Below are 56,257 nucleotides of genomic sequence, written 5' to 3'. Positions count from 1 at the left end.
CACCCCGTTGGCATTCCCGCGTCGTGCGTGGAATCTCGGCAAAAACTACAGCCAAGCAGGTTAACAAAGGGGAAAAGTGAGCCCCCGATAGTTAAGATTAGCGCCGGCTTGGAGACTATTGCTCGCGCCCGCCGTCGAACACGACGAGGTGGCGGATACGGCGCGACCGACCGAGCGCCGAGATGGTCTCCGGCGCTTCGAGTTCGGGAGCCAACGACGGAACGGATATTTCCGGCCGGTTTTTCAGGAACATCGGGTCCTTGTCGGGATCGATGACGCGGATGGCATCGATCAGCGCGTCGGTGATCGGGTCGGCGCCCAGCCAGAACGGCTTTTCCACGGCGCTGATGACGCCGAGGCAGCGCGGGTTCTCGACGCCGCCATCGAGCGGCAGCGCAAGCAGTTCGAAGTGGTTGGAACGGCCGTTGCGGCTGAATCCCTCATAAGTGATCGACACCACGGATTTCTGCTCGAAAACGCCGTGAATGAGGCGCGACACCAGCCGCTGGTCCTTCTCACGCCATAGCGAGGGGAACGAAAACCCCTTGAGCTCGCGGCCGTAGCCGGCGCAAAGCCTGGTGCCGGCAAGCCGGAACACCGCTTCGCCGCGCGTATCCCTTTCCAGGATGAAGGTGTCGGCCAAAAGCGCCTTGATGTCGGCCGGTTCGACCTCCGAACGCTTTGGGGCAGGACGTCCACCACGCAGGCGATTCCAATAATGGAACAGCGCGATTGATCCGTTCTGGTTCATGCTATGAAACTCCGCGCATTCTGCCGTCTGATGGTCCCATCGGTGAACAGAAAGGGCGCCCTCCGATGACCTACATGCGTTCCGGAGCAGGATGCGTGCCAGCGTCGTTAAGACTTGTTCACGGGTCGGGGACGTTAAGGTTAACAAGTGGTTTACGTTGCGCGCACAGGCTCGCCATGGCACACCAAAACCACTCCAGAAGCGGTCGTTTCGCGACGACCAACAGCACTTCGGTCAATAGTTTAGGGGAGCAGGGGGGCTCGACCAGCCGTTCAAGGGAAACCTTGGACGGCTTCTTTTTGATTCGCGCCCCTGGTGATTCGCGGTTGTGATTCGTAGTTTGTGATTTGTCCGGGCATGGCCTAGATGCTCGCGACGACACGCAAATCCCTGGATCAGAGCATATGAGCGAACCGGCCGGCCCCTTGGAGATCGAACAGACCGCGGAGGCGCCGCCGCCGCGCCGCGAGCCGGTGTTCAACCTGCCACCGGTGGTGCTGGCGGTGATCGGCATCTGCGTTGCCGTCTTCCTGCTGCAGCAATATGTGCTGACCGAAGAGCAGCAGATAACATTGCTCACCGATGGCGCCTTCATTCCCGTCCTCTACACCGGCCAATACGGTTTCGACTGGTTCCTCTTCACCCGTCCTTTCACATATGCCTTCATGCATGGCGGCGTTGCTCACATTGCCATCAACATGGTTGCGCTGGCCGCCTTCGGGTCGCCGCTGGCCAACCGTCTCGGCTGGTTCTGGTTCGCCTTGTTTTTCGCCGCCACCGGGCTGGCCGCGGTGGTGCTGTTCTGGGCGGTCCATCAATACGGCGAAGCACCGCTGGTCGGCGCTTCCGGGGCGATATCGGGCATGATGGGTGCGGCGGCTCGCTTCGGGTTCCGTACCGACCGCTCCTCCGGCAGGGCGGCCTTTGCCGGTCCCGTGCTGCCGATCGCAGTCGTTTTGCGCATGCGCGGCGTCGTCAATTTTCTCGGCGCCTGGATGGTCATCAATCTCGCCACCGGCCTTTACGGTCTCGGGCTCGGAGAACCCGGCCAGATCGCCTGGGAAGCGCACATTGGCGGCCTCGTCGCAGGCTTCTTCGGATTGCGCTGGTTCGACCGGCGCTGGCGGGCGCCTGAATGGGAGATCCCCGACGACCAGCGCACCCCCGACTAGCGCACTCTATTGGCGCACCCCACTGGCACACCCCACTGGCACACCCCACTGGCACACTTGAAAAGCAACCGATCACGGCGCACGATGTTCACTCTTATGTGAAGCCGGTCAGGGCGGGAGCTGGCTAGCCAAGCAGGAGGAGGAGGACGCCATGACGGTTAAGGCAATTCTCGAGAGAAAAGGCCATGACGTGTTCACGCTCGGGCCGAATGTAAAGCTCAGCGAAGCCATTCGAATCCTGGCCGACCACAAGATCGGTGCACTGGTCATCACCAACGGCGATCGCAAGATCGTCGGCATCCTTTCCGAGCGTGACATCGTGCGGGTCGTTGCCAGGGAAGGCGCTGCCGCACTTGATATAACGGTACGCTCGGCGATGACGCCGAAAGTGAAGATCTGCAACGAGAACCACACGGTCAACGAGGTGATGGAGATCATGACCAAAGGCCGTTTCCGCCATCTGCCGGTGGAAAAGGATGGGCTGCTCGACGGTATCGTGTCGATCGGCGACGTGGTCAAGCGCCGCATCGAGGATGTCGAGCGCGAGGCCGACGAGATCAGGGCCTACATCGCAACAGCCTGACCTGACGAAGAAACCGCCGACCGGGAATGCCGGCCGGCGGCGTTCATTCTATTGGTTGTAGAGCGGCCGAAAGGGGCTGAAAAGGCCAGCCCGCTGCTTTGGGCGCTTGTCTCGCGAAGCGGTTTGCACTAGCGAAGACCGATACCCAAATTCGCGAAAATCGCAGTTTTCGCGAGCCAAAAGCGCAGGCCACCATGACCCTTATCGATACCCGCACGCCCGATGCCAAACGTTTTATTCCCGGCGCTACCGGCGATTGGGAGATCATCATCGGCCTCGAGGTTCATGCGCAGGTGACCTCGGAAGCAAAGCTGTTTTCCGGGGCGTCGACTACTTTCGGCGCGGCGCCCAACGCCAATGTCAGTCTGGTCGACGCGGCCATGCCCGGCATGCTGCCGGTCATCAATGAGGAATGCGTCAAGCAGGCGATCCGCACCGGCCTCGGATTGAAGGCGCAGATCAACCACAAGTCGGTGTTCGACCGGAAAAACTATTTCTATCCCGACCTGCCGCAGGGTTACCAGATATCGCAGTTCAAGCAGCCGATCGTCGGCGAAGGCACGATCGTCATTTCGGTCGGTCCCGACCGGCAGGGCGAGTTCGAGGACATCGAGATCGGCATCGAGCGCCTGCACCTGGAGCAGGACGCCGGCAAGTCGATGCACGATCAGCATCCCACCATGTCCTATGTCGATCTCAACCGCTCCGGCGTGGCGCTGATGGAGATTGTCTCCAAGCCCGACATGCGCTCCGCCGACGAGGCCAAGGCGTATGTCACCAAGCTGCGCACCATCGTGCGCTATCTCGGCACTTGCGACGGCAACATGGACGAAGGTTCGATGCGCGCCGACGTCAACGTCTCCGTTCGCAGGCCCGGCGGCGAATTCGGTACGCGCTGTGAGATCAAGAACGTCAACTCGATCCGCTTCATCGGCCAGGCCATCGAGTTCGAGGCGCGCCGCCAGATCGCCATCCTCGAGGATGGCGGCAAGATCGACCAGGAAACCAGGCTGTTCGACGCCGTCAAAGGCGAGACGCGCTCGATGCGCAGCAAGGAAGAGGCGCATGACTACCGCTACTTCCCCGATCCCGACCTTTTGCCGCTGGAGTTCGACCAGGCCTATGTCGACGCGCTGGCCAAGGAGTTGCCGGAACTGCCCGACGACAAGAAGGCGCGCCTGATCTCCTCACTTGGCCTGTCGATCTACGACGCCTCGATCCTGGTGTCGGAAAAGCCGATCGCCGACTATTTCGAGCAGGTGGCCTCGGGCCGCGACGGCAAGCTTGCCGCCAACTGGGTCATCAATGACCTGCTCGGCCAGCTTAACAAGGCCGGCAAGGACATTGAAAATGCTCCTGTAACACCGGAGCAGCTCGGTGCCGTGATCGACCTGATCAAGGAAGGCACCATCTCCGGCAAGATCGCCAAGGATCTGTTCGAGATCGTTTGGAACGAGGGCGGCGATCCGCGCCAGGTGGTCGAAAGCCGCGGCATGAAGCAGGTCACGGACACCGGCGCCATCGAGAAGGCGGTCGACGAAGTCATCGCCGCCAACCCCGACAAGGTCGAGCAGGCTCGCGCCAAGCCGACCATGGCCGGCTGGTTCGTCGGCCAGGTGATGAAAGCCACCGGCGGCAAGGCCAACCCGCAGGCGGTCAACGATCTGGTCAAGGCCAAGCTCGGTATCGAATAGAACAATGTTCGTCCGCACCGCCAGCGAACGTGACCTTGCCGCTGTCCGCGCGCTGCTGGTCGAAACCTGGCACGCAACCTACGACGCGATCTATGGCGCCCAGCGGGTGATCGAAATTACCGACGACTGGCATTCGATCGCCTCGCTCAAGGCGCGGCTGACAAGGCCGAACTCGGAATTCCTGGTCGCCGATGACGGCAAGCGTATCGGCGGCATGGCTTTTGCCGCCGCAACGGCGGATGCGAAGATCGTGTTGCTGAACCAGCTCTATGTACTGCCGGCCTGCCAGCGGCAAGGCATCGGCCAGGCCTTGCTGGACGAGGTCGAAGCCAGCTTTCCCGAGGCAAACACTTTGCGGGTCGAGGTGGAAGAGGCCAACGTGCCGGCCATCGCCTTCTACCGTTCGAAGGGATTTTTGCCGGCCGGCAGCACCGCCGATTGCGGCGGCGGTTCGGGGTTGCCGGCGCTGATCTTCGAGAAGCCGCTGGGATAAGCGTCCGACGAAACGTTCAGTGCTGTCCTTTCAGGACGACCAGATAGCCGCGTTCCACCGGCTGCCGGAAGGCGATCTGTTCGGATGTGCCCGGATCTTTCGATTGCTTTTCGATGACGTAGCCGCCGGGATGAGACTTGAGCCATTCCTCAGGCTTGTCGGCGTTCTCGAATGGCTTCTCTATTCGCCCAAGGAAACCGACCTCGCCCTGATAGTCGTAAGCGACGGCCCAGTCGGCGTCCTTTCGTTCGTCGATGAAGCTCGCCAGCGGCGTGAGATCGTAGCGTTTGAACACGGTCGCCGAGGCGGCGGCGTGGCCGATGGCGAAAAGGGCAAGCATGACAAAGGCCGTCGCCCTCAGCCTGGCTACTGAAATCTCGGCCATGAAGTAGCCCAGCAGAATGGTCGCGAACGGTAGTGCCGGCACGACATAGTGCGGCTGCTTGCCGGATATGGCGCTGAAGACCAGCAGCACCGCAATGAACGAGAACGACAGCAGGCGCAGGGCACGCAGATCCGGGGATTTCGTGTCGATGAGGCTGCGTATCCGGGCAGCCGGCTTCAGCCGCCACACCGGGGGGATAAAGGCCCAGGGCACGAACATGAGCGGCAACAGCATCAGGTAAAAGTAAAACGGCCGGCCATGCGAATTGTGCAGGCTTCCGGTAACCCGACCTGCCGACTGGTTCCAGACGAGGTCGTAGACGAAACTGCCCTTGGTCAGGATGGTCGCGGGCGCCAGCCATATGGCGACCGGGACAAGGGCGGCGAGAATTGCCAGGCCGGCTCCGGCAAAGAACTGCAAAGGGGCAAGGCCGGCTCGCCGGTCACGCCAGAGGGGATAGAGCAGGACGGGCACGCCGATGTGAATGAGCACGACCGGGCCTTTGGCCAGCACGCCGAGCCCGATGAACAGACCCGCCAGCACCGCCTGCCACCGGTTGCCGGTCCTGGCGAAGGCCAGCAGCGCCAGCAGTGCGGCGACCACACAGGCCGTCAAAAGCATGTCGAACAGGATCAGGGTCGAATAGATGACAAAGACGGTGCTGCCGGCCACCAGCCAGGGGATGCGACTGGCGATGTCCGGGCGCTCGGGAAACAGGGTTTTGGCCAGAAGCGTCGTCAGCCAGATGACCAGCGACGAGGCGGCGAAGATGACGAGCATCGCCGCCGCGCGGCTCACACCGAAGATGTTCCAAGAGAGATCGATGAGCCAGAACAACAGCGGCGGCTTCTGCAGATAGGGCGCAAAGTTCATCGTCGGTACGAAGACATGTCCACCGAGATACATCTCCCAGGCGACGCTGAGATAGCGCGTCTCATCGACCGGCAGTAGCGGACGGAAAGCGAGCGCGATGCAAAGCAGGGCCAGCAGGAAGAGGTAAGGCAGCAGCCGTTCAATTCGTGTCGGTATCAAGTTCGGGGACCGCCCAGGAAATGGTTTCCACGTCCGGTCGTGCACGATGCACCGTCTCCGGACCGGAGCAGAACCGCACCATGATTTTGGCCGAATTGCAACGATGCCGGCTTGGTATTGTGGATTACGCCTGCGTACCGGCAAATAGTTGAAAAATTTGACGATTGGCTCCGAGTATGGCTTCAGGCCGAGCGCAGCGGCGGCCTCAATTCGCGCATCAGGAGTTCCAGCTCTCGCTGGTCGCCGGTGGCGGTCTTGTCGAAGATGGTTGCCAGCTGTGATTTGACGGTGCCGTCCGAGACGCCGCTGGCAGCCGCGATTTCACGCCGTGTCAGCCCGGCGGCGACATGGCCGGCGACACGCTTTTCCGCTGCGGTCAGTCCGAACAGCGCAGCGATCGCTTCCAGCGCCGGCACTGATGCGGCGCCGGCGGCGGCAATGAAAATGGCCGCGGCGGCGCGCGGCGATATGCGGGCCGAAATGTCGCGTCGCGCCAGAGGCATGACATGCGCCACCGCCGGAGACATGGCCTTCACCAGCGGAATGTTGATGCCGGACGGTCCGAGCGCGAATTCGTCGCGCGTGCCGAGCTGGACGGCGCGGCCGATGGCGGTGTTGGCGTTGGCATAAGCGAAGGACAGCTGGCCGCGCACCGAGGACACTGAGGCGGTTTCGGTGAGCAGGGCTTCGGCTGCCGGATTGGCGAAAATGATCTGCATGTCGTCGGAAACGATCAGCACTGGATGATCGAGGCACTCGACGATCGAGCGAAAGATGTCGGCCTTGCGCCGCTCGGCCTCGAACAGGTCGCCGATGGTCACCGCACGCCGGACATGGGGGGCGAGCGTGGACATCAGGTCGATATCCCTGGCTGAAATCTGGGGCCTGTCCTTGTCGGTAACCACCATCAGCGTGCCGGTGCGCGCCGGCTGCTTCATCAGCGCCACCCAGAAGAAATCGTCGAGACGGTTGGGTTCCACCCACTCGCGCACGATGCGGCTTTCGAGCCAGTTCTGGCGGGCGTCGGGGCCTTGCAGGGCGTAGACGCTGTCGACGGTGAACGGCATGTCGATTTCCATCTTCGGCACCGCCTTGAAGAAGGGCACCTCGCAGGCGTAGTCGCGCTGCAGCGGCTCAAGCAGGACCGGATCGCCGCAGGAAGTCGAAAACCGGGCCGAGTTTCTCACCGTATCGACGACCGCCAGCATGGCAAGCCGGCCGAGCGCCAATTTGCAGATTGATTCAAGCGTCGATGGCCAACGGCCGACATCGACAATCGAATCATAGATCGCTTCGACGATCTGCGGCAGGGCGCGACCGAATATGTTGGCCTGGACAGACACGTAGAGCCTCGTAAGTATTGCAGCGTAGTGGCAGGTCACACATTGTCTCCGCCTGGGGTCGCACACAACATAGCCGGGCTGGTTACGTCTGTGAAACGTCTCACAGCGGCGTTCGGTGTATTGTGAGCGCTTACGGGCTGCCAGAACGTGCCTGATGAGCCGTTGTCTAAGAGCACTTGGGCCGCTCTGCGATACAAATCAAAGTGAACGGAATTGCAATTTTTCAGGGAATAAATGAGGAAACTTCCACATTGTCGATCAACCTGGTTCTGCCAAGCCACGCCGCGGCAAGCAGGCGGCCATCGCCGTCACGCCGCCACGAGGTGAGCGTCAGGCTCTTGCGCGCGGCGACATAGTCGACGCTGTCGAAGCCTGCCTCGAGAAGCGCGGCAGTGGCTTTGCCGGTGACGCCGTTTTCATCGGCGCCGGCCGCGAGCGCTGCCGCCGTCTGGCGCAAGATGACATTGAGCTGTCGCGCGACGTCGAGTTCGGCGGCGTCGAGATAGGCGTTGCGCGACGACATTGCCAGGCCATGCGCATCGCGCACGGTTGGCGCGCCGACGATTTCCACCGGAAGGTCAAGATCGCGGCAGAGCTTTCGGACGACGCAAAGCTGCTGGTAGTCTTTTTCGCCGAAGATGGCGTAGTCGGGCAGGGCTTGCAGAAAGAGCTTGGCCACGACCGTGGCGACGCCCTCGAAGAAGGTCGGCCTGAAATCCGATTCCAGGCCAGAAGACGGGCCGCCGACCGAAATCTTCGTCGCAAAGCCTGCCGGATACATCTCGGAAACCGTAGGCGTGAAGGCAAGCTGTGCGCCGGCCTCGGTCAGCCGGTCGAGATCGCGGGCCAGCTGACGCGGATACTTGTCGAGATCTTCAGTGGGGGCGAACTGGGCCGGGTTGACGAAGATCGAGACGACGCAGCGATCGGCGGTTGCGAGCGCGGCCCCGACCAGCGAGATATGGCCGTCATGCAAAGCGCCCATGGTCGGCACCATGGCGACGCTCAGGCCTTCGCGCCGCCATTCGCGGATCTGCGCGCGAAGGCCGGGCACGGTGTCGACGACGAGCGGCTGGCTGATGGGGGGCCGGTTCATGCCTTGTCCTTGTCGCTCGCGGCTGAAAAGACGTGGCCCGGCCCGGGGAAGGTGCGGCTGCGCACCTCCGCTGCGTAGCGCGCCGCGGCATCGGCGACCGCGCTGCGCAAATCGGCGTATTCCTTGACGAATTTCGGCACCCGGTCGACCGTCAGGCCGACCATGTCGTCGATGACCAGGATCTGGCCGTCGCAATCGCGGCTGGCGCCGATGCCAATGGTGGGAATGGCAATGCGCCGGGTGAGGTCGGCGGCAACGGTCTCGACCGTGCCCTCGATGACCAGCGAAAACGTGCCGGCTTTCTCGACCGCGTCGGCGTCGCGCATGAGCGCGGCCACATTCTCCGGCGTGCGGCCCTTGATCTTGTAGCCACCGTCCTTTTCCACCGATTGCGGCTGCAAGCCGATATGGCCCATCACTGGAATGCCGGCCGCGACGATTGCCGCGATCTGGAGGGCGACTTCGACGCCGCCTTCCAGCTTCACCGCCTGGCAGCCGGTTTCCTCAGAGATGCGGCGCGCCGAGGCAAGGGCTTGCGCGGCCGAAGTCTCGTAGCTGCCGGCCGGCATATCGACCACCACGCAGGCCTTTGATGAACCGCGCATCACGGCCTGGCCATGGGCGATCATCATCTCCAGCGAGGCGCCGAGCGTGGTCTTGTGGCCATGCAGCACCATGGCAACGCTGTCGCCGACCAGGAGAAGGTCAACATGATCGTCGAGCAGGCGGGCGACGGGATAGGTGTAAGCGGTAAGGCATACGATCGGCACGCCGCCCTTGCGGGCGCGTATTGTCTCCGCACTGATCCTGGCGACAGCTAAGGCCATTCCTCACCTCCCGCAGCCGGCGTTGACTACAGCGCCGCGCGTCCCGTGGACGCGCAAAGGACGCTGTAGCACTTGGGTTTGCGCATGATCCTTTCCGAAAATCGATTTCGATTTTCGGGGTCATGCGGCAGCGCCGGGCGATGAGAGCTTTAGGAAGACGCAGCCGGCTTGGCAAGCGTCGGTTCGCAGGTGCGAAATGGATCGGCCAATGACCGAGCGTTTCGGCATGCCGTCAGTGCCGCAGGCGCCGCAAAACCCTTGCCTTCGCCAAGGCCTGACGCCATAAGCAGGGACAGCCACCGCCGCGCGCCCGCGAGGATCTGAATGAAAACTTTCCTTCTGCAGTTTTTCACCTGGTGGAACCGCCAGACGCTGGGAACCCGTTTTCACACCTGGCGCCACGGCAACAAGGTCGGCCAGGATGGGGCCGGCAACGTCTACTACGAAGGCGGCGTTGATTCGGAAGGCCGCACCCGCCGCTGGGTCATCTACGCCAATTATTCGGAGGCGTCGGCGATCCCCCCGGGCTGGCACGGCTGGATGCATCACCGCGTCGATGTGGCGCCGCCAAGCGACGACTATCGGCCGCGCGAATGGGAAAAGGCGCATGAGCCGAACCTCACGGGAACACCGGCGGCTTATCGCCCAAAGGGTTCCGTGCTCACCAATCAGCACCGTCCGCAGGTGACGGGCGACTACGATGCGTGGACGCCTGGTTCTTGACCGCCGGCCGGTCCTTTGTCGCCACAATTGGCGTTTAGCTGCTTGCTGATATGACAACGGCGAATAGCCTTGGGCGTGACAGAATCACCCGGGCCCAAACCACCGGTATCTCCGCATGAACATTTTCAGCCTGACATCGATGGCCGGACTGGCGGCAATTGGCGCTATCGGCATGTTCCCGACAGCGTTTGCCGCGGCGCAGGCGCCTGCGGCAGCACCCGCAATCTCCGATCGCATCACCAATCCGGTCGCCGAATTTGCCGGCATCGACAAGATCACCGGCCGTATCATCACCTTCGATGTCTACATCGACGAAACCGTGCAGTTCGGCGCTTTGCAGGTGACGCCGCGCATCTGCTATTCGCGGCCGGAGAATGAAGAGCCGAAGACCGATTCCTTCGTCGAAGTCGACGAAATCACGCTCGACCGCAAGATCCGCCGCATCTTCACCGGCTGGATGTTCGCCGAGAGCCCCGGCCTAAACGCCGTCGAGCACGCCGTCTATGACGTCTGGCTAAAGGGCTGCAAGCAGAAGTCGGATGTGCCGCCGCCCGACGCGGCCAATGCCGAGACGCCCAAGGTCGACACGTCCAAGCCAAAGCCCGCCGCTGCTCCGGCCGCCGAACAGCCGGACCCCACGGAGCCTGACGCGACCAACACCAACTGATCCTCCGGAACCGTCATGGCCACCATGCGTTGGGCCATGGACGACCGCGCATTTGCGCGCTTGGAGGATATTCTGATGTCGGACAGCAAACGGATCACGGCCAGCAAAGACGACCTGCTCGAACTCGAAAAGGGGTTCTGGACGGGCGACGAAGCTTACTACGCCGCCAATGTCGACACAGAATGCCTGGTGGCATTTCCTGAGATGGCACAGGCAATGAACAATGCCGATCTGGCCAAGACCGCGACCAAGCCCAACCGCTGGCGCGACCTTCAGATCGACCTCAAGGGTATCATCGAGCCCGGCAGCGACATTATTATGCTGACCTATGAGGCTCATGCGACACGGGAAAACGGCGAGCCCTACGCGGCGCTGGTCAGCACTGGCTATGTTCATCGTGTCAACGGCTGGAAGATGATGTTCCATTCGCAGACGCCGATGGAAACCGCGAAGGGCTGACCCCTTTCACCTGTCGAGCCGGCTCGGCCGCTCGGTCTCCGGTCAGGGATAAAAAACGGCTTCGCCCTTCAGCGCGTCGGCCAACATCTTCTCGTATTTGACGCGCGGCACGTCGACCGCGCCGAAGCGTTTGAGATGCTCGGTGGTGAATTGCGTGTCGAGCAGGGCAAAGCCGCGCGCCTTCAGCCGCTCGACCAGATGATACAGGCAGGTCTTGGACGCGTCGGTTTCCCGGGCGAACATGCTTTCGCCGAAGAACACGCGACCGAGCGAGACGCCATAGAGGCCGCCGACCAGCCGTTCCTCGCGCCATGCCTCGACCGAATGGCAGTGCCCAAGACGGTGCAGCTCGATATAGGCTTCGCGGATCGGCGCGTTGATCCAGGTCGAGCGGCGCTCCTCGCGCTTTTCGGCGCAGCCGTCGATCGTCGCCTCGAAATCGAAATCGAAGCGGATGTCGAACGGGTGCTTGCGGATCGTCTTCCGCAGGCTCTTCGGCGTGTGGAAGCCGTCGAGCGGGATGATGCCGCGCGTCTCCGGCCGCACCCAGAACACTTCCGGGTCGGAAGCGCTCTCCGCCATCGGGAAGACGCCCGAGGCATAGGCCTTGAGCAAGAGGTCGGTCGGAATGCGATAGCCGGGTGCGTAAGGGCGGGTCATCGCGGCATCATAGCGGCAATTCGGGCGCTATTCCTCTTTGGCCAGATACTTTTCCAGCCAGTGGATGTCGTAGTCGCCATTGGCGATATCGGCATTGCCGACCAGGTCGCGAAACAGCGGCAGCGTCGTTTTGATGCCGTCAACGACGAATTCGTCGAGCGCCCGGCGCAGCCGCATCATGCATTCGACGCGGTTGCGGCCGTGCACGATCAGCTTGCCGATCAGGCTGTCATAATAGGGCGGGATCTTGTAGCCGGAATAGACACCGGAATCGACGCGAATGCCGAGACCGCCAGGCGTGTGGAAATGCGTGATCGTGCCGGGCGAAGGCGTGAAGGTACGCGGATCCTCGGCATTGATGCGGCATTCGATGGCGTGGCCGTTGAACTTTATGTCCTCCTGGCGCACTGAAAGCCCGCCGCCGGAGGCGACGCGGATCTGTTCGTGCACGAGATCGATGCCGGTGATCGCCTCCGTCACCGGATGCTCGACCTGCAGACGCGTGTTCATCTCGATGAAGTAGAACTCGCCATTCTCGTACAGGAATTCGATGGTGCCTGCGCCGGAGTAGCCGAGGTCGGCGATGGCCTTGGCACAGATATTGCCGATGCGGGCGCGCTCCTCGGCGTTGAGGGCCGGCGAGGGCGCCTCTTCCCAGACTTTCTGGTGGCGGCGTTGCAGCGAACAGTCGCGCTCGCCGAAATGCACGCCGCGGCCGGCGCCGTCGCCGAATACCTGCACCTCGATGTGGCGCGGCTTTTCCAAGTATTTCTCGATGTAGACGGCATCGTCGCCGAAGGCCGCGCCGGCCTCCGTGCTGGCTGTCTGCAAGGCGATCTCGAGATCGGCTTCGGTAAGGGCGACCTTCATACCGCGCCCGCCACCGCCTGCCGAAGCCTTGATGATCACGGGATAGCCGATCTCGGCGGCAATGCGCCTGGCTTCCTTTTGGTCGGTGACGGCGCCGTCGGAGCCCGGCACAACCGGAATGCCGAGCCGCTTTGCGGTGCGCTTGGCCTCGATTTTGTCGCCCATGATGCGGATGTGGTCGCCCGATGGGCCGATGAATGTGATGTTGTGGGCGGCGAGAATGTCGGCGAACTTGGCGTTTTCCGACAGGAAGCCATAGCCCGGATGCACGGCATCGGCGCCTGTAATCTCGCAGGCTGCGACGATCTGGTGGATGTTGAGATAGCTGTCGCGCGACGGCGGCGGACCGATGCACACGCTTTCGTCGGCGAGCCTGACATGCATGGCGTCAGCGTCGGCGGTCGAATGCACGACCACGGTCTGGATGCCGAGTTCCTTGCAGGCGCGCAGCACCCGAAGCGCGATTTCGCCGCGGTTGGCGATGAGGATCTTCTGGAACATCCGGCCCGCTCTATTCGATCACGACGAGTGGCATGCCGTACTCGACCGGCTGGCCGTCCTCGAACAGGATCGCCGTCACCGTGCCGGCGCGCGGCGAAGGGATCTGGTTCATCGTCTTCATCGCTTCGATGATCAGCAGCGTCTGGCCTTCCTTGACCTTCTGGCCGACTTCGATGAAGGCCTTGGCGTCGGGCGAGGGCGCGAGATAAGCGGTGCCGACCATCGGCGAGGGGACCGCGTTCTTGGACGGATCGGCCACTGCTGGTGCGGCAGCCGCGCCGGCCGCGGGCTGCTGCGCTGCCGGAGCATAACCGGCCTGCGGTGCGGCGATGGCGTGGACGGCCGGCGCCTGGCGCGATACGCGCACCTTCAGGTCGCCGAGCTCGACTTCGATCTCGGTGAGATTGGTGTCGTTCAGTATGCCCGCCAGATCGCGGATCAGTTGCTGGTCAACACCGGTCTTCTTTATCGACATTTTCGAGCCTTCTGTTTGTGAGCCGGTCATAGGCGTGCCGCTAGCGCCTGCAGCGCCAGCGAGTAGCCAAGCGGTCCGAACCCGCAGATCATGCCGACAGCGACCGGCGCGACCATGGAGACGTGGCGGAATGGTTCCCGCGCGTGGATGTTGGAGAGGTGAACTTCGGCGACGGGCAGCGGCGCGACAGCGCGGATGGCGTCGTGAATGGCAATCGAGGTGTGGCTGTAGGCACCCGGATTGATGACGATGCCGGCTGCCTTGTCGCCGGCTTCCTGGATCCAGTCGACGAGGTCGCCCTCATGGTTCGACTGGCGAAAATCAATCTCGAGGCCAAGCGCGGCGCCCGCCTGCTTGCAGTCGTCGGCGATCGCGGCAAGCGTCTTGCCGCCATAGATGCCCGGCTCGCGCTTGCCGAGCGCGTTCAGGTTGGGGCCGTTCAGGACGAAAATCGTTTTCAAAAATGCCGACCTTTTCCGACGCCGGCCTCAAGCCGGCGCGCAGGGCCTTCTATAATGGGCATAGCCGCCCGCGGAAAGAGCACAAGTGCGATCTTTCACTGTCCACAACAGGCGGAAATGTGCCCGTGAGAAATAGGCTCGCGTGCAAGATCAGAGCGCGGCTTTCGCCGCCTCGATCTTTTCAGCCAGCACTTCCTGGCCGAGCGCCCCGAACACCACCTCATTGCCGACCACGTAGGAAGGCGTTCCGGTGATGGCCAGCTTGTTGGCGAGGTCGAAGGTCTTGGAGAAAGCCTCGGTGATGGTCGGATCCTTCATCTTCTCGCGCAATTTCGCCTCATCGGCGCCTAGCGACAGCGCAACCTTGATGGCCGCCGCCTCGGTGGCGCGGCCCTGGCCGCCGAGCAGGGCGTTGTGGAACTCGCCGTATTTCTCCGGATGCATCAGGTGGAAAGCCATCGAGACGACGCTGGCCTTTTGCGAATCCGGCCCGAGGATCGGGAATTCCTTGAGCACGAAGCGCAGCTCCGGATCGGCCTTTGTCAGAGCCTGCATGTCGTCGATGGCGCGTTTGCAGAAGCCGCAATTGTAGTCGTAGAATTCGACGATGGTGACCTTGCCCTTCGGATTGCCGACGACGCCGTCGAAGGTCGAGTTGAAAATCTCGGACTTGGCCTTCTCGATGACGCCGAGGCTGGCTATGCGCTGCTCTTCCTTCTGCTTGGCCTCGAGCGCCTCCTGCACTTCGAGCAGCACTTCGGGGTTCTTCAGGAGATAGTCGCGGATAATGCCCTCGACCTCGGTGCGATCGATCTTGGTGTCGGCAGAGGCGGTTTGCACGGTCTGCGCCGTGCCGGCCTTGGCCACCTGCGGACTGCCGGCGACGAACCCGAAAGCCAGCATGGCAAGAGCAGCCGCCACTCCCGTCGTGCCGAGCAATATTGCCTTGTTCATCGTCTGATCCTCTTTACCGGTTCCGGTCTATCCTAGTCGCCGCCGGCGACCGGTTCATTTCTTGAGTTTGCCTGAAGGGTTGTAGTTTATGATGTCCTGCGCCCGAATCCAGCCGGGTTCGCCACGCTTCAAGTCCTTTTGCGCGCGCATGGCGAAAATTTTCGCATTCGTGTAATCGCCGGAATAGAAATGGCCCTCGGCGGTGGCGAGTTCCGCCGCCGGAATGTTGCCAAGCTCGCCATAGGCCTGGGCGAGATAGCGGTATCCGACCGTGTTTTCCTTGTCGCGCCCGAGGCCGTTGTTGATCTGCACCACCGCCTTCTTCAGCGAATCGGGCGTGCCGATGGCCATCAGCGCCTGGCCGAGAGAAACGGGCAACAGGCCCGACCTCACCGGATCGAGGCTGACCGCCTTGGCATAGGCGTCCGCGGCGTCCTTGGGCTTGTTGGCCTTCATCAGTATGTCGCCGCGCATTTCCTGGAAGTAGGGGTTCTTCGGCTGTTCCTTGATCAGTGCATTGGCCTTGGTCAGCGCCGCACCCAGATTGCCGTAGAGATAGGCCATCTGCGCTTCGCCATAGCGCGAGGCGAGGCTGCCCGGGGCCTTGCGGATCAGCCGCGTGGCGGCGGCCTGGCCGCCCATATAGGCGGCGATCTTGATGCGCATCATGTCGTGCCGCTGCTGCAGTGCCGGCGGATCGACCTTGTCGACGTTAGGGCTCTGCTTGACCAGCACTTCGAGATTGGCGATGCGCTCCTGCGGCATCGGGTGGCTGATGCGGTAGGGATCGACCTGCGTGCCGGAAAGCGACAGCGCGCTCTGGAAGCGGGCGAAGGTCTTCAGCATGCCCATGCCGGACTGGCCGGTGGCATTGAGATAGGTGATGGCAGAGCGGTCGGCGGTCGACTCTTCGGTGCGCTGGTAGGCAAGAATGCTGCGCTGCGCCATCTCGCCGCCGCCCGCAGCCACGCCCATGCCGGCGCCGGCAAGGCCGCGGCTGTTGGTGGTGGCGCCGGCAACGATGGCGCCGGCGCCAAGCAGCGTGGCGATGATGGCCATGGTCTTGGCGCGCTCGAGCTGGTCGCGCAATTTCTGCTGATGGCCGCCGGCGATGTGGCCGGCCTCGTGGGCGATGACGCCGATGATCTCGTTGGGCGTTTCGGCCTGCATCAGCGCGCCGGTGTTGATGAACAGCCGGCGCCCGGTAACGAAGGCGTTGAAGCTCTGATCGTTGACCAGAACGATATCGACACCGTCATTGGCAAGACCGGCCGCCTTGAAGATCGGCCGCGCATAGTCGCGCACCAGCGCCTCGATCTCGGCATCGCGCACGACCGGCACCGCCTGCGCGAAGGCCGTCACCGAGCCGGTGACAGCGACGGCGGCGGCAAGCAAAAGCGTCGCGAAGCCGCGCGCTGTCTTCCCGATGGAAGATTTGGACATCGTCGATTTGGGTCGGCTCAGCATGAGGTCCACTGGTAAACGAGCGGGCGAACGATGAAAAGTCACGGCACCGAAACTAGGCGAACTTGTGATCCTCACATCAATCGGGCATTTGTGCGGCGCTGCCGCCGGTTCATGGCTTCGAGCGGCGGGCCGGACGGAGGTCAAATGGTAGTTTCGCTGTCGCGCCGCGGTGAAGTCGAGCCGTTTCACGCCATGGACATTCTGGCCGAAGCCAACCGGCTGAAGGCGACGGGCGTGCCTGTCGTCTCCATGGCCGTCGGCCAGCCATCCGATCCGGCGCCCGTGGGCGCGAGGGAAGCAGCCGCAAATGCGCTGAGGATCGGACGCATCGGCTATACCGACACGCTCGGTCTGGCGGATCTGCGCAAGGCGATCGCCGCGCATTATGGCGACCATTACGGGATCGATGTCTCGCCGAACCGGATCGCCGTGACCACGGGATCGTCGGCCGCCTTCAATCTGGCCTTCCTGGCGATGTTCGATCCCGGCGACCGCGTCGCCATCGCATCACCCGGCTATCCGGCCTACCGCAACATCATGGCCGCGCTCGGCATCGAGATCGTCGAGATCGAGCTCGGCACGGACGCCTACCTGCACGCCGAGCATTTGAAATCGGCGCACCAGGAAAAACCGCTGAAGGGCGTGTTGTTCGCCAGCCCGGCCAATCCGACAGGTGCGGTCATTCCCGTCGACGAGTTGTCCGCACTGGTGAGGACAGCCGAAGAACTCGGCATCGCGGTGATATCGGACGAAATCTATCATCGGCTGGCCTATGCCGCGCCCGACACCACTGCGCTGGCCCATGGCTCAGGCGTGACGGTGATCAATTCCTTCTCGAAATATTATTGCATGACCGGCTGGCGCATTGGCTGGATGGTGCTGCCGGAAGCTCTGGTGAGGCCGATCGAGCGCATCGCCCAGAGCCTCTACATCTCGCCGCCGGAACTGTCGCAGATCGCGGCGATCGAAGCCTTCAAGGCGACGCAAGAGCTGGAAGCGGTGAAGGCGCGCTATGCCTGGAACCGCGAGCTGTTGATGCGGCGCCTGCCGGAACTCGGATTTCCCTTGGCGGCGCCGATGGACGGCGCCTTCTACGCTTTCTGCGATGTCACCCGGCATACCAATGACAGCATGGCCTTTGCGCGCAAAATGCTGGCCGAAGCGCATGTGGCGGCGACGCCCGGTCGCGATTTCGATCCGCTGGCAGGACACCGCACGATGCGCTTTTCCTATGCCGGCAGCCATGACGACATGGTCGAGGCGATGGCGCGCATCGAGCGCTGGCTGAAATAGCGGGGACGAGCATGCCGGATCTTAAACAAGCGCTGGCCGACGTCGCCGCCGAGATGGCCGAGCGCTCCGATCGCGGCGAGGTCGCCACCTACATTCCGCAGCTCGGCAAGGTCGATCCGAACAAATTCGGCATTGCCGCCGTGACCAATGACGGCCGCGTGCTGGTCGCCGGCGACGCCGACCAGGCGTTTTCGATCCAGTCCATCTCCAAGGTGTTTACGCTTACGTTGGCGCTCGGCAATGTCGGCGACGCGCTGTGGCAGCGTGTCGGACGCGAGCCGTCGGGCAATCCGTTCAACTCGATCGTGCAACTCGAGCATGAGAACGGCATTCCGCGCAATCCGTTCATCAATGCCGGCGCCATCGTCGTCTCCGACATACTGCTTGCCGGCCACCAGCCGCGCGAGGCGATCGGCGAAATCCTGCGCTTCATCCAGTTCCTTGCCGATGACGAAACCATCATCATCGACCGCGAGGTCGCGGCTTCCGAACGCGCCACCGGCTATCGCAACTTCGCGCTTGCCAACTACATGAAATCCTTCGGCAATCTCAACCATGCACCCGAGCTGTCGCTGGGCGTGTACTTCCACCATTGCGCCATCGCCATGAGCTGCCGGCAATTGGCGCTGGCCGGCCGCTTCCTCGCCAATGGCGGCAGAAACCCGGCAACCGGGCACTCCGTGGTGTCTGCCGAGCGGGCGCGGCGCATCGGCGCCATGATGCTGACCTGCGGCCACTATGACGGCTCCGGCGATTTCGCCTTCCGTGTCGGCATTCCGGGAAAAAGCGGCGTCGGCGGGGGCATATTGGGGATCGTGCCGGGTGTGGCTTCACTCGCCGTATGGTCGCCGGGCTTGAACGCCAACGGCAATTCCAAGCTGGGGTCGATCGCCTTGGAAAAACTGGCCAGGATGATGAACTGGTCGATTTTCGCCCCCTGACGCCTTCCATCATTCGCGCATGCAAAAATCCCGCGCCGTGGTTTGAACGGCGCGGGATTTTTGTCAGGAACCTATCTTAATCGGCTGAATAGCTTAGAAAAAGCCCTTCCGCTGCCACCAGCCGGCGCGCTTCGGCTTTTCCTCGGCCTTTGCCTCGTCGGCAACGCTGGAGGAAACCACCGGCACCGCGGTGGTATCCGCGGCCACGGCTTTGCGCCGTGACGGGCGAGCCTTGGCGGGCTCGTCGTCGACGGTCGTTTCCGTGGCGGCATCGGCCGCAGCGGGGGCGGCTGCTTCGACGGCAGCTTCCGGTGCAGCCTCGGCCGCCGTCTCATCGGCGACTTCCACCACAGCCTTCTTTGCCCTTGAAGCGCGCTTCTTCTTCGGCTTTTCGGCTGGAGCGTCGTCGTTCGCCGCGGCGGGAGCCGCTGCTTCTTCAACCGCTACGGCTGCTACGGGCTCGCTTGCGGCCGTTCCGACTTCAGCGGCCTCGGCCACCGAGGCGGTTTCGCCGGCTTCGGTCTCCGTGCCGTCTTCGCGACGATTGCGCTTGCCGCCGCGCTTGCCGCGACGGCGCTTCTTGCCCTGGGCGTCATCTGATGCTTCCACCGTTTCGACGGCGCCAACCTGGGCTTCGTCTTGCTGTGTTGCATCGTCATCGCCTGGTTCAGCGGCAAAGTCGTCGCTTGCCGCCGAAACCGAAGCACCTTCGGCGCCATGCTCGCGATCGCCATGTTCGCGTTCGCGATCCTTGCCGCCGCGCCGCCTGCGGCGCTTGCGACGCTTGCGGTCGCGGCCTTCGCCGTCCTCAGCCGATCTCGGCTGCTGCTGCTGCGATTGCGGCTGCGCCTGGCGCGGCTGCTCGGCCTGTACCACAACCTCGTCGTCTTCCTCCTCGATGACGATCTCGTCCTCGGGCTCTTCCGGCTCGACATAGGCCGGGAAGGTTCGCGCTTCGACAAAGCCTTCCGGCTTTTCGGCAATGGCGCCGCGGAAGATCGCGTAGTGCTGCACACCGACCGTATCATCGGCCTCGACGGTGATGGTCAGGCCAAAGCGGCTTTCGAGTTCCACCAGCGTGCCGCGCTTGTGGTTGAGCACATAGAGAGCGGTCGCCGCCGGGGTTCGCACCGTGATGTGGCTGCGCGAATCCTTGAGCAGGAATTCCTCGATCGCCCGCACCACCATCAGCGCCACCGACGAATCGGAGCGCACATGGCCAGTGCCGCCGCAATGAGGGCACGGCTTCATGGTTGATTCCAGCACGCTGGCGCGGATGCGCTGGCGCGACATCTCCATCAGACCGAAATGCGAGATGCGGCCGACCTGGATGCGGGCTCGGTCGTTCTTGAGGTGATCCTTCAGCCGCTTCTCGACGGAGCGGTTGTTGCGGTTCTCCTCCATGTCGATGAAGTCGATGACGATCAGGCCGGCGAGATCGCGCAGCCTCAATTGCCTGGCGACTTCTTCCGCCGCTTCAAGGTTGGTGTGGAGAGCGGTGTCCTCGATCGAGTGCTCCTTGGTGGAGCGGCCCGAATTGACGTCGATGGCGACCAGCGCCTCGGTCTGGTTGATGATGATATAGCCGCCGCTCTTCAGCGTCACCTGCGGCTGCAGCATGCGGTCGAGTTGCGCCTCGATCCCGTTGCGCACGAAGATCGGCGTCGTGTCGCGGAACGGCTGAACCACCTTGGCGTGGCTCGGCATCAGCATGCGCATGAAATCCTTGGCCTCGCGGTAGCCTTCCTCGCCGGAGACAAGAATCTCGTCAATATCCTTGTTGTAGAGGTCGCGCACCGAGCGCTTGATCAGGCTGCCTTCCTCATAGACGAGGGCAGGGGCGGTGGATTGCAGCGTCAGATTGCGGACGTTTTCCCAAAGCCGCATCAGATATTCGTAGTCGCGCTTGATTTCCGCCTTGGTGCGGCTTTCGCCGGCGGTGCGCAGGATGACGCCCATGCCCTGCGGCACTTCGAGATCGGCAACGACCTCCTTGAGGCGCTTGCGGTCGACGGCACTGGTGATCTTGCGCGAAATGCCGCCGCCGCGTGCGGTGTTGGGCATCAGCACGGAATAGCGGCCGGCAAGCGACAGATAGGTGGTGAGCGCAGCGCCCTTGTTGCCGCGCTCTTCCTTGACCACCTGCACCAGCAGGATCTGCCGGCGCTTGATGACTTCCTGAATCTTGTACTGGCGGCGCACCGGCTTGCGGCGGCTGCGCACCTCTTCCAGCGCATCCTCGGCGCCTACGGATTCGATCTCGTGGTCGTCCGGATGCGAGGACTGCACCTCTTCCAGCATGCCGCGGTCATTGTCCCCGGAGGTGGCTTCGCCACTTGCCTCGCTGGACGACCTTTCGTCACCCGGCTCCGCCGCAGGGACAGCTTCGGAGATCACATCCGCTTCGACGCTTGCCGCGATCGATGTCGGGCCGCCTTCCGACGGTTCGCTCCTGGATGTCTCGGCGTCGGAGGCTTCGCTGTCGCCATGCCCGGCATGATCGTCATGCCCGGCGGTATCGGCCGCGGCATGCTCGGAAGCAGGCGCTTCGGAGACGGCATCGCTGCCGGCATCGCCATGTTCGCCGTTCTCATCATCGGCGCCGGCGTCGCGCTTGTGTTCGCCTCGCTCACGACCCTTGCCGCCGCGCCGGCGGCCGCGCCGGCCGCGATCGCGGCTCTGGCGGTCGTCGCCGTCATTGTCCTCGTTCTCCTCGTCCTCGGCTTCCTGCGCTTCAGCGCGCAGCAAAGCCTGACGATCGGCGACCGGGATCTGGTAATAGTCGGGGTGAATTTCACTGAAGGCGAGGAAACCGTGACGGTTGCCGCCATATTCGACAAAGGCTGCCTGAAGGGAAGGTTCGACGCGCGTTACGCGGGCGAGATAGATGTTTCCTTTGAGCTGCTTCTTGTCCTGAGATTCAAAGTCGAATTCTTCAATACGGTTACCGCGGATAACGACAACGCGTGTTTCCTCCGGGTGGGAGGCGTCTATCAGCATTTTGTTGGGCATTATTTCGTTTCCTCCCGGCAGCCGTCAGCCGCAGCTTGCGAGGCAAAGCCCGCTGCTGCGTGTCTGGGATGTGGGTGCCGGATGTCTGAATGTCCGCCGGACGCCGCTTGAGCGCCATGGCGGTGCCGCCCGCAGCCACAATGGCGCGGTTTGATGCGGACCTTTCCATGATTGCGCTTGAAGCCATCGTCACCAGCAGAACCTTTTGAACCAAAGCCCGGACGAACCGGACCAGCTTGTTTGCTCATACAGAGCCGGCACGGGAACAAACCCGGCCGTTTTCCTCACGCAGGCGATTCCCCCGCCACGGGCGCACACCTGCGAAATTCGTCGCGATCACCTGAAGCCTTTTCGCGGGAAGCGAAAGGAGCCGCCTTTCATCTGACCTGTAGCAGGAAGCTGCGGGAGAAGCGGTTCCAGGATTGCAGTGATCCACCATCGCTTTTATGATTTGACGGGGTGGAAGGCAACCCCGATTTCGGATGCCGGCAAAAAGCAGTGCCGTAACGGAAGCACAGGCCTTAATCCTCAATGAAAAGGCTTGGTTAACCTTCTCTGGATACCAATCGTTAATCGAGTCTGCGGCCTGACCGGCATTTCGACCAACCACGCGGGCGCAAGGCGCCAAACCAGGAGCGACTGCAAGAAATGGGACTGGCGGGCACCACAGACAAGGGCCATGGCCGTGCAGGCCGTTTCCTGCGCGCTGCCGGTGTGCTGTTGCTGCTGGCGCTTTGCCTTGCTTTTGCGCCGGTTTCACGCGCCGCCGATGCGCCACTCGGCGCCACCGCCTACAAGATGGCCGGCGACGCAACCAAGATGCGCATCGTCATCGATTTCGACCGCGAGCCCGACATCAAATGGTTCCTGCTGCGCGGCCCCAACCGGCTGGTCGTGGACCTGCCGCGCACCCGATTCGCCATTGGCGCGAAGGACGCCAAGGCCCGCGGCCTGGTCAAAGCGGTGCGTTATGGCGATCAGGGCGAGGGATCGCGGCTGATCCTGACCGGCAAGGGGCCGTTCTCGGTCGACAAGCTCGAGGTGCTCAAGAACGAGGACGGCGCAGGCTATCGCATCGCCATCGACATGTCGGCAGCCTCCGACCGCGAGTTCGACGAAGCCCTTGCCAACCAGGCGCTGACCACTGGCTCGACCGTCTCCACCGACAAGGGCTCCAGGGTCGGCACAGGGCCGATCTCCAATCCCGGGCATCGCTTCACCATCGTCATCGATCCCGGCCATGGCGGCATCGACGGTGGCGCCGAAGGCCTCAACGGCACCATCGAGAAGAACGTGACCTTGGCCTTTGCCACTGAATTGCGCGACAAGCTCGCCACCGTCGGCAACTACGACGTGTTCATGACGCGCGACACCGACGAGTTCCTGCGGCTCGATGACCGCGTGCGCATCGCCCGGCAGCACGAGGCTGACCTTTTGATCTCGATCCATGCCGACACGATCAGCGTCAAGGGTATCAGAGGCGCCACCGTCTATACCGTCTCCGACAAGGCGTCCGATCCGCAAGCGCAGGCGCTTGCCGACCGTGAAAACCTCTCCGACCAGTTCGCCGGCATGGTGATCAAGGACGACAACAAGGAAGTCACCGACATACTGATCGACCTGATCCGCCGCGAGACGCATAATTTCTCGATGAGCTTTGCCCACACTCTGGTCGGCCAGTTGTCCACCAGCGTCGGCCTGATCAACAATCCGCAGCGTTCGGCCGGCTTCAAAGTGCTGAAAGCGCCCGATGTGCCGTCGGTGCTGGTGGAACTCGGCTATCTCTCCAACGCCAAGGATGAGGCGCAACTGCTCGACGCCGACTGGCGCGGCAAGGCGGCGCAGAGCATCACCAACGCCGTCGCCCTGTTTGCCTCCGCCAAGATGGGAACGGGAACCGGAGGCTGAGATGGTCGCCGCCGCCCACGACCGGAGGCAGCGTTGCACGGGGACAACACCAGGCGCTTTTATTTCCGGTGGGGGATGCCGAAACCGGGCACTGCCGTATTTTGCCCACATGGTGGCGACATGGGTTTTCCATCACGGATCGGGACAGTTGCGAAGGCTTGCGCGAAAGGCGGCTTCGTCTAGGAAATTCCCGGACCTCGGACTGGAGCGGGCATGATTCGTCTTATCGGCTATTTCTTTGGTATCGGCACGACGCTGGCGCTTATCGTCGCCGCGGGCGTGGCGATATACATCAGCCATCTGTCGAAAGACCTACCCGACTACGAGGTTCTGGCCAAGTACGAGCCGCCGGTGACGACCCGCATCCATGCTTCCGACGGCTCGCTGATGGCCGAATATGCGCGCGAACGGCGGCTCTATCTGCCGATCCAGGCGGTTCCGGACCGGGTCAAGGCGGCGTTCCTGTCGGCCGAGGACAAGAATTTCTACAACCATCCCGGCATCGACATCACCGGGCTTGGCCGCGCCATCTACGTCAACCTGCAGAATCTGGGTTCGGGCAGGCGCCAGGTCGGCGCCTCGACCATCACCCAGCAGGTGGCGAAGAACTTCCTCTTGTCCTCGGACCAGACCTACGAGCGCAAGATCAAGGAGATGATCCTGGCCTTCCGCATCGAGCAGGCTTATTCGAAGGACCGCATCCTTGAGCTCTATCTCAACGAAATCTTCTTCGGTTTCGGCGCCTATGGCGTTGCGGGCGCGGCACTGACCTATTTCGACAAGTCGGTCAACGAACTCACCGTCGCGGAAGCCGCTTATCTGGCGTCGCTGCCGAAGGGGCCCAACAACTACCATCCCTTCAAGCATGCCGACCGCGCCATCGAGCGCCGCAACTGGGTCATCGACCAGATGGTCGAGAACGGCTACGTGACGCGCGAGGAAGGCGACAAGGCCAAGGCCGAGCCGCTTGGCGTGACGCCGCGCCGCAATGGCTCCTATCTGTTTGCGGGTGAATATTTCACCGAGGAAGTGCGCCGCCAGATCATCTCGCGCTATGGCGAGAACGCGCTCTATGAGGGCGGCCTTTCGGTGCGCACGACGCTCGATCCGAAGATCCAGCTCATCGCCCGCAAGTCGATGCAGAACGGCTTGCTCAAATACGACACGCTGCGCGGCTATCGCGGACCGGTGACGCATATCGATGCTTCCGGCGACTGGGGCGTGGCGCTGGGCAACGTCAAGGGGCTGGAAGACGTGCCGGAATGGTCGCTTGCCGTCGTGCTCGACAGCTCGGCGACCGGCCTTTCCATCGGCCTGCAGCCGACGCGGCAGATATCAGGCGACATCGTCAAGGAACGCGTCGAAGGCGCCGTCAGCAAGGAAGACATGAGCTTTGCCATGCGCCATGTGGTCGATGGCAAGACGGTCAAGGCCAAGTCTCCGGCCGATGTACTGCAGCCCGGCGACGTCATCTTCGTGCAGAAGAACGAAGGGTCGGAAGGCGCCTACACGTTGCGCCAGGTGCCGGAAGTGGAGGGCGGCCTGATCGCCATGGATCCACATACCGGCCGCGTGCTGGCCATGGTCGGCGGCTTCTCCTATGCGCAGTCGGAGTTCAACCGCGCCACGCAGGCGATGCGCCAGCCGGGATCGTCCTTCAAGCCGATCGTCTATTCGGCCGCGCTCGACAATGGCTATACGCCGGCCTCGGTGATCATGGACGGACCGATCACCATCCAGAGCGGCACCACGACCTGGACGCCGAAGAACTATGACGGCACGGTGGCCGGTCCCGCGACCTTGCGTTCCGGCATCGAAAAGTCGCGGAATTTGATGACGGTGCGGCTCGCCAACGACATGGGCATGAAGCTGGTGGTGGAATATGCCGAGAGGTTCGGCGTCTACGACCATCTGGCGCCGTATCTGCCGATGGCGCTGGGTTCCGGCGAGACGACGGTGATGCGCATGGTGTCGGCCTATTCGATCATGGCCAATGGCGGCAAGTCGATCAAACCCTCGCTCATCGACCGCATCCAGGACCGCTACGGCAAGACCGTGTTCAAGCAGGACGAGCGCGGCTGCGAAGGTTGCAATGCGCCCGAATGGAACAACCAGCCCGAACCGGAACTGGTCGACAATTCCGAGCAGGTGCTCGATCCGATGACCGCCTACCAGATCACCTCGATGATGGAAGGCGTCGTCCAGCGCGGCACCGGCGCCACCATCGCCGAGCTTGGCCGCCACATCGCCGGCAAGACCGGAACGACCAATGACGAGAAAGACGCCTGGTTCATCGGCTATACGCCGAACCTCGTCGTCGGCCTCTACATGGGTTACGACACGCCACGCGGTCTCGGCCATGGCGCCACCGGCGGTGGTCTGGCGGCGCCTATCTTCAAGGACTTCATGCGCGTTGCGCTGGACGGCACGCCCAATGTCGACTTCAAGGTGCCGGAAGGCATGAACCTGGTCGCGATCAACCGCAAGACCGGCATGCGTGCCGCGTCGGGCGATCCCGGCACCATCATCGAAGCCTTCAAGCCCGGCACCGGCCCAGCCGACAGCTATTGGGTGATCGGCATGGGCGCCGACGGGTCCAACGGCGCCGGCGGACCGCTATCGCCGCAGGCTACGGAAGCCATCCAGGCACCCGGCGGCGGACTCTACTGACGACCTGATTTTTTACGTCGAGTGGGCTGGCTTGTTGAGCCGGCCCATTTCGCTTTACAGGCAGCAATGCCGTGCCTATGTATCGCGCCGACCCAAGCGCCACTTCAAAAACAGGACAGAACAACCAGCCATGCGCGCGGAAACGCAGAATATTGTCGACGAGATCAGGCAGGCGATCACCCTGCTGAGGAGGCATCTTTGACTGGGATCAGGCTATAAAGCGGCTTGAATACCTGAACGTGCGCGCCGAGGATTCCAGCCTCTGGAATGATCCGCTGGAAGCGCAAAAGCTGATGCGCGAGCGCCAGGGCCTCGAAGACGGGATCGCCGGCGTCAAAAGCCTGACTCAGGCGCTGGAAGACAATATCGGCCTGATCGAACTGGGTGAGGAAGAGGGCGACCAGAGCGTGATCGCCGAGGCGGAAGCAGCCCTCCGCTCGATGCAGGGCGAGGCCAAGGCCCGCCAGGTCGAGACGCTGCTGTCGGGCGAGGCCGACGCCAACGACACCTATCTCGAAGTCCATGCCGGCGCCGGCGGCACCGAGAGCCAGGACTGGGCCTCGATGCTTCTGCGCATGTACACGCGCTGGGCCGAGCGTCGCCGTTTCAAGGTCGAAGTGCTGGAAGTCCATGACGGCGAAGAGGCCGGCATCAAGTCCGCCACGCTCCTGATCAAGGGCCACAATGCCTATGGCTGGCTGAAGACCGAGTCGGGCGTTCATCGCCTGGTCCGCATTTCACCCTATGACAGCAATGCGCGCCGCCACACGTCCTTCTCCAGCGTCTGGGTCTACCCGGTCGTCGATGACAGGATCGAGATCGACGTCTCGGAATCCGATGTACGCATCGACACCTACCGCTCATCCGGTTCGGGCGGCCAGCACGTCAACACCACGGACTCGGCGGTTCGCATCACCCATATCGCCACCGGCATCGCGGTTGCCTGCCAGGCCGAACGCTCGCAGCACAAGAACAAGGCGAAGGCCTGGGAAATGCTGCGCTCGCGCCTTTACGAGGAAGAGCTGAAGAAGCGCGAAGCGGTGGCCAATGCCACAGAAGCGTCGAAGAGCGACATCGGCTGGGGTCACCAGATTCGTTCCTATGTGCTGCAGCCCTACCAGTTGGTGAAGGACCTGCGCACCGGCGTCGAGAGCACCAGCCCGTCGAGCGTGCTCGACGGCGACCTCGACGACTTCATGGAAGCCTCGTTGTCGCAGCGCATCGAGGGCGGTGCCGGTGAAGCCGTGGCCGACCTCGACTAGGATATGTTCATATTCAGCTGAGGCCGGCCTGCGAATGGATGATACCTGCGCTTCCGCCACTTTCTTGAATAAGAACATCCCTTGGCGGGGGAGCGAAGGAGGAACCATGACTCGCAGGCTCACCGGCAAATGCTTTTGCGGCACGGTTCAGTATGAAGTGGCGGACGAGTTCGTCTATGCCGCGATCTGCCATTGTTCGAACTGCCGGCGCACCACAGGTTCCGCCTTCAAGCCCTTCGCCGGCATCGAGCGCGAGAAACTTGCCCTTGCCGAAGGGCATCACGGGCTCATCCATTTCGGCGATGACAGCGGCCACGATGCGCATTGCAGCCGCTGCGGCTCGTTGCTGTATTCGCTGGTCCGCGACGGCGCCTATGTCCATGTCGCCATGGGCACGCTGGTCGACGATCCGACGATCCGGCCGACCGCGCACATCTTCGTCGGCTCCAAAGCGCCATGGTTCACCATCGCCGACGACTTGCCGCAATATGAAGGGCATGTGGTCGCCGGTCCAGGCGAAGTATAGGCTGGAACCACATTCGGCCAATCCCGTTGTTTCGATGCCCGTCTGCCGGGAGTTGAGCCTGGCCTTGGATCTCGTCAGCGGTTGCAGATAGCGGCGTAGATGTGGCGGCCTCGCGCAGCAACTTCTTGCGCCAGCCTAGGAATCAGCCCAGCATCCGAGGGCTGGAAGAGAAAAAGCATTTATGGCCGGACGCGGCATATCTGCGACCTGACGATCCGGCCACTGGGAAGACACGTTCCGGGAACGGGCAAGCGAAACGCTTGATGCTCGTTTGAAAGGAACGCTTCCATGTCTGCTGCCACTCTCCGATCGGCCAGAGCCGTTCAACCGGCTGGCCGACTCCTGTTTTCCTTGTTCGTGACCCCGATCTTTGCAATCGCGATGCTTGCTGCGGTGCTGACCGCACCCGCCTTCGCCCATGACGCCAAGCCTACGGCGGCGAAGCCGCAAGGCTGGAGTTATCCCTTCGCCTGCTGCGCAAACTACGACTGCCGTACCACCCATACCGGCGAGGTGCTGGAAAAGCCGGAGGGCTATGTCATCGCCGGAACGGGGGAGGTCGTGCCGATGAGCGACAAGCGGGTCAAGGACTCACCCGACGGCGATTTCCACTGGTGCGCGCACCAGGCCGGCCTCGACGCAGGCAAGACGATCTGCCTGTTCGTGCCACCGCGTTCCTACTGAGTTCTGTTGGCAGTTCTCATCGGAAGGCCGGCCTTGGTGCTGAAGGCGCTTGCGTCAGACGGAAGCAGCGAGTGCTGAGGCGAAGTCGCGATACGGCCGCAGTGGGCGACCCAGAAGTGCCGTCAGGCGCTCGACGTCGCCGGTCTCGGGCAGCATCCCGTCGGTAAAGAAACGCTCGCCCATCAGGCGCATGTCGTAGGCCATCCAGGCGGGCAGGAACTGCTTGAGATTTTGCTCAAAACCCTCCGTATTGTCGCCGCTGTAGCTGATCGGGCGGGCGAGTACGTCTGACCAGATTGCGGCAATGTCCGTCCCGGTCAGTGTCTGCGGACCGACGAGGTTGATCCTCTCGAACGCAAGCGGCTCCTTGGACCGTTCGCGACGCAGCAGCTCAAGGGCGGCGATCTCGGCGATATCGCGGGCGTCGATCATGGCGAGACCCTTGGGTCCGATCGGCATTGGGTAGGTGCCATAGCCGGTGATGACGTCTTCGACCGTCAGATCGTTCTGGATGAAGTAGGCCGGGCGCAAGATCGTAGCTTTGAAGTCCATCTGTTCGATCATTCGCTCGACGCCGAACTTGCCCGCGAAATGCGGCACGTTCACATAGACGTCAGCGTGGATTACCGAGAGATAGACGATCCGCTCGATGCCGGCCGATCGGGCGACGTTCAAGGCGATCAAAGCCTGGGTGAATTCGTCCGGCACCACGGCGTTCAAGAGAAACAGCGTGGAAACGCCAGACATGGCTTTGCGCAGCGAATCGACATCGAGAAAGTCGCCTTGCGCGACGGATACGCCTGCCGGAAAACTGGCTTTCGACGGATCGCGCACGAGAGCACGCACATCGGCGCCGCGCTTGGCGAGCTGTTCGACGACTTGGCGGCCGATATTGCCGGTGGCGCCGGTAACGAGAATGGTCATGGAATTTCACCTGTTGGGTTGCTTGACAGTCCCAATATGTGTGGCTCACAAAGAGCCCAGTAGACGGCAATTTTAGACACGTCGTCTCACTGGTGGGACAGTCATGGATCTTTTAGCCCTTGCCGATTTTAACCTCGTGGCTCGCCATGGCGGCTTCGGCAAAGCGGCAAGGTCCACCGGCCGGCCCAAGGCAACGTTGTCCCGGCGCGTTGGCGAATTGGAAAGCAGTCTCGATCTGCGTCTGTTCGAACGGGGTGCGCGTAACCTGAAGCTGACCGAAGAAGGACGGGCGCTCTTCGAGCGGACGGGGGCGTTGCTTGCCGAGCTGGACGAGACGGCATCGGCGATTGCCTCGGGCGGTCAGAGACCCAAGGGCAGATTGCGGATCAGCGCGCCTTTGCATTTTTCGCAGACTGCAATGGGGAGGATCGCTGCGGGATTTGCCCTGAGGTATCCTGAGGTGAGGCTTGAAGTGACCACCGAAGACCGGCATGTCGACATGATCGAGGAAGGCTACGATCTGGTAATCCGGGTCAATCCGGATCCCGATGAAAGCCTGGTCGGACGGGCGTTTCTCCGCGACCGCCTGGTCGTTGTGGCGAGCCCGGACCTTCCTCGCACGACCGATGGGCTCGCCGCTCCTGGCGTTGCGCGCGGGACAGGCGAGCGGCAAACATGGCAGGTGAAGACACCAGGTGGCCGGGCAACACTTAGAATCGAGCCGGTCCTCGCCTTGTCGACGCTCATCATGGTCCGGGATGCGGTGCGAGCCGGCGTCGGCGCAGGACGGCTTCCCATTTCGTTGGTGGCCCACGACCTGGCTGACGGCACACTGGTGAATTGGGGGGATATTGACGGCCCCGAAATTTCTCTATGGACGCTCTACCCGTCGCGGCGGCTGCTCAGCGCGCGCGTGTCGGCGTTCCTGGATTTTCTGAAACAGGCTTTCCCAAACGGGACGCCGGACGAACTGGCCGCCTATATCGGCAGGTGACGACGATTGGGAGGTGACGACGGGTCCGCTTCGGCCAGAGCGCCGCTCGGCTCGATCGATCGGAGCCTGCTGACAGACAGTTGTCAGGAGCCTTCCTTTATGGTGCCTTGCCGCATGGGTGCGGGCAACGGAGAGGAAGGCTTTTCATGACCATCAAGGCCAGCTGTCATTGCAAGGCGACTACGTTCGAGGTTTCGGAGGCGCCCGAGACGGTAACACAATGCACCTGCTCGTTCTGCTCCAAGCGCGGTTCGCTGTGGGCTTACTACGTTCCGTCGCAATTCAAGCTCACCAGCTCGCCGGAAAACGTTTCCTTCTATCAATGGGGATCGAAGACCGTCAAACACGGGTTCTGCGCCATTTGCGGCTGCGGCACCTTCACCGAAACGCCGGACTGGTCGACCGGCAAACCGGACTTCGACAATCCCAAGATATCAGTCAATTCGCGGCTGTTCGATGATTTCGACCTCGACAAGGTCGAGGTGGTCGTCATTGACGGCAAGAACCTCTGGTAGGCCAGCGCCAACCGCCGAAGCGGAAGAGTGGCGCGAGCGGGGAAAAGCCGCTTTCGCCGCTCGGTTTTTCGCCGCATTTCATGTTACAAGACCGGAGAAGGGCTTATATGCGCGAGCCGCAAAGGCCGCGATTTGGAGAGGGACGATCCTTATGAAAAAGACTGTGCTCGTCGCCGTTGCGACGGCTGTGCTGGTGAGTGCCTGCACCACGACCGATCCGTACACCGGCGAGCAGAAGGTTTCCAACACCGCTGCCGGCGCCGGCCTTGGCGCCCTGGCGGGCGCGGGCCTCGGCCTGCTTGCCGGCGGCAATGACCGCCGCAACGCGCTGATCGGCGCCGGTATCGGCGCGCTGGCCGGCGGCGCCATCGGCGCGACCATGGACCAGAACGAGGCTGAACTGCGCCGCCAGCTCGAAGGCACCGGCGTCAGCGTCACCCGCACCGGCGACCAGATCATCCTCAACATGCCGTCCGACATTACTTTCAACGTCGACCAGGATGCGGTGAAGCCTGGCTTCTATCAGGTTCTGAACTCGGTTGCGCTGGTGCTGAAGAAGTTCAAGCAGACCACAGTCGACGTGTTCGGCCATACCGATTCGACCGGTGGCGACGAACACAATTTCGATCTGTCGCAGCGCCGCGCATTGGCGGTCGCCAACTATCTCTCAGGCCAAGGTGTCGATTCGCGCCGCTTCGCCGTCACCGGTTTCGGCAAGACCCGCCCGATCGCGTCCAATGGAACGGCAGCCGGCCGTGCGCAGAACCGGCGCGTCGAGATCCAGCTTTCGCCGCTGACCTGATCAGGTCGGCATCGAAATGCGAAGGCGGCCCCGCAAGGGGCCGCTTTCTTTTTGGGCTCCTGTGGTCCGCCAAAAGGTCTAACGCATTAGAGATTTCTAATAATCCCTTTCCGGAGGTCTTGGAAGGGATTAGCATTGGTGCGGTTCCAGAGGGGATGGGGCGGTACAAACGGCCGCGCAGTCACTTAGTCGGCCCCGGTCCTGCACGGCCTGATAAGGAAATCTGGGAGGAATGCATGACAAGAACAGCTCGTTTTGGGCGTTGCGGCGTCCTCATTTTGACAGGTCTGGTCTCAGCTTGGTGCGCAGCCGCCACGGCTCGAGCCGAGGACGCCAACAAAGCCGACATCGAAGCTTTGAAGAAATCGCTCGCCAAATATGAGGACTACACGGTCGCCGTCCGCGACCTTTATCTGTCGACTGTCGGGTGTGTCTATTACAGCGGGGACAAGATCGAGGGCGCAATGGACTATCCGAAGGGCGCTATGGGCATCCATTTCGTCAACGTTCCGAGTGTCGGTCAGAAACTCGATCCGATGCGCCCCAATGTGCTGATCTACGAGCCGACCAAGAAAGGCTTGAAATTGGTTGGCGTGGAATGGCTGATGCCCCTGACGCCAGACACCAAGGAACCTCCAAAACTATTTGGCCAGACCTTCATGGGACCGATGGAAGGGCACTACCCGCTCATTCCGAGGGAGTTCGTCCACTACGACCTTCATGCCTGGCTGTTCAGAGACAATCCGAACGGCATGTTCAGTCCGACCAACCCGAACGTGAAATGCAGCAAGGCAGAGTTTCCGATGCTGGAAAAACCGACCAAGATGATGCCGGGCCCGATGTGACGGACGGGCCAGGATAGAAGCTTGCCAAGGGTGCAAGCTGGCCGGCTGCAATTGAGAGCGCTCGGGATCAGGCTCGGACGACGATCGGCATGAGGGCCGGCGCGCATGAAGGCTGCCCGCATGAAGACAGGTATCTGGTCGCGGAAGTCGACAATGGCGCTGCGAGCCGTCAGTCGAAGGTAAAAGCGGCCCGCAAGGGCCGTTTTTGTTTGGCATGTCGGACTCTGTAATCAAGGCCTACGAGGTCGGCTGATCGACAATTGCCGCAACGATACGGCGCACGATCGGCAAGACCAGCAGCAGACTTGGAAAGCCCACTAGCCATGATGCTCCCCATGCATACGGCCAGGTCGCCACGAAACCGGTTGTCCAGCCCGCATTGATCAGCGTCGCTACCGCGGAAACAATGCACGACATCAGGATGGAAAGTACGAATGGCATTACCAGCGCATTGTAAGAGGCCGGTAGCTTCCTCGATTTCAAAACCTTGTGGGATGACGGTCGCATCAAATATCTCCTTCTCGAAAAGTGGAAGTATGCGCGGCTGGGCGCAGTCAGGCGGCCTGCGCCATTTGCTGGGCAAGGTTTCGAATAAAGCCGCGCAACGAACGCGGTTCGCGGCCCAGGGCGGCGCGCAATGTCAGACTGTTCCCACCAAGGCCATAGTGGGCGTAGTGGGCGTATATTTTGGCCAGCACCTGCATTTGGCGCTCATTGTAGGGAAGGCGTGCCTCGGCCGCCCACTCGCCAAATGTCGGCTCACCAGAAGAGATGGGTCGGCCAAGTTCCTCACTCATCATCGCAACGATGTCTTCCCGGCTGTGCATGCCGTCAGCGCACAGATCGAGGGTCGCGTAGGACAATCGCGCTTCGGTTAGGGCGATCGCCGCCACCTCAGCGACATCGCGGTAGTCGACGCGGGCCAGCTTCGCCGTCTTTGGAAACGGTTCCGAGAAAACACCATGTTCAACGACGGACGGCCAGGCCGCTGCGAGGTTCTGCATGAAATTGGCAGGGTGCAGAATCGTATATTCCATCGTCGTCGAGTAGAGAGCAGCCTCGACAGGCACCTTGCTGGCATGGTTCTTCAGTCGCGTATTGGTAGGCTGGATCACCGACGAGAAGACGAACTTTCGAACTCCTGCTCGCGTGGCGGCCTCAACCATGGCAACGCCCATGGCTGCTTCATCGGGAGCAAAAGCCGGCCCAATGTGAAAGACGCCGTCGACGCCCTCGACCGCCCTTTCGAGGCTCTGACGATTTCGCAAATCTCCTGTCGCAACCTCGGATGCCCCTAGCTTCCTGGCCTTTTCGGCATTCGCAGGGTCGCGAACGAGCGCTCGAACATTGGCATTGCGTCGGACAAGTTCAGGCACGACAAGTCCCGCAACTCGGCCTGTGGCACCAACGACCAGAACAGTTGGATTGGCTACTTGCATGACGATTCCCTTCCATCAAGCCTGTCCTCGCGGGACAACTTGCAGAGAGGTACGACGTCGCAATTGTCGTTACAATTACCCGTTTTTGCGATATATTATGTCGAAGATCGGGAGAATACATGAGCCGGATGGACGATTTCGAGGCTTTCATCGCGATCGTCGAGCATGGAAGTCTGACGACTGCCGCACATCGGCTGAACCGCTCGCTGCAGTCGGTCAGCCGGTCCCTGGCGGCACTGGAGGAATCAGTCGGCGTCGAGCTGATCCACAGGACAACGCGTCGCTCGACACCGAGTGAAGTCGGAGCAGCCTTTTTCAACCGGATCAAACCCGCGGTCGACGAAATAAACGACGCAAGACTTCAGGCGATCAATCAACGATCGGAGCCGGCAGGCGTCCTGCGCATCGGGTCGCCGGTTCTGTTTGGCCCGAACGTCCTGATGCCTGTCATCGCGGAATACATGCGGACATTTCCCCGGGTCGAGGTCGATCTTCAACTTTCCGATGGATTTGCCGATCTTGGCGCCGAAGGTCTCGACCTGGCAATACGCATCGGCGATTTGCCGGATTCCAACTTGAAAGCCAAACGCCTGGGAGCGTTGCGGCGCGTTGTGTTCGGCGCGCCTTCCTATTTCGCGCGGTGCGACCGGCCGGCCCATCCCTTCCAGCTGAGTGAGCACAGTTGCATCATCAGAACCGCTAACGAGCGTCCAGGTGAATGGACGTTTCAGATCGACGGGAAACCCCGGACCGTGAAGGTCGCAGGCGCTTTTCGCTCCAATCTGATGACCTCGGTCTATGCCGCCGCAATCCACGGACTGGGTTTGGGCTTCTCGCCTCTGTGGCAGATAAGACATTTGGTCGACGACGGTCTCGTCGAACTGGTTTTGACGGAATTCGAGCCGGCACCGGTGCCGATCCATGCCTTGTGGCAGGAAGGCCGGTCATCTTCGGCCAAGGTTCGGGCATTTCTGGATTTATTGGCATCCCGCCTGGAACTCAAAAGCCTGTAGCATCGACGGGTATTTGAAGCGCTCCAGGCCGGAAGAGATCGGGCAGATCGAGCCTGTCTTGCGAATGCCGCGCATGGCGCTGATTGATCCTGAGCGGGCTCCAGATCTCGCATCCCAATCGCGTCCAGGAAAGCCGCGCGTCCTCGGGACGCCGCGGCTCATGGAATCAGACCTTGGCGACGATCTTCATGAAGGCCGGCATGTCGTCGCCGAAGCCGACGGTGCCGTCATTGTCTTCACCGCGGTTGTTGCCGCGGGCAGGGCGGCTGTTGCTGGCGCGCTGCGGCCTTGTGTCGCCGCGTTCCGGGGCGCGGTTCTCGTTGTTGCGATCGGAGACCTTGCGGTCGCTGTTTTCGGAGCGGATCGCTTCCTTGCGCTGATGCCGTTCGCCGATGTCGGCGACCGCGGCCTCGGCTACCACCGGCTGTTCCTCGCGCGCGGCATCTGCCGCTGGCGCGTCGTCGCTGCGCTTGGCATGGCGTTCGCGCGGCTTGCGCTCGCCACCGTCCTTGCGATCATGGGCCTTGCGGTCCTCGTCCTTGCGGCCGGCGCGGCGCGGAGCGCCACGGCCACGGCGGGGCGCTTCGTCCTCGCCGCCTTCGCTGGCGACCACGGTCGACAGGTCGCCGTCATGCCACTCGATCTTGTTGCCGATCAGCCGCTCGATGGCGTCGATGTATTTGGTGTCGGACTTGGTGGCGATGGTGAAGGATTTGCCCGAGCGTCCGGCGCGGCCGGTGCGGCCGATGCGGTGGACATAGTCTTCGGCGTGGATCGGCACGTCGTAGTTGAAGACGTGGCTGACGTCGGGAATGTCGAGGCCGCGCGCGGCGACGTCGGACGCCACGAGATAGCGCAATTTGCCATCGCGGAAATTGGCCAGCATCTGCATGCGGGCGCGCTGGTCCATGTCGCCATGCAGGGCGCCGGCGTCGAAGTCATACTTCAACAGCGAGCGGAACAGCTCCGCGACCTCGACCTTGCGGTTGCAGAAAATGATAGCGTTCTTCAGCTCGGCGTCTTCGGCCTTTATCAGATTGCGTAGCGTCTCGCGCTTGTCCCACGGCTTGGAGCCGGACTTGACCAGGCGCTGGATGATGTTGGTGGCAGCGGATGCCGCCTTGGACACCTCGACGCGCACCGGCGCATGCAGGAATTTCTCGGTGAGCTTGGTGATCTCCGGCGGCATGGTCGCTGAGAAGAACAGCGTCTGCCTGGTGAACGGGATCATCTCGCAGATGCGCTCGATGTCGGGGATGAAGCCCATGTCCAGCATGCGGTCGGCCTCGTCGATGACGAGGATCTCGACGCCGTTGAGCAACAGCTTGCCGCGCTCGCGGTGATCGAGCAGACGGCCGGGCGTGGCGATCAGCACGTCGGCGCCGCGCTCCAGCTTCTTGTCCTGCTCGTCGAAGGAGACGCCGCCGATCAGCAGCGCGATGTTGAGCTTGTGGTTCTTGCCGTATCTGATGAAATTCTCTTCGACCTGCGCGGCGAGCTCGCGCGTCGGCTCGAGGATCAGCGTGCGCGGCATGCGGGCACGGGCCCTGCCTTTTTCGAGGCGGGTCAGCATCGGCAGCACGAAGGAAGCCGTCTTGCCGGTGCCGGTCTGTGCTATGCCCAGAATATCCTTGCCGAGCAAGGCATGCGGGATGGCGCCAGCCTGGATCGGCGTCGGCACGGTGTAGCCCGCATCGGTGACTGCGGAAAGGACCTTGGGCGACAGGCCGAGGTCTGAAAAGGTCAACGCTTCTAGAGCGGTCGTGGTGTCTGAGGACAAGAGTTGCTGTCTTTGGCTGGTTCGGGGAAGCGCAACGGCATCCGTCGCGGCAAGCACAGCGTGCCTGCAAGATTGGTATTGCGATTAGGCGCAAGCCCGCGATTTGTCAACAGAAACGGGCGGGATTGGCACGATTGTGAAAACGTAAGCTTAATCGCGATGCTTAATTAGGTAGTCACTCTTTGCGCCGGCTCAATAGCGAAACTGCTCGGCGAGAATGCGTTCGTTCCACGAATGGTTGGGATCAAACAGCAGCGTTGCCGTCGCAGTCGGCGATTCGCGGACCGTTACGGAAGCCACCGCCTTGACCTCGGTGTGGTCGGCGGCGGTGTTCACCGGGCGCTTTTCCGACTCCAGAATATCGAAGCGTACGGTCGCCTTGTTTGACAACAAGGCACCCCGCCAACGGCGCGGCCGGAACGGGCTGACCGGGGTCAGCGCGAGCAACGGCGCATCCAGCGGCAGGATCGGCCCGTGCGCCGAAAGATTGTACGCGGTGGAGCCGGCCGGCGTCGCGATCATCACGCCGTCGCAGTTCAGTTCCTCGATGCGGACCTGGTCGTCGACGGTGATGCGGATCTTTGCCGTCTGGTAGGACTGACGCCACAGCGCCACCTCGTTGATGGCGAGTGCCGAAACCGTCTCGCCCTCATGCGTCAACGCCAGCATTTCCAGCGGGCGGATCGTTTCGGCGACGGCGGCCGCGATGCGCTCGGTGAGGCCCCCGACGCGGTACTCGTTCATCAGGAAGCCGATGGTGCCACGGTTCATGCCGTAGACCTTCTTTCCCGTGCTCATCGTGTCGCGCAAGGTCTGCAGCAGGAAGCCGTCGCCACCCAGCGCCACCACCACCTGGGCGTCGTCGAAGGATGCCTGGCCATAGCGGGCCGACAGGCTCTCCATCGCCGCCTTGGCATCGGCAGTGTCGGAGGAGACGAAGGCGAGATTGGCTTTGCTCATGACATTCCGATGGCGGTCGGCCGATGGCGGTCGGCGGCGGTTGCGTGGGGTAGCATGGGCAAGCGCATCTGCAAAGGGAGGCATCGTCCGGCGCAGTTGCGGCCGCGGCGAAACGAAATCGGCGGCTCGCGCTTCATGTCGCCGGAACGGCGAATGTGATGGTTAAGAGCGAGCTTAAACACTCGTAAAGCCTGATCGATCATGTTAGCCGACAGAGGATGGGTGGCTGGGGGGCTAGCCAGTCGAGACCTGTCTATTGCCGGTGACACGCCTGATTATCGTCTTCCTTGTGATGGGAAGTTTCGCCCTTCTCTTTGCGGAGCTTGTGCGGCAGTCCGAAGACATGAGCTCCAGGCCGATGGCCTCACGCTGCGGCGACGCCGGCGTGCCATGCCCGCAAAACGCGTTGTAGGCTGAAGCCAATCTGCCAACGACGATCCGTCGCCTACTGCGCGACAATCCTCAGATTGGCGTTGCCGTAGAATGTGTAGGCGAGATAGGTCGGATCGCCGGTCTGGTAGAATTCTCTGCGGACATCCTGCAGGATCTCGGCCAGATAGACCGGCCCGTCCTTGATCCGCGTGCTGATGCCGCCATAGAAATCGGTCGAGAAGGCCGCTGCCGCGCGGTCGGTCAGTGGCCACATGCCGCCGATGAAGCCGGAAGCGCCGCCCGCCAGCACTGCCGGACCCCAGCCCTGCACGAAGCCGCCGAGCATCTGCGAACGGCCGGTGTCGCAGGCGTTGAAGAAGTAGAACGGATTGCCCTTGCCATGCGCGGTCGCGACCAGCGCGGCCCATGTATCGGGGTCGAGCGACTGATCGACGAGATCGATGGCAAAGACCGGCCGGCCGCTGCTCGGCTGGTTGACCTCGCCATGGCCGGAGAAATGAATGAAACCGGTCGAGACTTCGCCGACCAGTTTCTCGAAAGAGATGAAATCGCCATCGAAGCGGCGGTAGCCGGCAAGCTTGCTCAGTGCCGCGATCTCGTCCTGCTGAAAGCGCAGCGAGCGCTTGTCGACATAGGAGGGCGCGACGGCCGCGACGCCGGTGAAGGTCATGCGGTCGAGCGGGTTGTCGACCTGTGAGGCACTGCTGCGCGGAGCCCAGCGGGCCAGCCGGTAGCCCATGCCGAGAAAACCGTCGGCTATAGCGCCGTCGACGCTGCGCGGGCGGATCAATTCCCAGGGCAGCGTCGGGCTGTTCGAGGTGATCTGGATCGAATGGAGTTCGCCTTTGCCGCGCAGCGACCAGAACACGTCCTTGAACGGTTTCGGCACATAGTCGCGGTAGAGCGCATCGCCAAAACCTTCGGCGGCGAGCGTGACAAAGCGCTTTTGCGCCCCCGTATCGCTGCTTGCGGCAGGCTGCTGCAGCGAAACGGCGCCGCGCAGGCTCAATCCGAGCTGCAGCAGGCGGCGGTATTCGGAGTCCAGCCATGCCGCCATCTCAGGTGGCGTCGAGAACGTATCGGTCACCGGACCGGCCAGATGCGGCGAATGGATGATGATCTGCCCCGAACCCAGCCCGCTCGGATCGTCATAGAGGATGGTCACGTCGAGATCGGGGACGTCATCGCCGGCTGCGCCGCCGAGCGTCACATTGCCAGTTACCGCCGGCTGCGGCGCCGCTGCGGCCAGCATCAGCATGGCAGGTGCTGCGGAGCGTTCGGCTGTGGCGCTCAGAGCGGCTGCCTCGACAGGCGCGGTGCGGCGAATGATAACCGACCGCGATGCCGATCCCAGGAACCTCCCGGCGCTGTAGATGCGCGCGATGAACTGGGCCGGCTTGCTGTCCTTGGCGATCGGCCGCGCCTTGACGTCGAAGCGGACGAAGTCGCTGTCGCCCTGGCGGTAGAGCGTCGTCCGTCGGCTCCATTTGCCGCCGTCAGCGAGATCGAAGCCGGAGGCGAACAGATCGATATCGATCGGCCATTGCTCGGTTCCCGCCGGCATCGCCATGGCCAGGGCGCCATCTTCCGTCACCGACGAGCCCGGCGCTGCCTTCACCTTCACTTCGGGCGTGAATTGCTCTTCGGTAAGGGCGATCGAAATGGTCACCGTCTCGCCGGCGACAATCTCATCCGGCGCATCGATGGTTGGATGGCGCACCACCTCGACAGCGCCCGTCTCGGGTTGTGGAAGGGCGCCGCCGGAAGGAGGGCTTTGCGCCTGGTCGATGGGCGGCGGCGCTGGTTTCGGTTGCGCCTGCGCCTCCGGCTGACTTTCGGCGCCGGTCGCGGGTGGCGGGGCCGATGTCATGCCGTCCTCAGGGGGGATCCCTGCCTTATCGGGGGGCGGTTCGGCGCCGGTGGCTCCGCCATCCTGCGGATAGGTCCCGCCGAGATTGTTCTGGGCAGCGGCCGCAGCCGCGTCTTCAAGACGTTGCTTTTCCTCTTCGTATCGTTGCCGAGCCTGCTCTTCCTGCAATTGGCGCTGCTGTTCCTGGCGTTTGTATTCCTCGTAGAGCGCCGCCTCCTTGGCGCTGTCGCCCATCGCGGCATCGGGACTGCCGGAGCCCGGTGCAACGTCCATGGGGTAGGGCTCCTGACCGCTGCCATCGGCGTAGTCGCTGCCATCAGGCTCCCAACCGCCACTCCCGGAGATGTAGCCGCCGCTCGCCATCGCCGGCGGTGCCGGTTCCGGCACAAGCGGCAGCGCCGGTGCCGCGCCGGCCACCTGGTCCGGCGTCAGCACAAAGGCAGCGTCTGCCGAGCGGCCATATGCCATCCATGGCCACTGGGCGCCTGACGTTTTGTCGATAGTGGTTTGCCTGACCGAGGCGAGGATGATGGCTATGTCCGCGCCGCGCTTGACCAGCGCAGCGGTGAGCGCATCGGCAAATACGGTGACGGGGCGGGCTTCGTCCAGTGCAACGGTTCCGGGTTTGGCCGACAGGGCGACGATGGCGTGGGTGAGGGGATCGACCGCCGCCAGACCCTGCATCACGCCGGAAGTAGGGTTGTGGCCATCGCCGGGATTGTCGAGCAGAACCACCTTCAATGTCGGGGTTGCCTCGAGCGCCTGCATGAACAGATCGAGGGGCAATGCCGTCTGGTCGACCGTTTCCTTTGAATCGATCCGGGTGCCGCGCGTCAGTAAATAGTTCCTGCCGTTGGCCTGCGCGGTGTGGCCGACATAGTAGAAGATGCCGATTGAGTCCGGATTGGCCAGGGATTGGGCGAAATCATGCATGGCGCGCGCGACATCGGCGCGGTCGCCATCCGACACCTGCCGGACGGTGAAGCCAAGCGATCGTAGTGTCGCTGCAACGAGTTCGGCACTGAGGTCGGCGTTGGCGATTGCCGGTGAGCCCTCAGAGGCCGGATTGGCGACAACCAGCGCTATCCGCTCTTCGCCGCGCGCAGCGGAGAAGAGCGCCATGGTCATCAGCAGCACGACCGCCAGAAAAAGGCGCATGACCGTGATCCAAGCCCTGCAGGCTGCGGCGCTCACGCCACGGCTTGCCCCAATTCATCAATGGCCCAACCTTGACCATATCATGTCGGCTTCGCCGGCGCACTGCCGGTGCCGATGATGCAGTTGTGTCGCTAAAAGATATTGACTGTATGTTTAGTAATTAATACCGTTGCCCGAGATACCGAGTTGGTCAGCCGGCATTCGCCGGTGAATGATCACCAGGACGAAGGGAACTTAGGGGCTCGAGGCGCAATCCCGCCGGTCCCAACAATGGGAGACACAAGCATGCAGTTGAAATCGACCGCCACGGCGCTCGGCCTGTCGCTGCTGGCGATGACCGGCATTGCCCGCGCTGAGGGCGAACTCCAAATCTACAATTGGGGCAACTACACCAGCCCGGACCTGATCAAGAAGTTCGAGGAAACCTACAAGGTCAAGGTTACCGTCACCGACTACGATTCCAACGATACGGCTCTGGCCAAGGTCCGCCAGGGCGCTTCCGGCTATGACATCGTCGTTCCATCGGCCAGCGTGATGCCGATCTGGATCAGCGAAGGCCTGCTCTTGGAAACCGATCCCAACACGATGGAGAACTTTAGAAACGTCGATCCGAGATGGGTCGACGTGCCGTTCGACCCCGGCCGCAAATATTCGGTGCCGTGGCAATGGGGCACGACCGGCATCTCGGTCAACAAATCGGTCTATGCGGGCGATCCGAACACCTCGGCGATTTTCCTCGATCCGCCGCCGGAACTCGTGGGCAAGATCAATGTCGTGCCCGAAATGGGAGACATCATGTTCCTCGCCATTGCCTATGAGGGCGGTAAGTACTGCACCGACGACAAGGTGCTTTTGAAAAAGGTGCATGACAAGCTCATCGAGGCGAAAGCGAAATGGCTGTCGCTCGACTATGCGGCCGTCGACGGTCTCGGCAGGGGCGACATTGCCGCCGGCGTCAACTGGAACGGCATATCGCTGCGCGAGCGGCTGGAGAACGACAAGATCGTCTACGGCTATCCCAAGGAGGGCTTTCCAATCTGGATGGACAATGTCGCGGTGCTCAAGGATGCCAAGAACGTCGAGAACGCCAAGCTCTTCCAGAATTTCATCATGGACCCCAGGAATGCAGCGATGATCTCGGCCTTCGCGCACTACGCCAACGGCATCAAGGGCTCCGAGCCCTTCCTGCCGGCCGATATGAAAGGCGCGCCCGAAGTGGATGTTCCGGCCGAATTTGCCGACAAGGGCCAATTCATGTCGGCCTGTCCCGCCGACGTCCAGGCGCTCTACACCAGGATCTGGACCGATCTGCAGAAATAGCAGCGCCGCCGGCCGAAGCTGACCAACATCGGGCCGCGCATCGCGGCTCGGCCATCCCCAATGCCAGATGCCGTAAAGCCGCCGCGGGAGATTTTTTATGTCCGATCTCGACCTTTGCTACATGCCGGCCAGCGAGGCGTTGCGGCTGTTCAAGGCGAAGAAACTGTCGCCTCTGGAACTGATGCAGGCCACCATCCGCCGCGCCGAGGCAACCAAGGCGACGATCAACTGCCTCACCTTCACGCATTTCGACGAGGCGATGGATCTCGCCAGAAAAGCCGAGGCGAAATACGCCAGAGGCGCCAGGACCGGCGCGCTCGAGGGCCTGCCGATCGGCATCAAGGATGAGAGCTACATCAAGGGCAAGCCGACCTCGCATGGCTCGCTGCTGTCCGGGGACGCCATTGGCGGCCATACCTCGACCATGAACGAGCGTGTCATGAAGGCCGGCGGCATCGTCCACGCCCGCACGGCGACGCCCGAATTCAGCTGCGCCGGTTATACCTGGTCGAAGCGCTGGGGCGTCACGCGCAACCCCTGGAACCCGGATTTCACGCCGGGTGGGTCGTCGGGCGGTTCGGCGGCAACGCTGGCGTCGGGCACATCGTCGATCGCCACCGGCTCGGACATTGCCGGCTCAATCCGCATCCCTGCCTCCGCCTGTGGCCTCGTCGGCTTCAAGCCGCCCTACGGCCGCAACCCGGACGAGCCGCCCTTCAACCTCGACTTCTATTGCCATACCGGGCCGCTGGCCCGAAACGTCGGGGATGCGATCCTGCTGCAGAACGTCATGGCCGGGCCGAGCCCGCTCGACATCGCCACGCTGCGCCCGAAACTGCGCCTGCCGCTCGACTACAAGCCGATCAAGGGTTGGAAGATCGCGTTCTCCATGGATCTCGGGTCCTTCGAGGTGGATGCGGACGTGCGCAAGAACACGCTCGCCGCCTGCGATGTGTTCCGCTCGCTCGGCGCCACCGTCGAGGAGGTGGACCTCGGCTGGGGCGACGAGGTGCTCAAGGCCGGCATGGCCTATCTCGAACATCTCTTCGGCGCCTCGCTGTCGCCGCTGCTCGCCAAGCACTGCAAGGACATGACCAGCTATGCCAGGCAGTTTGCGCAGGACGGCCAGAAGTCGAAGGCCACGGACTTTGTCGCAACTTTGGACGTGGCGGCCAGGATGTACCAGACGCTGGGGCCGTTGCTGGAAAAATACGATGTGCTGATCTGCCCGACCAATGCGCTTCCCGCAGTGCCGGCGGAATTCGATCAGACCAAAGGCAAGGTCGAGATCAATGGACGAGAGGTGAACCCGTCGCTGGGCTGGGTGATGACGACGCCGTTCAACATGCTGAGCCGCTGCCCGGTTCTGTCCGTGCCGTCGGGCCGCGCCGCCAATGGCGTGCCCACCGGCATCCAGATTGTCGGCCGCACCTATAGCGACGCCGACGTGTTCCGGGCGGGTATGGCCTATGAGATGGCTCGTGGTCAGTGGTACACGAATGCCGGGACACGCCCGGCGCTGTGAGTCCGCAGGGCGCCGGCATGCCAAGGCAGGGCGGGATGTTTCGGCCGCCGGGGAAAGGCCTGACGACAATGGCGCAACGCATAGCCACTCCGGATGCGGGAAAAAGCAAGGCGGCCAAGGGTGCGGCGAACGACGCCGCGCCCAAGGACCGCCGGCGCGAGCGCGGCGAAGCGAGCGTCCAGCGCATCATCGACGCCACCATCGAGCTCATCGCGGAGGAGGGGCTGGCCAGCGTCACCATGCAGCGCATTGCCGAGCATGTCGGCTCGTCCAACGCACTGGTGGTCTTTCATTTTCGCAGCAAGGAGAACCTGTTCCGGGCCGTCCTGCAATATCTCAGCGACCAATATGACGCGCTGTGGCTGACGCTGGTGCGGGCGCCCGGCCTGTCGCCGGTCGAGCGGGTCTTGGGCGCCGTCGATTGCGCGCAACGCTTTGCCCGGCAGCATCCGAAATGGGTCTCGGTCTTGGTCGTGTTTTCCAGCGACCGCAAGAGCATGCAGATCTACAATGAAATCGGCCTGCCGAGCGATCTCGCCTACACGGCCGAAGCGCGCGAGCTGCTGATCGAGATTTCACGCAGCGGCGGTTACACCGGCGTCGACATAGACACGCTGTCGGAGAGCCTGAACTATCTGGTGCATGGCGCCTGGTATTGGGACCATCTCAACCCGTCCAGCCGCGACACCGACGTGCTGCGCAAGACCATGCTGCTCCTGCTGCACCAGGCCTTTCCGCGGCATTTTGACTTGGGGTGAGAGGCGGCCAAATTGCGAGCGACGGAAAGCGTCCTCTGCAAACCCAAACCCGAAAATCTCTACGATGCCTTGATCTCTGTAAAAATGCTTGCACAATCCAGAGGTGCGAGTTAAACAACCTAGGGATGCATTCGGGGGTGGGTAAATGTGGCATTGGGCGATACTTCTGTTGCTGATTGGCGTGCCGGTTTTCTTCGCCGTCCGGTCGCGCAAATCCTCACAGAGCCCAGACGACCTCGTGGGGTTCGGCGGCTGGCTGATCCTGCTGGCGATCAGCCTGTCCCTTTCGCCGTTGCGCACACTTGTCGATATGGCCAGTCTGGTCAAAACCTACCAACAGCTTGTTACAGTGCCTAACGGGGCCTTGGCCATCTATGGCGAGGCCGCCCTCAATCTGGCATTTCTGGTGCTTCAGCTGGTCGTGCTTGTTTCGATGCTGCGGCGAAGCCACCGCTTCCCGCAGCTGTTCATATGTCTGTGGTTTGCGATCCCTCTCTTGTTCATACTGGACGCAGTTTGGATATCGACTGTGCTTGGTGTCCCGGTAAACCGTTTGCTTGCCGGAGGGGCTCTGGTTACACCTTTGGCATCCTTCATAGTCACAGGGATCTGGGCCGCCTATGTATACAGATCGGTCAGGGTGAGAAACACGTTCGGTGGCAGTACGGCAGCCACTCAGGCTGCGACGTTTTCTTAGAAGGTCGCAGGATCAACGGTTGCGAGTTAGCCTGATGCCGCTGCTGCCAGCTGCCCCGAATTGAACTATCGGTCAAGCTTCGAAGGATTCCCCGCCATCCGAAGCTCGAAGAGCGAAGGATGGTGCCCCCGGACGGAATCGAACCGCCGACCTTCGGTTTACAAAACCGCTGCTCTACCAGCTGAGCTACAAGGGCATGGCGCTCCGGTTAGCATATTTCGTGCGCCAGTAAAGACAAAACTCCGTTTTCGATCGCTAATGGACCCCGCCGAGGTGGGCGGGCCGCCATGCTGAAAACCGCCAATGCGATCCCTACATATCTCCCAGGTGCAAACGCATCGAACGGGGTGTCGCATGATCAGACTTGTCATCATCCTGCCGCTTGTCGTCATTGCCTGGCTGCTTGCGGTGAAGCTCATCAGGGACGTGAAGGCCGCCAATGTCGACTGGACCGGCATCGCCGCCATCGTCGGTTTTATCGCGATGGCGTTTTGGCTGCGGCATGTGACTGGGATGGGATGAATGGTGAATGGGCAAACGCCTTTCGGACCATTGACTATTCACAATTCACCCAAAGCCTTCGAACCTTTCACCACGTCACCGCAACTGATCTCCAGAGGCGAATGATCGCCTCGATCAAGGAGATCATCATGTTGAAGCGCACTCTTACTTCGGGCCTGGTCGCCATCTTCCTCGCCAACGGCGCGCTCGCCGGTACCGTCCAGTCGTCCTCCGCTCACGGCCATCATCACCACCATCACAAGCACCACGACAAGCCCTGGTGGTGGTGGAACCATCACCACAAGCATCATCACCACAAGCATCATCATCACCACGGGAAGGTGATCATCTTCCTTTGAGCGAGACGACCTGCCTCGCGGAAAGGGCGGCTTCAGCCGCCCTTTTTTGCGTTGAGCTCTCGATCGATCAGATCATGGTTTCCATCGGCTGATTCCAGCCTCCAAGAAAATCCCAAATTTCTTTCGAACCTTTTTCCGCGCCGAAACGACAGATGATCAAGAGGCGGATGGATCGCCTCTCGCAACGAAACAAGGAGATCGTCATGTTCACGCGCAAAATCGCTTCTGCCCTCATCGCCAGCACCGTCGCCGCCACCTCGCTGGTTGGCACCGTCCAGCCGTCGGCCGCCCACAGCCATCACCACAACCGCGAAATCGGCATCGGCATCGCCGCCGGCGTCGGCGGGTTCGTGCTCGGCAGCCTGCTCAACCAGCAGCCCCGCACCGTCTATGTCGGCGACGAGGGTGGCTCCTGGCACGTCCGCCGCTGCGCCAACCGCTACGCCAGTTACGATCCGTACTCCGACACCTATGTCGGCTATGACGGCTACCGCCACTATTGCCGCCTTTAAGAGGAGGCACGCCCACACGGAAAAGGAGGGGCTGTACGCAGCCCCTCCTTCCTGATTTGAGCGCGCCGCGGTGCGGGCTACGGTTCGGAGATCGGCAATCCCGCTGCACGGCAGATGCGGGCAACACTCGCATTCTGCGATTGATCCCCCATGGCGATGAGTTCGAAGCTGCTTCCTTCATCCGGATAGATCTTGGCGGCGAACGGTTGGTCTGTTGTATGACCACCGGACGACGTCTTTGCAGCGACATGGCCGCAGACCAGGATTTCGCGGCGGCCGTTGATCGTTCGCTCGCCGGCACGCATCTGCCCGAATCTGGCGGATACAGGATCCTGCAAATGCTGGCGAACGCCGATCGTGATTGTCTCCTCCAAAGCGAGCGAGATCGGAATCTCGCTGACTTGCTGGGAGACAGGGGCGGGCTTGGGCGCCGTCGCCACGCATCCGCACAGTGAAGCGGCGAGCAAAAGCTGAAGCGTTTTCCTCATTATGATCGGAACCCGCCGATCATCCTCGTCACCTCAGCAGCGGCGTCGCGCACCAGCGGCCCGATCTCGTCCAGCCGCTCCATCGTCACCCGCACCGTCGGGCCGGAGACTGAGACACCGCCGATCGGCTCGCCGAACTCGTTGAAAATGGCGGCGGCCACGCAGCGCATGCCGGGATGCCGCTCCTCGTCGTCGACCGACCAGCCGCGGTGCTTGATGACAGCCAGGTCATGGGCCAGCGCCGAAATGTCGGACAGCGTCTTGTCGGTGAAGCGCTGCAGGCCCGACTTGCGCAGGATGGCGGCGACGCGTTCCGGCTCGAGCTGCGCCAGCACCGCCTTGCCGATGCCGGAGGCATGGAACGAGCTGCGCGTGCCCGGGCGGAAGAAGGCGCGGATTGCCTGATGCGTCTCGACCTGGCTGACGAAAACGACGCAATCGTCCTCGGCGACGCCGAGATTGGCTGTCTCGCCGGTCTTCTCCATCAATTCCTGCATGACCACGCGGGCGCGATCGACCAGCTTGCGGCGGCGCAGGAAGGCGGCACCCATGCGGTAGGTCTCGACGCCGATCGACCACAGCTGGTCCGATGTATCGAATTCGACCATGCCGTGGCTCTGCAGCGTCGTCAGCATGCGATAGGCGGTGGACGCCGCAAGCTCGCTGCGCGCCGAAATCTCGCTCAGCGACAGGCCGCTGCCTTCGGCGACGATGGCCAAGATGCGCAAGGCCCGGTCGAGCGACTGTACAGAACCGGCCTCGGACGGACCGTTGAAAGCGCGCGGCCGGCCGCGCTGGCGTTTTTCGCTGGTTTCCATGGCGGCATTGTCGCCGGTTTCGCCGAAATCGCAATGAAAAACTTTTTCATCAATTTTGATGGCCGGATTCATGGAAAACGAAAAAGCCAGTGGAATCAGTGTATAGAAGGGGTTTTCTCGAAATGAAAAATTATTCTGAAAAAATTGAAAAATGAAAACGACACTGGCATTGTCAACCAACCAACAATCTTGAGGAGGCTGGACATGGCCAGGATGCGCGCTGTCGATGCAGCGGTTCTCGTTCTCGAAAAGGAAGGCATTTCCTGCGGCTTCGGCGTGCCGGGCGCGGCGATCAATCCGTTCTATTCGGCGCTGAAGGCGAGGGGCTCGATCCGCCACATCCTGGCGCGCCATGTCGAGGCGGCCTCGCATATGGCCGAGGGCTACACGAGAGCTAAATCAGGCAATATCGGGCTGTGCATCGGCACGTCGGGCCCGGCCGGCACCGACATGGTCACCGGGCTCTATTCGGCGGCGGCGGACTCCATCCCGATCCTGTGCATCACTGGTCAGGCGCCGCGGGCACGGCTCAACAAGGAGGATTTCCAGGCGGTCGATATCGCCGCCATAGCCGCACCCGTCGCCAAATGGGCGGTCACGGTCATGGAGCCCTATATCGTGCCGATGGCGCTGCAGAAGGCATTTCACCTGATGCGCTCGTCGCGACCGGGCCCGGTGCTCATCGACCTGCCGGTCGACGTGCAATTGGCCGAGATCGAATTCGATATCGATGCCTATGAACCGCTGGTCCCGTTCAAGCCGGCAATGTCGCGCGCCCAGGCCGAAAAGGCCTTGGCGATGCTCAATGCCGCGGAAAAGCCGCTGATCGTCGCCGGCGGCGGCATCATCAACGCCGATGCGTCGGATCTGTTGATCGAATTCGCCGAGATAACGGGCGTGCCGGTCATCCCGACGCTAATGGGCTGGGGCGCGATCCCCGACGACCACCGGCTGATGGCCGGCATGTGCGGGCTGCAGACCTCGCATCGCTACGGCAATGCGACGATGTTGGAAGCCGATTTCGTCTTTGGCATCGGCAATCGCTGGGCCAACCGCCACACCGGTTCGGTCGATGTCTACACCAAGGGCAAGAAATTCATCCATGTCGACATCGAACCGACCCAGATCGGCCGGGTGTTCGCGCCGGATCTCGGCGTCGTCTCGGACGCCGGTGCGGCACTGAAGATGCTGCTCGACGTCGCCACCGAATGGAAGACGGCAGGAAAGCTGCGCGACTGGTCGGGCTGGGCGAAGGAATGCCAGACNCCAGACCCGCAAGAAGACGATGAAGCGCAAGACGCATTTCGAGCAGGTGCCGCTGAAGCCGCAGCGCGTCTATGAGGAGATGAACAAGGCGTTCGGCCGTGACACCACCTACGTCACCACGATCGGCCTCTCGCAGATCGCCGGGGCGCAGTTCCTGCATGTCTACAAGCCGCGCAACTGGATCAATTGCGGCCAGGCCGGCCCGCTCGGCTGGACGCTGCCGGCAGCGCTTGGCGTGCGCGCCGCCGATCCGGATCGCACCATCGTGGCGCTGTCGGGCGACTACGACTTCCAGTTCATGATCGAGGAACTGGCGGCCGGCGCACAGCACAAACTGCCGTATATCCATGTCGTCGTGAACAATGCCTATCTCGGCCTGATCCGCCAGGCGCAGCGCGGTTTTGCGATGGATTTCGAGGTGAGCCTGGCCTTCGAGAACGTCAACCGCGCCAACGATCCGGAGGCCGGCTACGGCGTCGACCATGTCGCGGTCGCAGAAGCGATGGGCTGCAAGGCGGTCCGGGTGCGCAAACCGGAAGAGTTCGCCGGCGCGTTCAAGGAAGCGCAGCGGCTGATGAAGGAATACCAGGTGCCGGTGGTGCTCGAATTCATCCTCGAGCGCGTCACCAACATTTCCATGGGCACGGAAATCGACAAGATCACCGAATTCGAGGACCTTGCCGAAAGCCATGAGGATGCGCCGACGGCGATTGTGTTGCTCGATTAGGCGCGCCGATATTCAGGTGAGACAGGCCTGCAAACGGCGCCTTCCTGCGCTTCCGGTGCTCACGTACAGAAAGTACGTTCCGCTCCGGTTCTCGAAAGTCACCGTTTTCGACTCTGCCCGACCTGAATCTCAACACGCCTAGGGCCAAGCAGAAGAAGGAGAAAAAGAGTGCCGCGTTTTTCAGCCAATCTGTCGATGCTCTTTGGCGAGCATGAGTTCCTCGATCGCTTCGATGCCGCAGCCCGCGCCGGCTTCAAGGGCGTCGAATATATCGGCCCCTATGATCATACGCCTGACGTGGTCGCGGCCCGGCTGAAGAAGAACGGCCTGACACAGGTGCTGTTCAACCTCCCGGCCGGCGACTGGGGCAACGGCGAGCGCGGCATCGCGGTTTTGCCCGACCGCGCGCCGGAATTCCGGCAAGGCATCGCCAAGGCGATCAGCTATGCCCATGCGCTCGGCTGCGAGCAGGTCAATTGCCTCGCCGGCATCGCGCCGCAGGGCGTGGATCGTTCGGTGCTGGAAAATACTTTAGCCGAGAACCTCGCGTTTGCAGCCGAGAAACTGGAGCAGGCCGGCATCCGGCTTTTGATCGAGCCGATCAATACCCGCGACATCCCGGGCTTCTTCCTGAACTATTCGAACCAGGCGCTGGCGCTGATCGACCGCGTCGGCTCGAAGAACCTCTATTTGCAATACGACATCTATCACATGCAGATCATGGAGGGGGATCTCGCCCGTACCATCGAGGCCAACCTCGGCCGCATCGCGCATATCCAGCTTGCGGACAATCCCGGCCGTCACGAGCCGGGGACGGGCGAGATCAATTATCCCTTCCTCTACGAGCATATCGACAGGATCGGCTATTCCGGCTGGGTCGGAGCGGAATACAAACCGAAGGCGGGGACGGAGGCTGGGCTGGGGTGGTTTCGGGAGCTTAACGGGCAGGGGAGTGCCGCGGCTTAGCTGTTACGATTGAAGGCGCGTTCCTTCGCGCCCCCCTCTGGCCTGCCGCCCATCTCCCCCACAGGTGGGGAGATCGGACGTCATCCCGGCTTTCGCTCCCCAACATTGCAGGGTGAGCGAGGCGCCGAAACTGCCAATCTCCCCACAAGTGGGGGAGATGGCCGGCAGGCCAGAGGGGGTGCGAAGGAACTCAGCCTCAACAAAGGAGAAAACAATGGAAACCATCGGCTTCATCGGCCTTGGCATCATGGGCGCGCCGATGGCGGGGCATCTCCTGGATGCCGGCTACGCCGTCATTGCCAGCGACCACCGCTCGAAGCCGCCGGCCGATCTCGTCGCCAAGGGCTTGAGAAGCATCACCGGCCACGCGGCAGTGGCGAAGGCCGCGGATATCATCATCACCATGGTTCCCGACACCCCGCAGGTAGCCGAGGTGCTGTTCGGCGAGAACGGTGTCGCTTCCGGCCTGAGCAAGGGCAAGCTGGTCATCGACATGAGCTCGATCTCGCCGATCGAGACCAAGGTTTTCGCCAAGAAAATCAACGATCTCGGCTGCGACTATCTTGACGCGCCGGTGTCGGGCGGCGAGGTCGGCGCAAAGGCGGCGTCCCTGACCATCATGGTCGGCGGCGAGGACAAGGCGTTCGAGCGCGCCAAGCCCGTGTTCGAAAAGATGGGCAAGAACGTCACGCTTGTCGGCCCGAACGGCGTCGGCCAGACCACCAAGGTTGCCAACCAGATCGTCGTAGCCCTGACCATCGAGGCGGTCGCCGAGGCGCTGGTCTTTGCCGCAAAAGCCGGCGCCGACCCCGCCAAGGTCCGGCAGGCGCTGATGGGCGGGCTGGCGGCATCGCGCATCCTCGAGGTGCATGGCGAGCGCATGATAAAGCGCACCTTCGCGCCGGGCTTCCGCATCGAACTGCACCAGAAGGATCTCAGCCTGGCGCTGGAAGGCGCCAAGGCGCTCGGCGTCTCATTGCCCAACACCTCGACGACGCAGCAGCTGTTCAACTCGTGCGCGGCGAATGGCGGGGCGAAAGAGGATCATTCGGCGCTGGTGCGGGCGCTGGAGCGGATGGCGGGGCATGAAGTGGGTGAATAGTGAACGGTGACGGTAAGAACGCTTTCCATTCAGCATTCACTATTCACTTTCCAAGGAACTTCCGTGCCGCATAAAGGCTCACCGCCGCGGCGTTCGACACGTTGAGCGAGCGGATGGCGCCGGGCATGTCGAGGCGGGCGAGTGTCGTCACCGTCTCGCGCGTCTTCTGGCGCAGGCCCTTGCCTTCGGCGCCGAGCACCAGGGCTATCTTTTCGCCTGAAAAACTCGTTTCGAGTTCGGCCGGCCCGTCCGAATCGAGGCCGATGGTCTGGAAGCCGGCTTCGTGCAGCTGTTCCAGCGCGTCGGCGAGGTTCTTCACCTCGACCTGGTCGATATGTTCCAGCGCGCCGGAGGCGGATTTGGCCAGCACGCCGGATTCCTGCGGGCTGTGGCGGGCCGTGGTGATCAGCGCACCGGCGCCGAAGGCGACCGCCGAGCGCAGGATGGCGCCGACATTGTGCGGGTCGGTGACCTGGTCGAGCACCAGCACCAGTTTGGTATCGCCGAGCGCGTCAAGGCGCTTGGGCTTCAGCGGCTCGGCCTCGATCAGCACGCCCTGGTGGACGGCGTCCGAACCGGTGATCTTGTCGATGTCCTTCGGCTCGACCAGTTCGGCCTTGAACGGCAAAGCGGCGAGGTCGGCGATCGCCAGCCGCTCGGCGGCATTGCGCGTCACCAACATCTTTCTGATCCGCCGGCGCGGATTGTCGAGCGCGGCGCGCACCGTGTGCAGGCCATAAAGCCGCACCAGCCCGTCGGCGGCGTTCTCGCCCGGCGGCACCGGCTGGCGCGGCCGGAAGGCAGGCGCGCCGCCGGCCTTCTCGTCGCGATGGGCGCGACGCAGCTTGGCGTAGTGGGTGTCTTTGGCGGTCTTGGGCGTGTTGTCATTGCTCATGGCCGGCTTCTATAGCCGCGTCGCCGGGCCATGGATACAGGCAGAAAGCCGGCTTGCCGGGTGAGCTGTCAAAATCAGCGCATTTTGCCTTGCGGTGCGGTTGACACCCACTGGCCTTGCCGCCATAAGGCGCTTCGCTGATTTCGGACAAAACCCCGGTTTCGACCTGATCGGCGAGAATGCCTCGTTGCAAGGCTTCGACGGCAGGCTGGAGAGGTGCCCGAGTGGTTAAAGGGGACGGACTGTAAATCCGTTAGCTTAGCTTACGTTGGTTCGAATCCAACCCTCTCCACCACTGCCAGCCCGCGAACCTTGAGGACGATGCGGGTATAGCTCAGTGGTAGAGCAGCAGCCTTCCAAGCTGAATATGCGGGTTCGATTCCCGCTACCCGCTCCAAACTCCCCACTCCGCATCAGATCTCAGCGAATATCTCGACAACGTTGCCGTCCGGATCGCGGAAGAACACTGTCCTGTGGCCCCATTCCTGGTCGGTGAGCGGCAGGACCGGCTGCACGCCCTTGGCCTGAAGCGCCTCGGCGCAAGCAGCGACCATCTCCGGCGCCACCCGGAATGCCAGCTGAAGCGACAGCGCATCCCGCTGCTGCGGCGTGTCGTTGAACATCATGCCGAGGCTGGTCAAGGCCAGCGTGTTCGGGCCGACCCGATATTCGATCCACCTGTCGCCGAGTTCGCGCTGCAGATCAAATTCCATCACATCCCCGTAGAAGTGCCGCATGGCGGCCATGTCGCGGGCGAAGATGACGGTGTAGTCGATCTGACGGATTTCATTGAGCGCATTCATTGTCGAAGTCCCGTGGGCTGATGTTCGATCGCCCGCAACCTAGCTTTCCTTTAAAGTAGTACAAGACTATAGCTTATACTGGTATCGGAGGTGACTGCATGCCATACGACGGCCCACGGCACGATGAGCTTGCCCGCTTCCTGCGCGAGCGGCGGGACCGCTTGCCGCGGATCGATGGCGCCAATGGCCGCCGCCGGGCGCCGGGCCTCAGGCGCGAAGAGGTCGCCGCCGAGGCGGGGATCAGCACCACCTGGTACACCTGGCTCGAGCAGGGACGGGAGGTGAACGCGTCGCCGCAGGTGCTTCGCTCGCTGGCGCGGGTGCTGAGACTGAGCCGGTCGGAGCAGGCCTATCTCTTCCAATTGGCGCGGCCCGATCTCGATTGGCGAAACCGGCTCGGCGCGCAAGGCCTGCCCAGCGCGCCGTTGCTCAGCCTGCTCGACGGGCTGGCGCCGCACCCGGCATATGTCGTCAATCGCTACTGGCAGGTCGTCGCCTGTAACCATCCGGCGGCGGTGCTGCTTGGGGATTTCGAGACGGATGATGAGTGGTCCGGCAGCCTGCTCGCCCGGCTGTTTCTCGACCTGGAATGGCGGCAGCGCTTTGTCGACTGGCCGGAGGTTTCGCGCTCGGCGGCGGCGCAGTTCCGGCTTGCCACTGTCGCCATGACTCGCGATCCGGTGCTGGCTGCGCTGGTTTCGTCACTGGAAGCGGCAAGCGAAGCGTTCGCCACGTGCTGGAACAGCCGCGACATCGCCGAGCCACCGATCTGGCGGAAATCCATCCGGCACCCTGTCGCCGGCGCGATGTCGTTCGATTTCGCCACGCTGCAGCCGGGCGGCCGCGACAGTGATTTCTCGGTTTCCGTCTACACGCCGGTCGATGCGTCGACTGCCAGGCGGTTCGCGGCGCTGGTCGCAGCAACGCCCGACAGCCGCAAGGCGGTGCCGGGCGTGTTTGCGCGTGATGCAGGCGCAGAAGTCTAGCTGTTGAAGGCGGACGCGACCTGGTGTTGCTGCGGCACCTGTCCGTTCGGCGTCAGTCTGTCGACAATGCCGGGCAGGGCTGTGGACAATTGCTTGAGCAACTCCTGCTCGTCCAGTCCTGTCCTTTGCGCGATCTCTCGAATGACCTGCGGGCCGATCGCCTTGCCGAGATCATTGGCGTTGATCGGCTGGTTCTGTCCGGTGCCGACCCAGGAGTCAGCGACATTGCCTTGGCCGGCATTCTTGAGCTTGTCGAGCAGTCCGCCCAGTCCGCCGAGCAGGCCGCCGTCGCTGGAGGCCGTGGTTCCGGTGGGGGCTGGCGTTTGAGGCTGAGCGGGTTCGCCCGTCTCTCCGGCACTCGTCTGTTCGGCGCTTCTGCCGCTCAGCATCTTTCCCACCAGAAGCGCGCCGAGCGCGATCATCAGCGGTTTGGTGATGTTGCCGCCGGGTACGGCGTTGTCAAAGAGTCCCATAGGTCAATCCTCCATAACGACCAAGCCCGTCCCGCCGGCTACAATGGACCATGCGGGCGGAATTTCAAGTTGGCTTGAGCTTTTGACAATCATGTGACCATGATCGGCGGGCGGGGAATGGAGAGGAAAAATGGGCATTATCAGCTGGATCATCCTCGGCGTCATCGCCGGCTTTATCGGCAGCAAGATCGTCAACAAGACCGGCCAGGGCCTGATCATGGATATCGTGCTCGGCATTGTCGGCGCCATCGTCGGAGGGCTGATCTTCAGCGCCTTTGGCGCCACGGGCGTGACCGGCCTCAACATCTGGAGCCTGATCGTCGCCATCATCGGCGCGGTGGTCGTGCTGTGGGCCTATCACCAGTTCTCCGGCAAGCGAACGCTTTAGGCACTAGTCTGCCGACTGGCTGACCGCAGGACGGCCAAACCTGCTTCGACGCGTTGACTTGAAGGTCAGGC

General features: G+C 62.5%; 53 protein-coding genes, 3 tRNA genes and 1 pseudogene. 33 read left to right on the top strand and 24 right to left on the bottom strand.

All coding sequences use genetic code 11. The features are described 5' to 3' along the window. Window positions 1-115: 115 nt before the first annotated feature. The gene (locus X730_RS159805; RefSeq protein ID WP_023695380.1) at window positions 116-751 is read right to left on the bottom strand and encodes a PAS domain-containing protein; all 636 of its coding nucleotides are present in this window, start codon (window positions 749-751) and stop codon (window positions 116-118) included. 404 nt (window positions 752-1,155) lie between these two features. Between X730_RS159805 and X730_RS159810 the strand changes: the two genes are divergently transcribed. The 4 genes from X730_RS159810 (at window position 1,156) to X730_RS159825 (ending at window position 4,693) form a co-directional block, all read left to right on the top strand. Further along, window positions 1,156-1,923 carry a rhomboid family intramembrane serine protease gene (locus X730_RS159810; protein ID WP_023825621.1) on the top strand — a complete coding sequence of 256 codons (768 nt, stop codon included), beginning with the start codon at window positions 1,156-1,158 and terminating at the stop codon, window positions 1,921-1,923. A gap of 151 nt (window positions 1,924-2,074) precedes the next feature. Continuing rightward, a complete protein-coding gene (locus X730_RS159815) occupies window positions 2,075-2,506 on the top strand; it encodes a CBS domain-containing protein (protein WP_023667498.1) in 432 nt (143 codons plus the stop codon). Window positions 2,507-2,700: 194 nt separating this feature from the next. Then, on the top strand, window positions 2,701-4,200 hold the full coding sequence (gatB, locus tag X730_RS159820; protein WP_023825620.1) for an Asp-tRNA(Asn)/Glu-tRNA(Gln) amidotransferase subunit GatB: 1,500 nt from the start codon (window positions 2,701-2,703) through the stop codon (window positions 4,198-4,200). A gap of 4 nt (window positions 4,201-4,204) precedes the next feature. Next, window positions 4,205-4,693: a GNAT family N-acetyltransferase gene (locus X730_RS159825; RefSeq protein WP_023695377.1), complete on the top strand. Its 489-nt coding sequence runs from the start codon at window positions 4,205-4,207 to the stop codon at window positions 4,691-4,693. A 16-nt stretch (window positions 4,694-4,709) separates the two neighbouring features. Here X730_RS159825 and X730_RS159830 read toward each other — a convergent pair whose 3' ends face one another. The 4 genes from X730_RS159830 to panB form a co-directional block, all read right to left on the bottom strand. Continuing rightward, window positions 4,710-6,110: a glycosyltransferase family 39 protein gene (locus tag X730_RS159830; protein ID WP_023825619.1), complete on the bottom strand. Its 1,401-nt coding sequence runs from the start codon at window positions 6,108-6,110 to the stop codon at window positions 4,710-4,712. Window positions 6,111-6,292: 182 nt separating this feature from the next. Continuing rightward, entirely contained in the window at window positions 6,293-7,453 is a 1,161-nt protein-coding gene (locus X730_RS159835) for a LuxR C-terminal-related transcriptional regulator (protein WP_023825618.1), read from the bottom strand. Window positions 7,454-7,676: 223 nt separating this feature from the next. After that, the gene (panC, locus tag X730_RS159840) at window positions 7,677-8,534 is read right to left on the bottom strand and encodes a pantoate--beta-alanine ligase (protein ID WP_023688379.1); all 858 of its coding nucleotides are present in this window, start codon (window positions 8,532-8,534) and stop codon (window positions 7,677-7,679) included. 11 nt (window positions 8,535-8,545) lie between these two features. Next, window positions 8,546-9,376 (bottom strand): 3-methyl-2-oxobutanoate hydroxymethyltransferase, encoded by an 831-nt coding sequence (panB, locus tag X730_RS159845; RefSeq protein ID WP_023667492.1) that lies wholly within the window; start codon window positions 9,374-9,376, stop codon window positions 8,546-8,548. Window positions 9,377-9,700: 324 nt separating this feature from the next. Between panB and X730_RS159850 the strand changes: the two genes are divergently transcribed. The 3 genes from X730_RS159850 (at window position 9,701) to X730_RS159860 (ending at window position 11,225) form a co-directional block, all read left to right on the top strand. Beyond that, window positions 9,701-10,099: an NADH:ubiquinone oxidoreductase subunit NDUFA12 gene (locus tag X730_RS159850; protein ID WP_023667491.1), complete on the top strand. Its 399-nt coding sequence runs from the start codon at window positions 9,701-9,703 to the stop codon at window positions 10,097-10,099. A 115-nt stretch (window positions 10,100-10,214) separates the two neighbouring features. After that, complete coding sequence (locus X730_RS159855; protein ID WP_023825617.1) at window positions 10,215-10,766, top strand: DUF2155 domain-containing protein; 552 nt, start codon at window positions 10,215-10,217, stop codon at window positions 10,764-10,766. Between the two features lie 75 nt (window positions 10,767-10,841). Further along, window positions 10,842-11,225, top strand: coding sequence for a hypothetical protein (locus X730_RS159860; RefSeq protein ID WP_023691220.1), 384 nt, complete (start codon window positions 10,842-10,844; stop codon window positions 11,223-11,225). A 42-nt stretch (window positions 11,226-11,267) separates the two neighbouring features. Here X730_RS159860 and aat read toward each other — a convergent pair whose 3' ends face one another. The 6 genes from aat to X730_RS159890 all read right to left on the bottom strand — a co-directional run bounded on the left by aat (window position 11,268) and on the right by X730_RS159890 (window position 16,613). Further along, the gene (gene aat / locus X730_RS159865) at window positions 11,268-11,885 is read right to left on the bottom strand and encodes a leucyl/phenylalanyl-tRNA--protein transferase (protein WP_023681498.1); all 618 of its coding nucleotides are present in this window, start codon (window positions 11,883-11,885) and stop codon (window positions 11,268-11,270) included. A gap of 27 nt (window positions 11,886-11,912) precedes the next feature. Further along, a complete protein-coding gene (gene accC, locus X730_RS159870) occupies window positions 11,913-13,256 on the bottom strand; it encodes an acetyl-CoA carboxylase biotin carboxylase subunit (protein WP_023681497.1) in 1,344 nt (447 codons plus the stop codon). 10 nt (window positions 13,257-13,266) lie between these two features. After that, window positions 13,267-13,731 carry an acetyl-CoA carboxylase biotin carboxyl carrier protein gene (accB, locus tag X730_RS159875; RefSeq protein ID WP_023681496.1) on the bottom strand — a complete coding sequence of 155 codons (465 nt, stop codon included), beginning with the start codon at window positions 13,729-13,731 and terminating at the stop codon, window positions 13,267-13,269. A gap of 26 nt (window positions 13,732-13,757) precedes the next feature. Next, on the bottom strand, window positions 13,758-14,192 hold the full coding sequence (aroQ, locus tag X730_RS159880) for a type II 3-dehydroquinate dehydratase (RefSeq protein ID WP_023667485.1): 435 nt from the start codon (window positions 14,190-14,192) through the stop codon (window positions 13,758-13,760). Between the two features lie 150 nt (window positions 14,193-14,342). After that, the gene (locus X730_RS159885; RefSeq protein ID WP_023667484.1) at window positions 14,343-15,146 is read right to left on the bottom strand and encodes a DsbA family protein; all 804 of its coding nucleotides are present in this window, start codon (window positions 15,144-15,146) and stop codon (window positions 14,343-14,345) included. A gap of 54 nt (window positions 15,147-15,200) precedes the next feature. Further along, window positions 15,201-16,613, bottom strand: coding sequence for a M48 family metalloprotease (locus X730_RS159890; protein WP_023691221.1), 1,413 nt, complete (start codon window positions 16,611-16,613; stop codon window positions 15,201-15,203). 144 nt (window positions 16,614-16,757) lie between these two features. On the opposite strand from X730_RS159890, the gene X730_RS159895 reads away from it, so the two are divergent. Both X730_RS159895 and X730_RS159900 read left to right on the top strand, forming a co-directional pair. Beyond that, entirely contained in the window at window positions 16,758-17,906 is a 1,149-nt protein-coding gene (locus X730_RS159895; protein ID WP_023825616.1) for an aminotransferase class I/II-fold pyridoxal phosphate-dependent enzyme, read from the top strand. 11 nt (window positions 17,907-17,917) lie between these two features. Further along, complete coding sequence (locus X730_RS159900) at window positions 17,918-18,847, top strand: glutaminase (RefSeq protein ID WP_023734404.1); 930 nt, start codon at window positions 17,918-17,920, stop codon at window positions 18,845-18,847. Between the two features lie 93 nt (window positions 18,848-18,940). On the opposite strand, the gene X730_RS159905 is transcribed toward X730_RS159900, so the two are convergent. Then, entirely contained in the window at window positions 18,941-21,859 is a 2,919-nt protein-coding gene (locus tag X730_RS159905) for a ribonuclease E/G (protein WP_023825615.1), read from the bottom strand. A gap of 648 nt (window positions 21,860-22,507) precedes the next feature. Here X730_RS159905 and X730_RS159910 point away from each other — a divergent pair. The 5 genes from X730_RS159910 to X730_RS159930 all read left to right on the top strand — a co-directional run bounded on the left by X730_RS159910 (window position 22,508) and on the right by X730_RS159930 (window position 28,909). Then, window positions 22,508-23,767, top strand: coding sequence for an N-acetylmuramoyl-L-alanine amidase (locus X730_RS159910; protein WP_023695365.1), 1,260 nt, complete (start codon window positions 22,508-22,510; stop codon window positions 23,765-23,767). A gap of 213 nt (window positions 23,768-23,980) precedes the next feature. Then, a complete protein-coding gene (locus tag X730_RS159915; protein ID WP_023667477.1) occupies window positions 23,981-26,437 on the top strand; it encodes a penicillin-binding protein 1A in 2,457 nt (818 codons plus the stop codon). 130 nt (window positions 26,438-26,567) lie between these two features. Further along, a protein-coding gene (prfB, locus tag X730_RS159920; RefSeq protein WP_155922402.1) for a peptide chain release factor 2 occupies window positions 26,568-27,699 on the top strand; the annotation gives its coding sequence in 2 pieces (ribosomal slippage) (window positions 26,568-26,633 and window positions 26,635-27,699; 1,131 coding nt in all). A 106-nt stretch (window positions 27,700-27,805) separates the two neighbouring features. Then, window positions 27,806-28,225 (top strand): GFA family protein, encoded by a 420-nt coding sequence (locus X730_RS159925; protein ID WP_023667475.1) that lies wholly within the window; start codon window positions 27,806-27,808, stop codon window positions 28,223-28,225. Between the two features lie 288 nt (window positions 28,226-28,513). Then, window positions 28,514-28,909, top strand: coding sequence for a hypothetical protein (locus X730_RS159930; protein ID WP_023667474.1), 396 nt, complete (start codon window positions 28,514-28,516; stop codon window positions 28,907-28,909). A 54-nt stretch (window positions 28,910-28,963) separates the two neighbouring features. Here the strand turns inward: X730_RS159930 and X730_RS159935 are convergent, their stop codons facing one another. Continuing rightward, entirely contained in the window at window positions 28,964-29,833 is an 870-nt protein-coding gene (locus X730_RS159935) for an NmrA/HSCARG family protein (protein WP_023825614.1), read from the bottom strand. A 103-nt stretch (window positions 29,834-29,936) separates the two neighbouring features. On the opposite strand from X730_RS159935, the gene X730_RS159940 reads away from it, so the two are divergent. The 4 genes from X730_RS159940 (at window position 29,937) to X730_RS159955 (ending at window position 32,989) form a co-directional block, all read left to right on the top strand. After that, window positions 29,937-30,827 (top strand): LysR family transcriptional regulator, encoded by an 891-nt coding sequence (locus tag X730_RS159940; RefSeq protein ID WP_023825613.1) that lies wholly within the window; start codon window positions 29,937-29,939, stop codon window positions 30,825-30,827. A gap of 146 nt (window positions 30,828-30,973) precedes the next feature. Beyond that, entirely contained in the window at window positions 30,974-31,342 is a 369-nt protein-coding gene (locus X730_RS159945) for a GFA family protein (RefSeq protein WP_023729802.1), read from the top strand. A 151-nt stretch (window positions 31,343-31,493) separates the two neighbouring features. After that, entirely contained in the window at window positions 31,494-32,144 is a 651-nt protein-coding gene (locus X730_RS159950; protein WP_023667470.1) for an OmpA family lipoprotein, read from the top strand. Between the two features lie 236 nt (window positions 32,145-32,380). Then, on the top strand, window positions 32,381-32,989 hold the full coding sequence (locus X730_RS159955) for a hypothetical protein (RefSeq protein ID WP_023825612.1): 609 nt from the start codon (window positions 32,381-32,383) through the stop codon (window positions 32,987-32,989). A 237-nt stretch (window positions 32,990-33,226) separates the two neighbouring features. Here the strand turns inward: X730_RS159955 and X730_RS159960 are convergent, their stop codons facing one another. Then, on the bottom strand, window positions 33,227-33,496 hold the full coding sequence (locus tag X730_RS159960) for a DUF2798 domain-containing protein (RefSeq protein ID WP_023667468.1): 270 nt from the start codon (window positions 33,494-33,496) through the stop codon (window positions 33,227-33,229). Between the two features lie 47 nt (window positions 33,497-33,543). Further along, window positions 33,544-34,428, bottom strand: coding sequence for an NmrA/HSCARG family protein (locus X730_RS159965; protein ID WP_023741410.1), 885 nt, complete (start codon window positions 34,426-34,428; stop codon window positions 33,544-33,546). A gap of 119 nt (window positions 34,429-34,547) precedes the next feature. Between X730_RS159965 and X730_RS159970 the strand changes: the two genes are divergently transcribed. Next, complete coding sequence (locus X730_RS159970) at window positions 34,548-35,441, top strand: LysR family transcriptional regulator (RefSeq protein ID WP_023825611.1); 894 nt, start codon at window positions 34,548-34,550, stop codon at window positions 35,439-35,441. A gap of 166 nt (window positions 35,442-35,607) precedes the next feature. Here X730_RS159970 and X730_RS159975 read toward each other — a convergent pair whose 3' ends face one another. The 3 genes from X730_RS159975 to X730_RS159985 all read right to left on the bottom strand — a co-directional run bounded on the left by X730_RS159975 (window position 35,608) and on the right by X730_RS159985 (window position 41,602). Beyond that, complete coding sequence (locus tag X730_RS159975) at window positions 35,608-37,221, bottom strand: DEAD/DEAH box helicase (protein WP_031196605.1); 1,614 nt, start codon at window positions 37,219-37,221, stop codon at window positions 35,608-35,610. A gap of 192 nt (window positions 37,222-37,413) precedes the next feature. After that, window positions 37,414-38,181, bottom strand: coding sequence for an NAD kinase (locus X730_RS159980; RefSeq protein WP_023729798.1), 768 nt, complete (start codon window positions 38,179-38,181; stop codon window positions 37,414-37,416). 445 nt (window positions 38,182-38,626) lie between these two features. Beyond that, complete coding sequence (locus tag X730_RS159985) at window positions 38,627-41,602, bottom strand: caspase family protein (RefSeq protein ID WP_155922401.1); 2,976 nt, start codon at window positions 41,600-41,602, stop codon at window positions 38,627-38,629. 285 nt (window positions 41,603-41,887) lie between these two features. Here X730_RS159985 and X730_RS159990 point away from each other — a divergent pair, with 285 nt between their 5' ends. The 4 genes from X730_RS159990 (at window position 41,888) to X730_RS160005 (ending at window position 45,902) form a co-directional block, all read left to right on the top strand. Then, the gene (locus X730_RS159990; RefSeq protein ID WP_023688398.1) at window positions 41,888-42,922 is read left to right on the top strand and encodes an extracellular solute-binding protein; all 1,035 of its coding nucleotides are present in this window, start codon (window positions 41,888-41,890) and stop codon (window positions 42,920-42,922) included. Between the two features lie 97 nt (window positions 42,923-43,019). Then, window positions 43,020-44,447 (top strand): amidase, encoded by a 1,428-nt coding sequence (locus tag X730_RS159995; protein WP_023825608.1) that lies wholly within the window; start codon window positions 43,020-43,022, stop codon window positions 44,445-44,447. A gap of 68 nt (window positions 44,448-44,515) precedes the next feature. Continuing rightward, the gene (locus X730_RS160000) at window positions 44,516-45,205 is read left to right on the top strand and encodes a TetR/AcrR family transcriptional regulator (protein WP_023825607.1); all 690 of its coding nucleotides are present in this window, start codon (window positions 44,516-44,518) and stop codon (window positions 45,203-45,205) included. Window positions 45,206-45,374: 169 nt separating this feature from the next. Then, entirely contained in the window at window positions 45,375-45,902 is a 528-nt protein-coding gene (locus X730_RS160005) for a DUF2569 family protein (protein ID WP_245261297.1), read from the top strand. 120 nt (window positions 45,903-46,022) lie between these two features. Here X730_RS160005 and X730_RS160010 read toward each other — a convergent pair. Continuing rightward, window positions 46,023-46,098 (bottom strand) — tRNA-Thr (locus X730_RS160010). 158 nt (window positions 46,099-46,256) lie between these two features. On the opposite strand from X730_RS160010, the gene X730_RS1000000165770 reads away from it, so the two are divergent. From X730_RS1000000165770 to X730_RS160020, 3 genes are all read left to right on the top strand, one after another. Next, window positions 46,257-46,424, top strand: a complete 168-nt coding sequence (locus X730_RS1000000165770) for a hypothetical protein (RefSeq protein ID WP_023729792.1) — start codon at window positions 46,257-46,259, stop codon at window positions 46,422-46,424. 128 nt (window positions 46,425-46,552) lie between these two features. Next, window positions 46,553-46,762: a hypothetical protein gene (locus X730_RS160015; protein WP_023729791.1), complete on the top strand. Its 210-nt coding sequence runs from the start codon at window positions 46,553-46,555 to the stop codon at window positions 46,760-46,762. A gap of 203 nt (window positions 46,763-46,965) precedes the next feature. Then, window positions 46,966-47,274, top strand: coding sequence for a BA14K family protein (locus tag X730_RS160020; RefSeq protein ID WP_023734388.1), 309 nt, complete (start codon window positions 46,966-46,968; stop codon window positions 47,272-47,274). Between the two features lie 77 nt (window positions 47,275-47,351). On the opposite strand, the gene X730_RS160025 is transcribed toward X730_RS160020, so the two are convergent. Next, complete coding sequence (locus X730_RS160025) at window positions 47,352-47,714, bottom strand: hypothetical protein (RefSeq protein ID WP_245261296.1); 363 nt, start codon at window positions 47,712-47,714, stop codon at window positions 47,352-47,354. A gap of 47 nt (window positions 47,715-47,761) precedes the next feature. Next, the gene (bhcR, locus tag X730_RS160030; RefSeq protein ID WP_023825604.1) at window positions 47,762-48,580 is read right to left on the bottom strand and encodes an HTH-type transcriptional regulator BhcR; all 819 of its coding nucleotides are present in this window, start codon (window positions 48,578-48,580) and stop codon (window positions 47,762-47,764) included. A 204-nt stretch (window positions 48,581-48,784) separates the two neighbouring features. Between bhcR and gcl the strand changes: the two are divergent. The 3 genes and pseudogenes from gcl to X730_RS160040 all read left to right on the top strand — a co-directional run bounded on the left by gcl (window position 48,785) and on the right by X730_RS160040 (window position 52,641). Beyond that, window positions 48,785-50,573: pseudogene (gcl, locus tag X730_RS01000000164165) on the top strand (glyoxylate carboligase). A 168-nt stretch (window positions 50,574-50,741) separates the two neighbouring features. Continuing rightward, on the top strand, window positions 50,742-51,539 hold the full coding sequence (gene hyi, locus X730_RS160035) for a hydroxypyruvate isomerase (RefSeq protein WP_023825603.1): 798 nt from the start codon (window positions 50,742-50,744) through the stop codon (window positions 51,537-51,539). A gap of 214 nt (window positions 51,540-51,753) precedes the next feature. Beyond that, window positions 51,754-52,641, top strand: a complete 888-nt coding sequence (locus X730_RS160040; protein ID WP_023715772.1) for a 2-hydroxy-3-oxopropionate reductase — start codon at window positions 51,754-51,756, stop codon at window positions 52,639-52,641. A gap of 43 nt (window positions 52,642-52,684) precedes the next feature. On the opposite strand, the gene rlmB is transcribed toward X730_RS160040, so the two are convergent. Next, the gene (gene rlmB, locus X730_RS160045) at window positions 52,685-53,536 is read right to left on the bottom strand and encodes a 23S rRNA (guanosine(2251)-2'-O)-methyltransferase RlmB (protein WP_023667451.1); all 852 of its coding nucleotides are present in this window, start codon (window positions 53,534-53,536) and stop codon (window positions 52,685-52,687) included. A 210-nt stretch (window positions 53,537-53,746) separates the two neighbouring features. On the opposite strand from rlmB, the gene X730_RS160050 reads away from it, so the two are divergent. Together X730_RS160050 and X730_RS160055 are read left to right on the top strand one after the other, a co-directional pair. Beyond that, a tRNA-Tyr gene (locus X730_RS160050) sits at window positions 53,747-53,831 on the top strand. A 28-nt stretch (window positions 53,832-53,859) separates the two neighbouring features. Beyond that, window positions 53,860-53,933, top strand: a tRNA-Gly gene (locus X730_RS160055). Window positions 53,934-53,949: 16 nt separating this feature from the next. Here the strand turns inward: X730_RS160055 and X730_RS160060 are convergent. Then, the gene (locus tag X730_RS160060) at window positions 53,950-54,339 is read right to left on the bottom strand and encodes a VOC family protein (RefSeq protein ID WP_023688409.1); all 390 of its coding nucleotides are present in this window, start codon (window positions 54,337-54,339) and stop codon (window positions 53,950-53,952) included. A 98-nt stretch (window positions 54,340-54,437) separates the two neighbouring features. On the opposite strand from X730_RS160060, the gene X730_RS160065 reads away from it, so the two are divergent. Then, a complete protein-coding gene (locus tag X730_RS160065; protein ID WP_023691241.1) occupies window positions 54,438-55,325 on the top strand; it encodes a helix-turn-helix transcriptional regulator in 888 nt (295 codons plus the stop codon). Here the strand turns inward: X730_RS160065 and X730_RS160070 are convergent. Next, window positions 55,322-55,798 (bottom strand): YidB family protein, encoded by a 477-nt coding sequence (locus tag X730_RS160070; protein ID WP_023741371.1) that lies wholly within the window; start codon window positions 55,796-55,798, stop codon window positions 55,322-55,324. The genes X730_RS160065 and X730_RS160070 overlap by 4 nt on opposite strands. 130 nt (window positions 55,799-55,928) lie before the next feature. Between X730_RS160070 and X730_RS160075 the strand changes: the two genes are divergently transcribed. Beyond that, on the top strand, window positions 55,929-56,186 hold the full coding sequence (locus tag X730_RS160075; protein WP_023688411.1) for a GlsB/YeaQ/YmgE family stress response membrane protein: 258 nt from the start codon (window positions 55,929-55,931) through the stop codon (window positions 56,184-56,186). The last annotated feature ends 71 nt before the right edge of the window (window positions 56,187-56,257 follow it).

The sequence above is a fragment of the Mesorhizobium sp. L103C131B0 genome (assembly GCF_000502275.1).
GTDB lineage: Bacteria > Pseudomonadota > Alphaproteobacteria > Rhizobiales > Rhizobiaceae > Mesorhizobium.
The sequence above is the reverse complement of the archived record's forward strand: the minus strand, read 5'-3'. Positions and strand labels throughout refer to the sequence as shown.

Coding starts and splice junctions, on each gene's coding strand:
- X730_RS159805 (WP_023695380.1), bottom strand. CDS start 751: ATGAACCAGAACGGATCAATCGCGCTGTTCCATTATTGGAATCGCCTG.
- X730_RS159810 (WP_023825621.1), top strand. CDS start 1,156: ATGAGCGAACCGGCCGGCCCCTTGGAGATCGAACAGACCGCGGAGGCG.
- X730_RS159815 (WP_023667498.1), top strand. CDS start 2,075: ATGACGGTTAAGGCAATTCTCGAGAGAAAAGGCCATGACGTGTTCACG.
- gatB (WP_023825620.1), top strand. CDS start 2,701: ATGACCCTTATCGATACCCGCACGCCCGATGCCAAACGTTTTATTCCC.
- X730_RS159825 (WP_023695377.1), top strand. CDS start 4,205: ATGTTCGTCCGCACCGCCAGCGAACGTGACCTTGCCGCTGTCCGCGCG.
- panB (WP_023667492.1), bottom strand. CDS start 9,376: ATGGCCTTAGCTGTCGCCAGGATCAGTGCGGAGACAATACGCGCCCGC.
- X730_RS159850 (WP_023667491.1), top strand. CDS start 9,701: ATGAAAACTTTCCTTCTGCAGTTTTTCACCTGGTGGAACCGCCAGACG.
- X730_RS159855 (WP_023825617.1), top strand. CDS start 10,215: ATGAACATTTTCAGCCTGACATCGATGGCCGGACTGGCGGCAATTGGC.
- X730_RS159860 (WP_023691220.1), top strand. CDS start 10,842: ATGTCGGACAGCAAACGGATCACGGCCAGCAAAGACGACCTGCTCGAA.
- aat (WP_023681498.1), bottom strand. CDS start 11,885: ATGACCCGCCCTTACGCACCCGGCTATCGCATTCCGACCGACCTCTTG.
- accC (WP_023681497.1), bottom strand. CDS start 13,256: ATGTTCCAGAAGATCCTCATCGCCAACCGCGGCGAAATCGCGCTTCGG.
- accB (WP_023681496.1), bottom strand. CDS start 13,731: ATGTCGATAAAGAAGACCGGTGTTGACCAGCAACTGATCCGCGATCTG.
- X730_RS159885 (WP_023667484.1), bottom strand. CDS start 15,146: ATGAACAAGGCAATATTGCTCGGCACGACGGGAGTGGCGGCTGCTCTT.
- X730_RS159890 (WP_023691221.1), bottom strand. CDS start 16,613: ATGCTGAGCCGACCCAAATCGACGATGTCCAAATCTTCCATCGGGAAG.
- X730_RS159895 (WP_023825616.1), top strand. CDS start 16,758: ATGGTAGTTTCGCTGTCGCGCCGCGGTGAAGTCGAGCCGTTTCACGCC.
- X730_RS159900 (WP_023734404.1), top strand. CDS start 17,918: ATGCCGGATCTTAAACAAGCGCTGGCCGACGTCGCCGCCGAGATGGCC.
- X730_RS159905 (WP_023825615.1), bottom strand. CDS start 21,859: ATGCCCAACAAAATGCTGATAGACGCCTCCCACCCGGAGGAAACACGC.
- X730_RS159910 (WP_023695365.1), top strand. CDS start 22,508: ATGGGACTGGCGGGCACCACAGACAAGGGCCATGGCCGTGCAGGCCGT.
- X730_RS159915 (WP_023667477.1), top strand. CDS start 23,981: ATGATTCGTCTTATCGGCTATTTCTTTGGTATCGGCACGACGCTGGCG.
- X730_RS159925 (WP_023667475.1), top strand. CDS start 27,806: ATGACTCGCAGGCTCACCGGCAAATGCTTTTGCGGCACGGTTCAGTAT.
- X730_RS159930 (WP_023667474.1), top strand. CDS start 28,514: ATGTCTGCTGCCACTCTCCGATCGGCCAGAGCCGTTCAACCGGCTGGC.
- X730_RS159935 (WP_023825614.1), bottom strand. CDS start 29,833: ATGACCATTCTCGTTACCGGCGCCACCGGCAATATCGGCCGCCAAGTC.
- X730_RS159940 (WP_023825613.1), top strand. CDS start 29,937: ATGGATCTTTTAGCCCTTGCCGATTTTAACCTCGTGGCTCGCCATGGC.
- X730_RS159945 (WP_023729802.1), top strand. CDS start 30,974: ATGACCATCAAGGCCAGCTGTCATTGCAAGGCGACTACGTTCGAGGTT.
- X730_RS159950 (WP_023667470.1), top strand. CDS start 31,494: ATGAAAAAGACTGTGCTCGTCGCCGTTGCGACGGCTGTGCTGGTGAGT.
- X730_RS159955 (WP_023825612.1), top strand. CDS start 32,381: ATGACAAGAACAGCTCGTTTTGGGCGTTGCGGCGTCCTCATTTTGACA.
- X730_RS159960 (WP_023667468.1), bottom strand. CDS start 33,496: ATGCGACCGTCATCCCACAAGGTTTTGAAATCGAGGAAGCTACCGGCC.
- X730_RS159965 (WP_023741410.1), bottom strand. CDS start 34,428: ATGCAAGTAGCCAATCCAACTGTTCTGGTCGTTGGTGCCACAGGCCGA.
- X730_RS159970 (WP_023825611.1), top strand. CDS start 34,548: ATGAGCCGGATGGACGATTTCGAGGCTTTCATCGCGATCGTCGAGCAT.
- X730_RS159980 (WP_023729798.1), bottom strand. CDS start 38,181: ATGAGCAAAGCCAATCTCGCCTTCGTCTCCTCCGACACTGCCGATGCC.
- X730_RS159985 (WP_155922401.1), bottom strand. CDS start 41,602: ATGCGCCTTTTTCTGGCGGTCGTGCTGCTGATGACCATGGCGCTCTTC.
- X730_RS159990 (WP_023688398.1), top strand. CDS start 41,888: ATGCAGTTGAAATCGACCGCCACGGCGCTCGGCCTGTCGCTGCTGGCG.
- X730_RS159995 (WP_023825608.1), top strand. CDS start 43,020: ATGTCCGATCTCGACCTTTGCTACATGCCGGCCAGCGAGGCGTTGCGG.
- X730_RS160000 (WP_023825607.1), top strand. CDS start 44,516: ATGGCGCAACGCATAGCCACTCCGGATGCGGGAAAAAGCAAGGCGGCC.
- X730_RS1000000165770 (WP_023729792.1), top strand. CDS start 46,257: ATGATCAGACTTGTCATCATCCTGCCGCTTGTCGTCATTGCCTGGCTG.
- X730_RS160015 (WP_023729791.1), top strand. CDS start 46,553: ATGTTGAAGCGCACTCTTACTTCGGGCCTGGTCGCCATCTTCCTCGCC.
- X730_RS160020 (WP_023734388.1), top strand. CDS start 46,966: ATGTTCACGCGCAAAATCGCTTCTGCCCTCATCGCCAGCACCGTCGCC.
- bhcR (WP_023825604.1), bottom strand. CDS start 48,580: ATGGAAACCAGCGAAAAACGCCAGCGCGGCCGGCCGCGCGCTTTCAAC.
- X730_RS160040 (WP_023715772.1), top strand. CDS start 51,754: ATGGAAACCATCGGCTTCATCGGCCTTGGCATCATGGGCGCGCCGATG.
- rlmB (WP_023667451.1), bottom strand. CDS start 53,536: ATGAGCAATGACAACACGCCCAAGACCGCCAAAGACACCCACTACGCC.
- X730_RS160060 (WP_023688409.1), bottom strand. CDS start 54,339: ATGAATGCGCTCAATGAAATCCGTCAGATCGACTACACCGTCATCTTC.
- X730_RS160065 (WP_023691241.1), top strand. CDS start 54,438: ATGCCATACGACGGCCCACGGCACGATGAGCTTGCCCGCTTCCTGCGC.
- X730_RS160070 (WP_023741371.1), bottom strand. CDS start 55,798: ATGGGACTCTTTGACAACGCCGTACCCGGCGGCAACATCACCAAACCG.
- X730_RS160075 (WP_023688411.1), top strand. CDS start 55,929: ATGGGCATTATCAGCTGGATCATCCTCGGCGTCATCGCCGGCTTTATC.